Here is a 55,119-nt window from a genome sequence, read left to right on the forward strand (position 1 = left end):
CCGGCGGACGAGGTGGACGGCATGGACCGTACGGCCTTCGCCGAGGCCGTACGGGCGGTGGTGTGCCCGCCGGGCGCGGCCGGCGTCGAGGGATTCGCGGACGGCGCGTCCCTGCTCGTCACCGTCACCGACGCCGAGGCGTCCGGCCGCAACACGCTGATGCTGGACCTCGGGCGGGTGCTCGACCTGTACGCGGAGGCGCGCGAGAAGCGGCCCGACGCGACGCCGGGGGAGGTGCTGGGCGAGGTCGTGCCCGGCATGCTCGCCGCCGGCGGCCCGGGCCTCACCTGGGTACGCCCCCCGACCGAGCAGGAGCGCCACACCGTGACGACGGCCTGCGCCCCAGCCTGAGCCGGCGTCAGCCGCCGCCCTCGGCGCGACCCTCGCGCCAGTACCCCATGAACGCGACCGCCCGCCGATCCATCCCCCGCTCGCCCACCAGATGACGCCGCAGCGTCTTGATCACGCCGGCCTCGCCCGCCAGCCACGCGTACAGCGGGTCGGCGGCGTCCTCCTCCGGCACCTCCCACAGCTCCTCGGCGTCCACGTCCACGTCGCTGAAGCCGTTCGGGCCGGCGCCGGGGGACGTCAGCAGCCGCCCGGCGGCGGCCTGGACGGCGGGGATGAGCTGGGCGCCGCGCTCGCCGCCGTTCCTGGGGAGCCAGCCGACGCGCACCGAGCAGGAGGTCTCGACGGGCAGGGCGTCGTCGTCGAAGGGCACCTCCAGCAGGGCCTCGCCGGTGACCCCGGCGGGCAGGCGCTCCAGGACGGAGCAGATGGCGGGCACGGCGGTCTCGTCGCCGGCGAGCAGCACGGTCGTGCTGCCGGCGGGCAGCCGGAACTCCAGCCCGCCGTGCACCCCGTCGTAGCGGGCGTCGGGCCCGAGGATCGCGACCTCGTCGCCGGGCTGGACCCGCTCCGCCCACTGGGCGACCGGCCCGCCGTCGGGGTGCATGACGACGTCAACGTCCAGCTCCCTGACGTCCGCCCGCACCTGTCGCGCGGTGTAGGTGCGGATCGGGTTGCGCCTGGTGTCCTCGAGCTGCCGCCACTGCTGGTACCAGTCCGGCCCGGACGGCAGGTACGACAGCCCGCAGCCCGGCAGCGGCAGAATGAGCTTGATCCGCTGGTCGTAGCCGTTGTCGGCGAAATGGCCGAGGTCGTCCCCGGTGAACGTGACCCGCAGGAACGACGGGCTCAGCCGCTCAAGCCGGTCTACCTGGACGTGGAACATGTGAAACGGCGAGCTCATCCCCGACTCCTCCAACAAAATTAGGCGAGCCTAACCTAAACGATCGCCGGAGGAGCCGGCTACCGCACGCACAGCCACAGTCGATGCACGCATCGGACTCGCCGCAGGTCACAAAGCGGATCATCGATCCCGACAAGCTGCTGTCATGAAAGTTTCAGTGACGTTTGACAGTCGGAAAGCGCTTACCTATGTTGTGGCGTGTTCGCTCTCACGTACGTCGATCACGTATGTGAACGGATGCTCGCTGGGGGGACACCATTCGCGGACCTGACGGTCCGCTAGGGCCAGCAAGGAGCAGAATCGTGCGACACACATCCATCGGCAGAACGGGCGCGGTCCTCACGGGCGTCGTCACCCTCACCGCCTCCGCGGTGACCGGCGTCGTCATGGCCTCGGCGGCGGCCGCCGCTCCGGCGCCCGGAGCGTACACGCTCGTGAACGCGCACAGCGGCAAGTGCGCGGGCGTGGAGGGCGCGAGCACCTCCGCGGGCAAGGCCGCGCAGGAGAGCTGCGCCGGCGGCTCGTCCCAGACCTGGACGGTGACCGGGTCCGGCGGCACCGTCAGGATCGCCAACGCCAACGGCAGCGCCCCGAACGACCTGGTCGGCTGGGCCACGCAGGGCGGCGGCACCACGGGCGGCGGCGGCACGAGCCCGACCACCGTCACCTCCTCCTCGGCCCTGACCAGCGCCCTGTCCGCGAGCGGCTCAGGGGTGATCCGGGTCTCCGGCACGATCTCCTGTTCGGGCATGCTGAAGGTCGGCTCGAACAAGACGATCATCGGCAACTCCGGCGCCGTCATCTCGGGCTGCGGGCTCAACATCTCCAAGGCGTCCAACGTGATCGTGCGCAACCTCACCTTCAGGAACTGGAACGACGACGCCATCAACGTCCAGTACTCGACCCGGGTGTGGATCGACCACAACAGCTTCAGCAACGGCTACGACGGCGCGGTGGACGTCAAGCGGGCCAGCGACTACGTCACCATCTCCTGGAACAGGGTCAGCTCCCACGACAAGACGATGCTGCTCGGTCACGACGACGGCAACGGCTCGGAGGACCGCGGCCACCTGCGGGTGACGTACCACCACAACTGGTTCGACGGCACCAACCAGCGTCACCCGCGGGTGCGCTTCGGCAACCCGGTGCACGTCTACAACAACTTCTACGGCAACATCGGCAGCTACGGCGTGGCCTCGACGCAGGAGGCGGGCGTGCTGGTCGAGGGCAACTACTTCGAGAACACCGACGACCCGTTCCACCGGGGCGAGGGCGACTCCGGCCCGGGCAACCTGGTGGCGCGCAACAACTGCTTCGTCAACTCCGGCAGCGGCCAGGCCGGCGGCAGCGTCGCCTCCATCCCCTACTCCTACACGCTGGACACCCCCTGCAACGTCAAGTCCATCGTGACCGCGGGCGCGGGCGCCGGGCGGATCTCCGTCTGAACGCCGTCCCCGCCCTGATCGAGGCCCCTCCGGCGACCGCCCGCCGGAGGGGCCTTCCCTCGCCCCGGCGGAGCCGGGTTCGATAGCGTCTTTCCGCGCGTCACACCCCCTGTGCCTGTTGCGTAAGGAGCCCGGCTTGTCCTACCTGATGCTGTCCGCCGCGGATGTCGCCCTCCTGCTCGACGCCTCCGGCCCCGGCCTGCCCCGCGTCCGCCACTTCGGCGCCGCGCCCGGCACGGACGACGGGGCCGAGCTGCTTCCCCTGCTGGCGTCCCTGGTGAGCGCGCCGCCGCTGCTGCCCGCGCAGGGCGACGGCTGGTACGGCCGCCCCGGCCTGGCGGGCTCCCGCGACGGCGAGCACTGGCCGGTGCGCTGGACCCTGGGCGGCGCGGACGTCGCGGCGGAGCCGGGCAGGGGCGGCACGGTGACGATCACCGCGGCCGACGAGCGGGCGGGCCTGGCGCTGGTGAGCGAGCTGGGCATGGACGCCCACGGGGTGGTGACGCTGCGGCACACGGTGACCAACACGGCGGCCTCGCCGTACCGGCTGGCGAGCCTGGTGTGCGCGCTGCCGATCCCGGCGCGGGCCGGCGAGCTGCTGGACTTCACCGGGCGCTGGGCGCTGGAGAAGGTGCCGCAGCGGCGGGCGTTCGCGCACGGCGTGTGGAGCAGGGAGAACCGGCGCGGCCGGACCGGGCACGACGCGACCGGCCTGCTCGTGGCGGGCACCGAGGGCTTCGGCTTCCGCTCCGGCGAGGTGTGGGCGGTGCACGCGGGCTGGAGCGGCGACCACGTCCACTACGCCGAGCGCCTGCAGGAGGGGGCGGCGCTGCTGGGCGCGGGCGAGCTGCCCGAGCCCGGCGAAATCGTCCTGCGGCAGGGTGAGAGCTACCGCACCCCGCTCGTCTACTTCACCTGGTCGGCGCAGGGCCTGGACGCCGCGAGCGCCCGGCTGCACGACCACCTGCGGGCCGCCCGGCCGCTGCCGGTCCGGCCGGTCACGCTCAACAACTGGGAGGCGACCTACTTCGACCACGGCCTGGACCGGCTGCTGGAGCTGGCCGAGCGGGCCGCGGCGGCCGGGATCGAGCGGTTCGTGCTCGACGACGGCTGGTTCCGCCACCGCCGCCACGACCGGGCCGGCCTCGGCGACTGGTACGTCGACGAGGGCGTCTGGCCGCACGGCCTGCACCCGCTGGCCGAGCGGGTGCGCGGGCTCGGCATGCAGTTCGGCCTGTGGTTCGAGCCTGAGATGGTCAACCCCGACTCCGACCTGGCCCGCGCCCACCCCGACTGGGTCCTCGGCCGGGCCGAGCGCCTGCCGCCGCCGCACCGCAACCAGCAGACGCTCGACCTGGCCCGGCCGGAGGCGTACGCGTACCTGCTGGAGCGGATCGACGCGCTGATCAACGAGTACGCCCTCGACTACATCAAGTGGGACCACAACCGCGACATCGCCGAGCCCGTCCACGACGGGGTGCCCGGCGTGCACGTGCAGACCCTCGCGGCCTACCGCCTGCTGGACGAGCTGCGCGCCCGCCATCCGGGGCTGGAGATCGAGTCGTGCTCGTCGGGCGGCGCCCGCGTCGACTACGGGGTGCTGGCCCGTACCGACCGGGTGTGGACCTCCGACAGCAACGACGCGCTCGACCGGCAGGCCATCCAGCGCTGGACCGGGCTGCTGGTGCCGCCGGAGCGCATGGGCGCGCACGTCGGCGCGCCGCGCGACCACATCACCGGCCGGTCGCTGCCGCTGGCCTTCCGCGCGGGCACCGCGCTGTTCGGGCACATGGGTGTGGAGTGGGACCTCACCTCGGCGAGCGAGGCGGAGCTGGAGGAGCTGGGCGTCTGGATCGCGCTGCACAAGCGGCTGCGGCCGGTGCTGCACGCCGGGCGGGTGGTCCGCGCCGACCATCCCGACCCGTCGGCGCTGCTGCACGGGGTGGTGCTGCCGGAGCGGGCGGTGTTCGGCTACGCGCAGCTGAGCTCGCGGCCGGAGTCGGCCCCCGCGCCGCTGCGGCTGCCCGGCCTGGACCCGGCCGCCCGCTACGAGGTGCGCGTGGCCGGGCCGGTGCCCGGCTCCGCGCTCATGCCGTCGTGGGCGGACGGACCGGTGCGCCTGCCGGGGGCGGCGCTGGCCGAGCTGGGGCTGCCCGCGCCGGCGCTCCAGCCCGCCTCGGTGGTGGTCATCGAGCTGGAACGGGTCTGAGCCGCCGCGGCTATCGGGGCATGTTGTAGGGGTAGGGGGCCGGGTACGCGCCGGGCGCGGGCTGCCAGGCCGCCCAGTCGATCCGTACGCGCTCGCGCCGCTGCCGGTCCACCCTGACCGGCAGCACCGCGCCGGGCGCGAGGATCCCCATCGGGATGCGCGGCACCGACTGCCGGTGCGTGACCCGGTAGACCTCGCCGTCCGCGCCGCGTACGGCGAGCACGAAGCGCACCACCGGCCGTTCGTTGACCGACATGCCGGTGTCGGTCACGGACTCGACGACGGCCTGCGTGGGGACGCCGGTGGCGAGCAGCTGCCGCCCGGCCCGCGCCGCGACGGCGATGGGCACCCAGACCCCGGCCGTGATGAGCATCGTCACACCCGCGATCGTCAGCGGCAGCCACGTTACGGAGCTCACTGTCTTTCCCCGTTCTTCCTGTTCTCCGACCTTCCTGGCCTTTTCTAGGCAAGGTGGTTTGCATGCCGCTTGATCAGCGCTTGCGAAATACCGGCTTCCGGGCGCGCCGCCGACGGGAACGCATAGAGGCGGAGCGAAAAGCCCGGTAGCCTTCGTGTCGATTCATGACAAAACACCCCATCTTCGGGAGCACACCTTGACAGCTCACGGCGACGCCGGCCAGCTCCGCGTGGCGGAACTCCTGCGGGCGCAGGAGGAGACCGTCCTCAAGCGCTGGATCGACCTCGCGGGCGCCACCGTCGGTGGCAGGGCCGACCGCAGCGTCCTGGCCGGGCGGCTGCGCGAGATCTACCAGGCCCTGATGCAGTTCATCGGTGAGGGAGGGGACGCCTCCGACCTGCGCGGCCTGCTCGCCGACCTGTCGCGGGCGCAGGCCAGGGAGGGCTTCACACCGGCGGAGACCGCCGCCGTGGTGTTCAGCCTGAAGGAGGCGGTGTACGGGCTGGTCGAGGCGGAGGACGACGTCGAGACCCTGCGCGGCTACATCTGGCTGGCGCGGCACATCGACGACCTGGGCCTGTTCACGTTCGAGACCTTCGTCAGCGCCCGCGAGAAGATCATCACCGACCAGGCCGAGCAGCTCCTGGAGCTGTCCACGCCGGTGGTCAAGCTGTGGGACGGCATCCTCGCGGTGCCGCTGGTCGGCACGCTCGACTCGGCCCGTACGCAGGTCGTCATGGAGAAGCTGCTCCAGGGCCTGGTGGAGACCGGCTCCGAGCACGCCGTGATCGACATCACCGGCGTGCCGGCCGTGGACACCCAGGTGGCGCAGCACCTGCTCAAGGCCGTGGTGGCGGCCCGGCTCATGGGCGCCGAGTGCGTCATCTCCGGCATCCGCCCCCAGATCGCGCACACGATCGTCACCCTCGGCATCGAGTTCGGCGACATCGTCACCAAGTCCTCCCTGGCCGACGCCCTCGCCTACGCGCTGCGCAAGAGCGGCGTGCAGGTCACGCAGCGGGCCGACAAGCACGTCGTCGTCGGGCTGGAGCGGGCCTGATGGAACGTGTCCCCGTTCTCAAGCTCGGCGACCTCCTCATCGTCTCCATCCAGATCGACCTGCAGGACCAGAGCGTGCTCATGCTGCAGGAGGACCTGGCGGACGCGATCGTCGACAGCCGGGCCCGCGGGGTGATCATCGACATCACCGCCGTGGAGATCGTCGACTCCTTCATCGGGCGCATGCTCTCGACCATCGCGTCGATCTCGCGGATGCTGGACGCCGAGACGATCGTCGTGGGCATGCGGCCCGCGGTCGCGATCACACTGGTCGAGCTCGGCCTGTCGCTCGGCGGCGTGCGCACCGCGCTCAACCTGGAGAAGGGTGTCGCGATGCTCAAGGAACGCGACGGAGCTGACCCGGCAGCGGTGCCGGAGTGACGCCCGTTCTAGAGCTCCCCATCGCGGGCAACAGCGACGTGGTCATCGTGCGCCAGCAGGTGCGCAACAGCGCCCAGCAGGTAGGCCTGTCGCTGGTCGACCAGACCAAGGTGGTCACCGCGGCCAGCGAGCTCGCCCGCAACGCCCTGATGTACGCCGGGGGCGGCCGGGTGCGGATCGAGGTCGTCAACAACGGCGTACGCGACGGACTGCGCCTGGACTTCACCGACGAGGGTCCCGGCATCCCCGACCTGGACCTGGCCCTGACCGACGGCTGGTCCACGGGCGGCGGCCTCGGCCTGGGGCTGAGCGGGTCACGCCGGCTGGTGGACGAGTTCGACCTGGAGTCCAGAACCGGCGAAGGGACGCGGGTCACGGTGATCAAGTGGGCGAGATGATCCGCTCCGGGGACGAGCCCTGGGTCCGCATCGAGGACGCCAGCGCCATCGGGGCGGCCCGCAGGGCCGCGACGACGCTGGCCGAGGCGTGCGGCTTCGACGAGCAGGACCGCGGGCGGGTGGCCGTCGCCGTCAGCGAGGCGGCCTCCAACCTGGTCAAGCACGCGGTCGAGGGCACGATGCTGATCCGGGCCCACCCCGAGGCGGCGTCCGCCGTCGAGGTGGTCGCCCTGGACAAGGGGCCGGGCATGCGCGACGTGCGCAGCGCCGTGCGGGACGGCTACTCCACCGCGGGCACGCTCGGCGTCGGTCTCGGCGGGATCGCCAGGATGGCCTCGGCCCACGAGGTCTATTCCCTGCCCGGACGTGGCACGGTGGTGACCATGTGCTTCACCGCCACCGACGTGCCGGCCCCCGACTCCCGGGTGAGCGGGCTGACCCGCCCCATCGGGGAGGAGGTCGTCTCGGGCGACGCTTTCGCGTACGTCGAGAGCCGCGGCACGGCCATCTGCCTGATGTGCGACGGCCTCGGCCACGGCCCCGCCGCGGCCGCCGCCTCCCGCGAGGCCGTGCGGGTCTTCGAGCAGCAGCACCACCTGCCCGTGCTGGAGCTGCTGGAGCGCATCCACAAGGCGCTGACGGGCACCAGGGGCGGCGCCGTGGCCCTCGCCCGGCTGGACCGTGAGCGAGGGGTGGTCCGCTACGCCGGGCTCGGCAACGTCTCGGGCTGGATCGTGCACGCCGAGGGCCGCCAGGGCATGATCTCCGTGCCGGGCATCGCCGGGCACCAGCGCAGCCGCCTGCGCGAGTACGAGTACGCCGTCCCGCCGCACAGCGTGCTCGTCATGCACTCCGACGGGCTCTCCGACCGGTGGGACCCGGTCTCCTTCCCCGGCCTGGCCTCCCGTTCCCCGGTCGTCGTGGCCGCCACCCTGCTGCGGGACGCCGGCACGCGCAGGGACGACGCGGCCGTGCTCGCCGTGAGGACGGCTCCATGACGCGCGGCCTCAGGAGGAGGGCGCCGTGAGGGCGGCTCAGCTGACCACGGTCACCGTCGCGGGCGAGCAGGACGTCTTCGCCATGCGCCAGGTGGGCCGCGAGGTCGCCGCCGCGCTCGGCATGTCCCAGCAGGATCAGATCCGGGTGGCGACCGCGCTCAGCGAGCTGGGCAGGGAGATCGTCATCGAGGGCGCGTCCGGCATGGTGGTCGCCTTCGCCCTCGACTTCGACGACCTCGTGATGGAGGTGAGCTTCCCCGGTGCCGCCGCCCGCCACGTGGCCGAGGGCGTGACCATGGCCGGGCGGCTCATGGACGTGGTCGACGCCGGCGAGCGCGGCCGGGTGGTCCTGCGCAAGCGGCTGCCGGCGAGCGCGTCCGCGCTGTCGGTCGCGCAGATCCGCACCAAGGTCAACGCCATGGCGCCGTCCAGCGCGCTGGACGAGCTGCGCCAGCAGAACCACGAGCTCGCCTCGACCCTGGAGGCGGTCCGCCAGCTCAACGCCGAGCTGGAGGAGACCAACCAGGGGGTCATGGCGCTGTACAACCAGCTCTCCGCCGAGCTGGAGGAGACCAACCGCGGCGTCGTCGCCCTCTACGCCGAGCTGGACGAGAAGTCGATGCAGCTGCGCGAGGCCAGCGACGCCAAGAACCGGTTCTGGGCCACGGTCAGCCACGAGCTGCGCACGCCGCTCAACTCGATCATCGGCCTGGTCCGGCTGCTCACCGGCCCCGGCGGGGACCCGCTGGGCGAGGAGCAGGCGCGGCAGATCGAGCTGATCGGCTCCTCGGCCGAGACCCTGCTGGCCCTGGTCAGCGAGCTGCTCGACATCGGCAAGGCCGAGTCGGGGCGGCTCGACCCGCAGTTCACCACCGTCGACCTCGTCGCCCTGGCCGAACGGCTGCGCATGACGGTGGGGCCGTCGCAGAGCACCGACCGGGTCACGCTGCGCGTCGTCGTCCCGCCGCCGCCGTTCACCATGCCGGCCGACGAGGCGATGCTCACCAGGATCCTGCGCAACCTGCTGGCCAACAGCCTGAAGTTCACCCAGGAGGGCGAGGTCGTGCTGGAGATCGCCCACGACCCGGCCGCCGGCGAGACCGTCTTCACCGTCTCCGACACGGGCATCGGCATCCCGGCCGAGCACCTGGAACGGGTCTTCGAGGAGTTCTACCAGGTGCCGGGGCCGGCGCAGACCCGCGCCAAGGGCACCGGCCTGGGCCTGGCGTACGCGCGGCGGCTGGCCCAGGCGATGGGCGGCACGCTGACCCTGGCCAGCACGCCGGGGGAGGGCACCACGGCGGTGCTGCGGCTGCCGTACGAGTCGCACGACGTGCCCGTCGCCCAGCGCATCCTCGTCGCCGACGACGACGAGAACTTCCGCGCCGGGGTGCGGCGCATGCTCACCGGGTTCGCCGCCCACATCGACGAGGCGCCCGACGGCGCCGCCGCGCTCGCCGCGATGGCCGCGGCGCCGCCCGACCTGGCCCTGCTGGACCTGCTCATGCCCGGCCTCGACGGCACGGCCGTCCTGCAGCGCATGGCCGACGACGAACGGCTGCGGAACGTCCCCGTGATCATCGTCACGCTGGCGCAGGCGCACCGGCGTCCCGAGCGGGCCGAGGCCGTGCTCGGCAAGCAGGGGCTGCGCAGGGACGTGCTGCTGAACGCCATCCGCCAGGCACTGGGGAGCCGTGATGAGTGACGCGACGCCGCAGGAGGCGACGATCCTCGTCGTCGACGACACCCCGACCAAGCTCTACATCCTGTCCAGCTGGCTGCGCCGGGCCGGGTACGCCGTGGTCGAGGCCACCGGCGGCCTGGAGGCGCTGCAGCGCATCGCCGAGCTCCATCCCGACCTGGTGGTGCTCGACGTCCGGCTGCCGGACATCTCCGGCTACGAGGTGTGCGAGCGCATCAAGGGCGACCCCGCGACGTCCTCGATCCCCGTGATCCAGATCTCCGGCGCGGCCATCACGGCCGCCGACCGGGCGCTCGGCCTGCACCGGGGCGCAGACGGCTACCTGGCCGAGCCGGTCGAGCCGGACGAGTTCGTCGCCACCGTGGAGGCGGCCCTGCGCTACCACCGGGCGCGGCAGCGGGCCGAGCGCCTGGCCGCCCGCCTCGGCGCGCTCACCGACCTCACGCTGGCCATGAACGCCGCCCAGACCTTCGACGAGCTGCTGTCGACCGCCGTCTCGGGCACCAGCCGCATCCTGGGGCGCAGTGCCGGGGTGGTGGCTCTCGCGCCCGACGGGCGTACCCGCAGGCTGACCGCGCTGCCGCCAGAGGGGACCCCCACGTTCAGGACGGTCCAGCCGCCCGTGCTGCAGTTCCTCGGCGAGCGGGCCCTCGGCCAGCGGGCCGGCACCGAGTTCCTCATCATCCCGCACGACTACTGGTCGGGGATCGCGCCCGACACCCCGTCCCGGCTCGACATCACGGCCGTGCTGTCGCGCACCAAACGCGACCGGCCGCCCGTCCTGCTCGGCGTGGAGCCGGACCCCGAGCTGGACGAGGACGAGCTGAGCATGCTGCGCCAGCTCGGCCAGGCCGTGGCGCTGGCGGTGGAGGCGCTGCGCGCCTACGCCGAGGAGCACGCGATCGCCCTGACGCTGCAGCGCAGCCTGCTGCCCTCGCGCGTCCCCCAGGTGCCGGGGCTCGACATCGTCTGGCGCTACCAGCCGGCGGTGGACAACGTCGAGGTGGGCGGCGACTTCTACGAGGTGCTGCAGCTGGGCGAGCAGGTCCTGGTCGCGGTCGGCGACGTCCAGGGGCACTCGCTGCTGGCCGCCACCGTGATGGCCGAGCTGCGCCACGCGCTGCGCGCCTCGCTCATCGGCAAGGTGGAGCTCGACCAGTCGCTGTCGCTGCTCAACGACGTGCTGCGCCGCTACCACCCGCGGATGACCGCGACCGTGTGCCTCACGCTGCTCGACCCGGTGACCGGCGAGGCGCAGATCGCCAACGCGGGCCACATCCCGCCGCTGCTGCTCGACGGCGACGGCGGGGCCCGCTACCACGAGCGCTTCGGCAACCTGCTCCTCGGCGTCGCCGAGGAGGTCTACCGGATCGACCGGGTCGTGGTGCCGCCGGGCGGGGCGGTGCTGATGTTCACCGACGGGCTCGTGGAGGACCGCGACAAGTATCTGGACGACAGCCTGGAGATCGCCCGGCGCGCCGCCGAGGAGATCGGCGACGACATGGACGAGGCGGCCGGCCGGCTCATCGACACCTTCGGCGCGCGGGAGGACGACGTCGCCCTGGTGATCGTCCGCCGCCACCCGCCGGCCGAGTGATGACGCGGGGCACGGCTCACCGCTCGATGAGCGTGACCTCCAGGGAGTAGTGCGAGGCGCGGTAGACGTGCGAGCCGTGCTCGACCGCCCGGCCCTGGTCGTCGTAGGTGGTGCGGACCATGGTGAGCAGCGGGGCGCCGCGGCGCTCGGCCAGCAGCCGCGCCTCGGCCTGGGAGGCGGCGCGGGCCCCGATGCGCTGGTTGGCCACCCGCATGCGCACGCCCGCGCCGCGCAGCAGCTCGTACAGGCCGCGGGTCTGCAGGTCGGCGCGGGTGAGCTGGGCGAGGCCCGGCGGCAGCCAGTTGTGCAGCACGGCCAGCGGCTCGCTCGCCGCGAAGCGCAGCCGCTCCAGGTAGAGGATGTCCGAGCCCGGCTCGACGCCGAGCACGGCGGCGACGTCCTCGTCGGCCGTGCGCGGCTCCAGCGCCAGCACCTGCGTGGCCGGCTCCTGGCCGGCGCGGCGCAGGTCGTCGTAGAGGCTGGTCAGCTCGACCGAGCGCTTGACCTGGCCGTGCACCACCTGCGTGCCGACGCCCCGCTTGCGGACCAGCAGGCCCTTGTCCACGAGGTATTGGATCGCCTGGCGGATCGTGGGCCGCGACAGGCCGAGCCGGTCGGCCAGCAGGATCTCGTTGTCCAGCCGCGAGCCAGGAGGCAGGTCGCCTCGCCGGATGGCCTCGGCGATCTGCTCGGCCACCTGGAAATAGAGCGGCACGGGGCTGGATCGATCCAGGTCGATCGCCAGATTCGCGGTCATGCTGATCAGCTTAACCGAGGTCAGAATGTCATGACAAACGATCGGCACGTTAGGGTGGGGACGATGGATGCGACAGAGTTGCTCGACACCGCCGCCGAGGCGGCCAGGTCCGTCGGCCCCCGGCTGCGCGAGGCGTTCCGGTCCCGGCCCGAGGTGGACACCAAACGCGACTTCCACGACCCCGTCACCGAGCACGACCGGGCCGCCGAGGAGGAGATCCGCGCGGTCATCGAGGCGCGCGCCCCCGGCAGCGCCGTCGTCGGCGAGGAGGGCGGGGCCACCGGCTCCGGCGACCTCGTCTGGTACGTCGACCCGATCGACGGCACCGCCAACTTCGCCGCCGGCCTGCCCTTCTTCTGCGTCTCCATCGCCGCCGCCGTGCACGGCGAGCTGGTGGCGGGCGTGGTCTACGACCCGGTGCGCGACGACGCGTTCACCGCGAGCACCGAGGGCGCCTGGTGCAACGGCGAGCCGATCCGCAGCCGGGGCGCGACCCGCGACCGCGAGGCTGTGCTGCTGTGCTCCTACCCGCAGCCGGGCGACCTCGACGCCGAGGGGGATGAGGCGCTGCTGCGTTACGGGCGTCTCCTGCGCTCGTTCGCCACCATCCGGCGGCCGGGCAGCGCGGCGCTCAACCTGGCGCACGTCGCGGCCGGCTGGTCCGACGCCACCTACGGCACCTTGTCCAGCCCCTGGGACGTGGCCGCCGGGGCGCTGCTGGTGCGCCAGGCGGGCGGCGTCTATCTGGGCGACCCCCTGGCCAAGGGCGACTATCTGGCGCACGTCGGCGGCTTCGACCTGGCCGGCTCCGCCCTGGCCGAGGTGAGCAGCCGCCCGCGCCGCGCCGCGCCCTGACCGCCCCACGCGCCTCACCGTCCGGCGCGCCTCACCGCCCGACGCGCCCTGACCGTCCGGCGCGCCTCACCGCCCCACGCGCCCTGACCGTCCGGCGCGTCCGGCCCCTCCTCAGTGCCCTCTCCTCAGCGGAGTGACGCGACGAGGGCGGGGAGCTCGGCCAGCGTGGTGATGCGCGGGAAGCCGGCCGGCGCCTCCTCCACGCCGAGCCGGTCGAGCCAGACCGAGCGCATGCCGGTGACCGCCGGGGCCGTCACGTCCCGCACGATGTCGTCGCCCACCAGCAGCACCTCCTCGGTCGCCAGCCCGAGGGCCGCGGCGGCGCCTGTGTAGGCGGCCGGCGACGGCTTGTAGTGCCCGTCCAGCACCTCGCCGGTCAGCACCGTACGCAGCGGCCCGGCCAGGCCGATCGCGCGGACCTTCGCCTCCTGCATCGGCTGCGTGCCGTTGGTCAGCACGCCGAGCGCCGGCCCCGAGGGCCCGGCCAGTGCGGCCACCGCCGCCGCCGCGTCGGGGAAGGCGGTCCAGCTCCGCCGGTAGCGGGCGGCGAAGTCGGCGTAGGCCGCGTCGAGGTCGTCCGGCCCGGGCTCGGGCACGTCGAGCTCCCGGCACAGGGCACGCAGGCGCAGGTGGCGCTGCTCCTGCACCGTGCACTCGCCCGCCTGCCAGCGCGCGAGGTACGGGCCCTCCAGCGCGGCCCACAACGCGGGCGCCTCGGCCTGGCGCGGATGGCCGGGGAAACGCGCCGCGAGCCAGTCCGCGATCGCGGCGTCGGCGGCCGCCCGGTGGTCCAGCAACGTGCCGTCCAGGTCGAACAGAACCCCGTTGATCATGGCCCCGACGATACCGGGCGCGGGGGAGGCGGCGACGCGCTCGGCGCAGTGTCCAGAGGCCGCCCCGCGGCGGTGTCCAGAGGCCGCCCCGCGGCGGTGTCGCGGTTGCCGGAGAAGGTCTGCCGGTAGTGCTCCGCGGCCAGGGCCATGTCGGTGCTGAGGACCTCGAAGAAGCGGCTCGCGGTCCGGAGGCGGATGCCCGCCGGGGTGTCGTCGCCGAGCAGACCGATGCCCACGCGGACGGTCTCGGCCCACATCATCATCGACTGGGTGCCGACCTGCCAGGCGTGGTACCAGACCTCGTCGTCGATGACGTACCGCTCGCGCCGGTGGTCGCGCTCACGTTTGATGAGCCCGATCAGCTCCAGATAGCCGACGCCCTTGGAGATCGACGCCGGGCTCACGCGGAGCCGCTCGGTGAGGTCGGCGGCGGTCAGGTCGCCGGTGTCGCTCGTGAACAGGCAGGCCAGCACCCTGGCCGCCATCGTCGGCATGCCGCTGAGCCGCGCGGTGAGCAGCTCCTCGAACTCGCGTACCGACTCGGGGTCGGGCCTGTCGGCCGGCGTTCTCGGAGGTGGGGGCAGCCGGCGGCGGGCGCGCCATTCGGCCGCTCGCTGAGCGTGAGCCGCGCGGTAGCCGTACGGGCCGCCGTTGCGCGCGATCTCGCGGCCGACCGTCGAGCGCGGCCGGCCGAGGCGGCGCGCGATCTCCGCGTACGACAGCCCGTGCAGCAGCCCTTCGGCGATCGTGCGGCGGTCCTCGTACGACAAGTGGCCTTTCGGCATGCGGTCTCCTGGCACGTCCGTCGTCGCGGATGCCCCCAGTATCCCGCGGGGACCACCTCGTCGCGTCAGCGGTGTGCGGGTGTTGCGTTTGCCGACATCGTCATCACACCGACCGCACCGCTCCGAGCTGGGACAACGCTGTTCGCGCCTTGCCGGATCCTCGATGCCGTCCCTAACTTCTCGCCGTACGCGAACGAAGGAAGACACGAACGGGGAGAGCTATGTCAGTCAAGATCTGCCTGGTGACGGGCGCCTCGTCCGGCATCGGTCACGCGACCGCGCTGGAGCTCCTGCGCGCCGGCCACATCGTCTACGGCGCCGCGCGGCGGGTGCATCTCATGGGCGCGCTGCGCGAGGCGGGAGGCCACGCCCTGGCCATGGACGTGACCGAGGAGGACGACCTGCGGCGCGTCGTGCGTACGATCCTGGACGCGCACGGCCGCATCGACGTGCTGGTGAACAACGCCGGAGCGGTCGTGCACGGCGCGGTCGAGGACACGCCGCTCACGATGGCGCGGGAGCTGTTCGAGGTGAACGTGTTCGGGCCGGCCCGCCTGATCCAGCTCGTCCTGCCACACCTGCGGCAGCAGCGGTCGGGCACGATCGTGAACGTCTCGTCGATCGGCGGCGAGATCGCGCTGCCGCTCGGCGCCTGGTACTACGCCTCCAAGCACGCCCAGGAGGCGTTCTCCGACACGCTGCGCATGGAGACCGCGCAGTTCGGCATCGAGGTGGTCGTCATCCAGCCGGGCATCATCAGGACGGACTTCGAAGCCGGCTCCGCCCGCCAATTACGGGAAATTTCTGGACATGGGGCCTATGGCGAGATGGCCGAGACCATGGCCCAGGCCGCGGAGGCGGCCATGAGCGACCCGAACAGTCCCGCCTCTGACCCGCACGTCGTCGCGACCACGATCCTGCATGCCGTCGAATCGGACCGGCCACAGACCCGCTACGTGGTCGGCTGGCAGGCCGAAGCCCTGCTGAACCTCAACAGGTCGCTGTCGGACCGCGAGTTCGACGCCGCTGTGACCCGTTCGCGCCCGTGACCCGCGCCGGCCGCGTCCCCTCGCTCACGCACCACCTCCTCAGGAGACCCTCATGACCCCTGCCGTCGCCGTGTCCGGGCTGGTCAAGGCATACGGCCCGGCCCGCGCCCTGGACGGTCTCGACTTGACGGTGCACCCCGGAGAGGTGCACGGCTTCCTCGGCCCGAACGGAGCAGGCAAGAGCACGACCCTCCGGATCCTGCTCGGCCTGGTCCGGGCCACCTCCGGCACCGTCCGGCTGCTGGGCGGCGACCCGTGGGCCGACGCCGTGCCGCTGCACCGGCGGCTGGCGTACGTGCCGGGTGACGTCGAGCTGTGGCCGAACCTGACCGGAGGCGAGATCATCGACGTGCTCGGCCGGCTGCGTGGCGGGTTCGACGTCAAGCGCAGGAACGAGCTGATCGAGCGGTTCGAGCTGGACCCGAAGAAGAAGGCCCGCACCTACTCCAAGGGCAACCGGCAGAAGGTCGCCCTGGTCTCCGCGTTCGCCGCCGAGGCGGAGCTGCTGATCCTGGACGAGTCGACCAGCGGGCTGGACCCGCTGATGGAGGTGGTCTTCCAACAGCTCGTCGCCGAGGCCAAGGCGGCCGGGCACACGATCCTGCTGTCCAGCCACATCCTGGCCCAGGTGGAGAACCTCGCCGACCGCGTCACCATCATCCGCTCCGGCAGGGCCGTGGAGTCCGGCACGCTGGAGCGGCTGCGGCACCTGACCCGTACGACGATCGTGGCCGCGACCGACGCCCCCGTCACCGGCCTCGACCGGCTGACCGGCGTGCACGACGCGACCACCGAGCGGCAGGGCGTGCGCTTCAGCGTGGACAGCGAACACCTGGATGCCGCCATCCGGCATCTGACCACGTTCGGCATCCGCTCGCTGGTCAGCCATCCGCCGACGCTGGAGGAGCTCATGCTCCGCCACTACGGCGCCCGGAAGACCGCGAGGGCGGCATGACCAGCACCACGCCCCCGGCACGCCACCCCACCGCGTCTCACCCCACTGGGGGCCACCTGACCGGCACCGCCACCCTGGTCCGGCTGGCGCTGCGACGGGACCGCATCAAGTCGCCCCTCTGGCTGATCGCCATCACGGTCATGGTCCCGCGCTTCCACTACGCCGCCGCCACCGTCGTCGCGCCGACGCCGGAGGCCAGGGCGGAGGCCGCCCAGATGATCAAGGCGTCGTTCATGCGGGTGCTCGCCGGGCCCGTCTTCGGCGAGCGGGCCGTCACCTCGCAGAGCTACTTCCTGGCCGCCTACTGGGTGGAGTTCCTGCTCGCCGCCGCGTTGATGAACATCCTGCTCATCACCCGGCACACCCGGGCCGAGGAGCGGACCGGGCGGGCCGAGCTCGTCAGGGCCGCCGTCGTCGGCCGGCACGCTCAGCTCACCGCCGCCCTGGTCGTCGCCGTGGCGGCCGACGCCGCCCTCGCCGTCCTGGTCGCCGGCGCGGCGATCGGCGTCGGGTTCCCCGCGGCGGGCGCGCTGCTGTTCGGCGCCTCCCTCGCCGCGGCCGGGCTGGTGTTCGCCGCGGCCACCGCCGTCACCGCGCAGCTCACCGAGCAGCCCAGGGCCGCCGCGGGGATCGCCGGCGCGGCGCTGTTCGCCTCCTGGATCACGCGCGGCGCCGGAGCGTTGCAGGACCAGGAAGGCGGGCCGCTGTTCTGGCTGTCCCCGATCGGCTGGTCGCAGCAGACCCGGGTGCTGGCCGGCGATCGCTGGTGGCCGCTCGGCCTGTCCGTGCTGCTCGCCGCGCTGCTCGCCGCCGGCGCCTACCACCTGGCCGGCCGCCGCGACCTCGGCGCCGCTCTGCTCGCCGCCCGTCCCGGCCGGGCCGCCGGCCCGTCGTGGCTGCGCTCCCCGCTCGCCCTGGCCTGGCGGCTGCAACAGTCGGCCATCGGGTGGTGGGCGGCCGCGCTCCTCGCCGCCGGCCTGGCGATGGGGGGTATGGCGGGCGGCATGGTGGGCATCGACCTGGACGTCTTCCCCGCCGGAGCGGACGTGGTGCGCGGCTGGCTGAGCCTCCTGGTGTTCACCGGATCCCTCTGCGCCGCCGTGTTCGCGCTGCTGTCGGTCTCCCGGCTGCGCGCCGAGGAGGCTCGCGGCCTCGTGGGGCCCGTGCTGGCGGGGCCGGTGGGCCGGTCGGCCTGGTTCGCCGCGTCCTTCCTGGTCACGGGGATCGGCGTGGTCGCCCTGCTCACGGTGTACGGCGCGGGGCTCGGCCTCGGCGCCGCCGTCTCCACCGGGGAACCGGGCCTGGTGGCCGAGGTCGTCGGGGCCGCCCTGCTCCGCCTGCCCGAGGTGCTGGTCCTGCTCGCCGTCCCGGCCGCGCTGTTCGGGCTTGCCCCGCGCGCCATGGCCGCCGCCTGGGCCGTGTTCCTCTACAGCGCTCTCGTCCAGGTCTTCGGCCCGTACGCGGGCGTGCCCGCCTGGCTGACCGGCACCTCCGTCCTGTCCCATCTGCCCTGGCATCCCTTGGGCGCGTTCGCCCCGGTCGCCACGGCCGTGCTGACCGTGCTCGCCGCCCCGCTCTTCCTCCTCGGCCGGTACGGCCTGCGCCGCCGCGACCTCGCGTGAGACGACGCGCTCCCGGGCGGGTCAGGTGGTCCGGGCGCGGAAGGCGCCCGCGTGCCGGACGTGCTCGATCATGACGCGCTCGGCCGCGTCGCCGTCGCCCGCCGCGAGGGCTTCCAGAATGGCCTCGTGCGCGTCGAGCTGGGCCTGGACCTGGTCCCGCGCCAGCCACAGCGACGCCTCCGCCGGCACGGGGACGCTGTTGCGCACCGCCCGCGCGTGCGCGCCCAGGAACGCCGGCCCGCCGATGTCCACGATGCGCAGGTGGAAGCGGAGGCTCTGCTCGCCCAGGCGGTCGCCCCGGCCGCGCGCGGCGTCCTCGACCATGGCGGCGTGCAGCTCGCGCAGCTCGGCCAGCTCCTCGGCCGTGACGCGGGCGGCGGCGAGCCGGGCGCCGAGCCCTTCGACGACCGCGCGCAGGCCGTAGTACTCCGCCAGCGCCTCCTCGCCGAGGTCCACCACGGTCGCCCCGTGGTGCGCCTCATAGCTGATGAGGCGGTCCTTCTCCAGCCTGCGCAGCGCCTCGCGCACCGGCGTGACGGACACGCCGAGCCGCCTGGCCACCTCGCCGGCCCGCAGCGCGGTCCCGCCGGGGATGCGCGCGTTGCGGATGTCGTCGAGCAGCGTGTTGTAGACGTATTCGGCCTTGCTGACGGGGGGCCGCGGCTCCAGCGCTGACATGTCGTCCAGTGTCCCGTACGTTCTCGTCGAATTGACCTATGACATATTTCTTATAACTTACAAACCATGACAGTCCTCGGCGACCTGCGGGTCATCGACGCGGCGACGCTGTTCGCCGGTCCCTCCGCCGCGATGATGCTCGGCGACTTCGGCGCCGACGTGATCAAGATCGAGCACCCCCGGCGCGGCGACCCGTCGCGCGGCCACGGCGCGTCGGCCCGCGGCGTCGGCCTGTGGTGGAAGACGCTCGCGCGCAACAAGCGCACCGCCGCCGTCGACCTGTCGCGCGCCGAGGGCCAGGAGATCCTGCGCCGCCTGTGCGAGCGCTCCGACGTGCTGATCGAGAACTTCCGCCCCGGCACGCTCGAACGCTGGGACCTCGACCCCGAGGACCTGCTGAAGCTCAACCCCCGGCTGATCGTGGCCAGGATGACCGGGTTCGGGCAGCAGGGGCCGATGGCGCGGCAGCCGGGGTTCGGCACGCTGGCCGAGGCGATGAGCGGCTTCGCGGCCATGACCGGCCAGCCCGACGGCCCGCCCACGCTGCCGCCCCTCGCCCTCGCCGACGGCATCGCGGGCCTCGCCATGTCGTACGCGATCATGCTGGCCCTGCACGCCCGCGAGCGCACCGGGCGCGGCCAGGTGATCGACCTGGCCATCATCGAGCCGATCATGGCCCTGCTGGGGCCGCAGATGACCGCGTACAAGGCGCTCGGCGTGGTGCCGCGGCGCACCGGCAACCGCTCCAGCAGCAACGCCCCCCGCAACACCTACCGCACCCGCGACGGCCGCTGGCTGGCGATCTCCACCAGCGCGCAGCCGATCGCCGAGCGGGTGGTCACCCTCGTCGGCCGGCCCGACCTGGTCGAGCAGCCGTGGTTCGCCACCGGGCAGGGCCGCGTCCAGCACGTGGACGAGCTCGACGAGGCCGTCGCCTCCTGGATCGCCGAGCGCGACGCCGCCGAGGTGATCGCCCGCTTCGAGGAGGCGCAGGCCGCGGTCGCGCCCATCTACGACGTCACCGACATCGCGCGGGACCCGCAGTACGAGGCGCTCGGCACGTTCGTCGAGCTGCCCGACGAGGAGCTGGGCAGTGTCACCATGCAGAACGTCATGTTCCGCCTGTCGGACACCCCGGGCGAGATCCGCTGGCCGGGGCGTCCGCTCGGCAGGGACACCGACGAGGTGCTGACCGAGCTCGACTACTCCCGCGAGCGTCTGGCCGAGCTGCGCGAGGCCGGGGTGATCGCGTGATCCCGCCGGTGACCTGGCTGTACGTCCCCGGTGACCGGCCTGAACGGTTCGCCAAGGCGGCCGCGTCCGGGGCCGACGTGGTCATCATCGACCTGGAGGACGCGGTCGTGCCCGCCCGCAAGGACGAGGCCCGCGCCAACGCCGTCGCCTACCTGCGCGATCGGCCCCCTGCCGGCGCCGCCGTGCACGTCCGGGTCAACGACCTCACCACGGCCCGGGGCCGGGCGGACCTGGAGGCGGTCGGCGGCCTGGCCGATGGCGTACGGCTGCCGAAGGTCGAGGACACCGCCGTGCTCGACGGGATCGCGGACGGGCGGGCGTACCCGCTGCTGGAGTCGGCGGCCGGGATCCTGCGCGCGGCGGCCGTCGCCGCGCATCCGGCCGTGGCCGGGATCGCGCTCGGCGAGCAGGACCTCGCCGCCGAGCTGTCGATCACCGACGAGGCCGCCATGAACCACCTGCGGCTCCAGGCGGTGCTCGCGGCGGCGGCGGCCGGGCTGCCGCCGGTGCCGATGTCGGTGTATCCCGACGTCAGGGACGAGGACGGGCTCGCCGCTTCCTGCCGGGCCGGGCGCGCGACGGGCCTGTTCGGCCGGACCGCGATCCACCCCCGGCAGATCCCGGTGATCCGGCGGGCCTTCCGGCCGGGGGAGGAGGAGGTCGCGAGGGCCGAGGAGATCGTCGCGGCGGCCGAGCGCGCCGAAGGGGCGGGGCTCGGGGCGGTGGCGCTGCCGGACGGCCGGTTCGTGGACGCGCCGGTGCTGGCCCGCGCCCGCCGTACGGTCGAGCTGGCCCGCCACCTCGCCGCCGAGGTCTGACGTCAGGAGCCGGTCCACCAGCGGGAGGACAGCTCCTCGTCCGTCGCCGCGGGGCCGGGCAGCTCGCGGCGGGCCGGCGGCAGGCGCAGCGCGTCCATCATCAGGGCGAGATAGCGGTGGCGCAGCTCGGAGATCCGCCGCTCGTCGCCCACCCGGATGGAGGCGATCTGCTCCAGCAGCAGCGCGATGTCGGCGGTGGTGAGGTCGGGGCGCAGCACGCCCGCCTCCACCGTGCGCCGGTGGATCTCGGTCGCCAGGGCTCCCGCCCGCATCGCGTCGCGGCCCAGCTCCTCCGTCGGCTGGAACGTCCCGGCCAGCCTGATCGTCAGCGAGTTGGTGTCGGCGTCGACGATGCCGCGCAGGTAGCCGGCGAACGCCTCCCACGGGTCGCCCTCCTCGGCCAGCGCCCGCTCGGTGACCTCGATGTAGAGTTTCAGCCCGTCGCCGCACAGTTTCTGCAGCAGGGCCTCCTTGCTGGGATAGCGGCGGTAGAGCGCGCTGATGCCGACGCCCGCCTTCTCGGCGACGGCCGCGATGGGGGCGCCGGGGTCGGCGGTGAAGACCGCCCGCGCCGCCTGGAGGATCAGCTCGTCGTTCCGCGCGGCCTGCGCCTTGCGGCCGCTCATGGGTGCGCTGGTCATGCTCGTATTATAGGGAACGTAGTCTTCCGTTCTGCAAGTACGTCTGTCCTGATGTCTATACGACACGTTGACACTGAGGTAGAACCGGGCCAAGCCTGTTGGTCTTGGAGGTGTCCTCGTGAGACGTACCCCGATCGTGCTGGCACTGTTAGGAGCCCTCGCCCTCACGGCCTGCTCGTCCCCGTCCCCGGACGGGCAGAGCGCGCCGAGCAGCGCTCCGGCGGCCGGATCCCCGGCCAAGAGCGGCGGCAGGTACGCCGTCATCACCCACGGCGGCGCCGGCGACGCCTTCTGGGACGTGGTCAAGAACGGCGCCGAGGCCGCCGGCGAGCAGTACGGCGTCACCGTCACCTACCAGGGCGACGGCGACCCCGCCAAGCAGTCCCAGCTCATCGACCAGGCCGTCGCCGAGAAGGTGGACGGCCTCGTGGTCTCCATGGCCAACCCCGACGCGCTGAAGGAGGCGATCGGCAAGGCCGTCGCCGCGAAGATCCCGGTGGTGACGATCAACTCGGGGGCCGACTCCTCCAAGGCGTTCGGCGCGCTCACCCACGTCGGGCAGTCCGAGGACGTGGCCGGGCGCGGCGCGGGCGAGCAGCTCAAGGCGGCCGGCGTCACCAAGCTCCTGTGCGTCATCCACGAGGCCGGCAACGTCGGCCTCGACCAGCGCTGCAAGGGCGCCGAGGAGACCCTCGGCGGCGCCGTCGAACGGCTCCAGGTGGACATCGGCAACCTGGCCGACGTGACGTCCAAGGTCACCGCCAAGCTCCAGTCGGACAAGCAGGTCAACGGCGTGCTGGCGCTCAACCCGGCGATCGCCGTGGCCGCCAGGGACGCCGTCAGGGACTCGGGATCGACCGCCAAGGTGGCCACCTTCGACCTGTCGGCCGACGTGGTGGAGGCGATCAAGGCCGGCGAGGTCCTGTTCGCCGTGGACCAGCAGCAGTACCTCCAGGGCTACCTGCCCATCACGTTCCTGCACCTCTACACCACCAACCTCAACACCGTGGGCGGCGGCCTGCCGGTCAACACCGGGCCGGGCTTCGTCACCAAGGACAACGCCGACCAGGTCGCCAAGCTGGCGGAGGCGGGCACCAGATGAGCCGGACGAGCGCGCCAGGGACGGTGGCGGCCGCCGACGAGCGGATCGCCCGCGTCGGCCTGGCCCGCCGCCTGCTCATCCGGCCCGAGCTGGGCGCGGTGGTCGGCGCGGTGCTGGTGTTCGCGTTCTTCGCCGCCCAGTCGCCGGTGTTCCGCTCGCCGGCCGGCGTCGCGAACTGGCTCGACCCGGCCGCCACGCTCGGCATCATGACGGTCGCGGTCGCGCTGCTCATGATCGGCGGCGAGTTCGACCTGTCGGCGGGCGTGCTGACCGGCACCAGCGGGCTCATCCTGGTCACGCTGGCCACCAGGTTCGGGCTCAACGTGTGGCTCGCCATGCTGGCGGGGCTGGCGGTGGCGCTGGCCGTCGGGTTCGCCAACGGGCTGATCGTGACCCGCACCCGGCTGCCCAGCTTCATCGTCACGCTCGGCACGTTCCTCATGCTCCAGGGCGTCAACCTCGGCGTGACCAAGGCCATCACCGGGACGGTCCAGGTCGGCGGGCTGCGCAGGGCCGACGGGTACGACGGCGCCAGCGCCCTGCTGGCCGGCACCGTCGACCTCGGCGGCACCTCGTTCCGGGTGGCGATCCTGTGGTGGCTGCTGGTGACGGCGGTGGCGACGTGGGTGCTCATGCGCTCCCGGGCGGGCAACTGGATCTTCGCGGTGGGCGGCGACGAGCGGGCCGCGCGGGCGGTCGGCGTGCCGGCCGCGCGGACGAAGATCGCGCTGTTCATGACCACGGCGTTCGCCGCCTGGCTGGTCGGCTCGATCCTGGCGCTGCGCTACACCTCGGTCCAGGCCAACATCGGCATCGGCCAGGAGTTCATCTACATCATCGCGGCGGTCATCGGCGGCTGCCTGCTGACCGGCGGCTACGGCTCGGCCGTCGGAGCAGCCATCGGCGCGGTCATCTTCGGCATGGCCGACAAGGGCATCGTCTTCCTCGGCTGGGACGCCGACTGGTTCAAGTTCTTCCTGGGCGCGATGCTGCTGCTGGCCACGCTGGCCAACCGGCTGGTGCGCCGCTACGCCGAGGAGGTGCGGCATTGATCCTGGAGACCCGCGGCATCGGCAAGAGGTTCGGATCGGTGCTGGCGCTGCGCGAGGTGTCGATGGGCGTGGCCGCCGGGGAGGTGCTGTGCGTGCTCGGCGACAACGGCGCCGGCAAGTCGACGCTCATCAAGATCCTGTCCGGCGTTCACCAGCACGACACGGGGGCGCTGCTCGTGGACGGCGAGGAGGTGCGCCTGTCGAGCCCGCGCGACGCGCTCGACCGCGGCATCGCCACCGTCTACCAGGACCTGGCGATGATCCCGCTCATGTCGGTGTGGCGCAACTTCTTCCTCGGCTCCGAGCCGCGCAAGGGCCTCGCCTTCGACGTGGCGAAGGCCCGCCGGGTGGCCCGCGAGGAGCTGCGGGCCATGGGCATCGACATCCGCGACGTGGACCAGCCGGTCGGCACGCTGTCCGGCGGGGAGCGGCAGTCGGTGGCGATCGCGCGGGCCGTGCACTTCGGCGCCCGCGTGCTCATCCTCGACGAGCCCACCTCGGCGCTCGGCGTCAAGCAGGCCGGGGTGGTGCTGCGCTACATCGCCCGCGCCCGCGACCGGGGGCTCGCCGTGGTCTTCATCACCCACAACCCGCACCACGCCCACCCGGTGGGCGACCGGTTCCTGCTGCTCAACCGGGGCGCCGGCATGGGCGAGTACGCCAAGGCCGACATCACCCCGCAGGAGCTGACGGCGCTCATGGCGGGCGGGGCGGAGCTGGAGGAGCTGGCGCACGAGCTGCGGCGCGAGTGAGGCTCTTGGGCGGGAATTGACGGTTCCCGGCGGGTGCCTGGAGGCGGGGCGAGGCACAACCACCCCGGCAAGGTGTACGCGAGAGCCCGGAGGTCGCCGGTGAGCAGGAAGGTCGTGCTGGAGCAGGCGGCACGGGAGTTCGCCGAGGCGACCTCCGAGCCGCCCTTCATCTACGAGCTGCCGCCCGAGCAGGGCCGCGAGGTGCTGGAGAAGCTCCAGTCCGGGTCCGGCGTGCCCAAGCCGGACATCGACGAGGAGTGGATCGAGGTCCGGGGCGGCCCGACCGGGACGGTGCCGGTGCGCCTGGTCAGGCCCAAGGGCGCCACGGGCGCCCTGCCGGTGATCCTCTACATCCACGGCGCGGGCTGGGTGTTCGGCTCGGCCCGCACGCACGACCGCCTGGTGCGCGAGCTGGCCGTGCGCTGCGAGGCGGCCGTGGTCTTCCCCGAGTACGACCGCGCCCCCGAGGCCAAGTATCCGACCCAGATCGAGCAGAACTACGCCGCCGCCCGATTGGTGACGGAGCACGGCGGTGAGAAGGGCCTCGACGCCGGGCGGATGGCCGTCGCCGGCGACTCGGTCGGCGGCAACATGTCCGCCGTGCTGGCCCTCATGGCCAAGGAACGCGGCGACGTGCGACTGCGCGGCCAGGCGTTGTTCTACCCGGTCACCGACGCGAGCTTCGACACCGAGTCCTACCACGACTTCGCGACGGGCTACTACCTCAACCGCGACGGCATGAAGTGGTTCTGGGACCAGTACACGACCGACGCCGGGCAGCGGGCCGAGAGCCACGCCTCGCCGCTGCGGGCCACGGACGAGGAGCTGCGCGGCCTGCCGCCCGCGATCGTGCTCAACGGCGAGGCCGACGTGCTGCGGGACGAGGGCGAGGCGTACGCGGCCCGGCTGCGCGCGGCGGGCGTGGACGTGACGGCGGTCCGGCTGGCCGGGATGATCCACGACTTCGTCATGCTCGACGCGCTGCGCGGCACCAACGCCGCCAGGGCCGCGATGGACCTGGCCGTCGGCGCGCTGCGGACCTGGCTGCGCGCATGACCTACCGGATCAGGAGGAACGGCCGCGAGCTGCTGCGGAGCGGCCCGTTATTACGCCGCTCCCGGCCGGGGCCCTAGGGGGTCCCGGCCGGATCTTCACACCGGCAGGGGTGGGGAGAGGCGCGTCCGCGTGGCATGCTCGTGACAGCCGGAAGGAGGCCCCCCGTTGCCCGCCCGCCCCGATGGCCGCCTGCTCGCGGTCAGTGACCTGCACGTCTCCTACGCCGAGAACCGCGCGATCGTCCAGGAGCTGAAACCGTCCGCGCGCGGCGACTGGCTCCTGGTGGCCGGGGACGTCGCCGAGAACCTGGAGGACATCCGCTGGGCGCTGCGGCTGCTCGCGGGCCGCTTCGAACGGGTGGTGTGGACGCCGGGCAACCACGAGCTGTGGACGCCGCGCGGCGACCAGCCCGAGCTGCGGGGCGTGGCCCGCTACGAGCATCTGGTCGCGATGTGCAGGGAGCTGGGCGTCCTGACGCCGGAGGACCCCTACCCGCTGTGGGAGGGGCCGGGCGGGCCGGTGCGGATCGTGCCGCTGTTCCTGCTCTACGACTACACGTTCCTGCCGCCGGGCATCGACTCCAAGGAGGAGGCCCTGGAGTACGCCCACGGCACCGGCGTGGTGTGCACCGACGAGTTCCTCCTGCACCCGGACCCCTACCCGAGCAGAGAGGCGTGGTGCCGGGCGCGGGTGGCGGCGACCGAGCGGCGGCTGGCGGCGGCCGACGACGGCGTGCCGCTGGTGTTCGTCAACCACTACCCGCTCGTCCGCGAGCCCACGGACGTGCTGTGGTACCCGGAGTTCGCGCAGTGGTGCGGCACCACCGCCACCCGCGACTGGCACCGGCGCTTCCCGACGGCCGCGATGATCTACGGCCACCTGCACATCCCGCGCGTCAACCGGTACGACGGGGTCCGCTTCGAGGAGGTCTCGCTCGGCTACCCGCGCGAGTGGCGCCGCCGCCCGCCCCGCGACCTGCTGCGCGAGGTCCTGGTCGAACCGTGAGCGCGTCACGTGAGCGCCTGGGCCAGGGCGGCGCCGCAGTACGCCGCGCCGAGCCCGGCGACGACGCTGGCGGCGGCGTTGGCCACGGCGTGGAAGCGGGCGCCCACCTCCAGCAGCCGCACCGTCTCGTAGCCGAACGTCGAGTACGTCGTCAGCGCCCCGCAGAACCCGGTGCCGGCCAGCGCCATCAGCCCGCCGTCCACCGGCAGCGCGGCGAGGAACCCCAGCAGCGCCGACCCGGCCACGTTGACGGAGAGCGTCCCCCAGGGGAAGACCGTGTCGTGCCGGGCCTGCACCGCCCGGTCGGCGAGGTAGCGCAGCGGCGCGCCGACCGCCGCGCCGGCCACGATGAGCAGCAGCGTCATCCCGCCGCCCGCCTCCCGGCGGCCCGCCGGGTCAGCCACATGCCGGCGGCGACGGCGGCCAGCGCCGCGGCCATCGTGGCGGCCAGGTAGGCCAGCCCGACGACCGGCGCGCCCGCCTCGACCACCCGCCGCACGTCCACCACGTACGTCGAGAACGTCGTGTACCCGCCCAGCACCCCCACGCCGAGGAACGGCCGCACGAGCCGGTGCGCCGGCCGCACCTCGGTGATCACCACCATGAGCACCCCGATGAGCAGGCAACCCGACACATTGACCCAGAACGTCGCCCACGGGAACCCGCCCGGCGGAGCCGGCAGCGCCGACTGCAGGCCGTGGCGGGCCAGCGCCCCGAGCGCCCCGCCGGCCGCGATGACGGCCAGGACCGGCCAGTGCAGCTCGGCGCGCTGCGCCGGGACGTGGAGATCGACGTCAGGATCGATCGGGCGTTCGGTCACACAATCCTCCCGTGTCGGAACACCTCAAGCCGGGAATTTCTCTAGAGATCTGGAAGCGCGCTCGGAGGCCCGATTGAGCACGAAGGACGCCCTCGCCCTTCTCGCAGGAGCCATCATCGTCGTTTCCCTCGTCGGCACGGCCAGGACACCACCGGCGACGGCGGCCAGCCCGCTGGGCAACACCGGCGGCACTTTACCCGGTCTGGCCCCCATCATCTCCGACGCCGACAAGGCCGAGGCACGCGCCCTCATCCGGCGGCTGCGCACCCGGGCGCTCGGCCCCAACGCCGGCTACGAACGCACCCGCTACGGCGAGAACTGGGCCGACACCGCGCCCGGCGTGCCGTACGCGGGGAACGGCTGCCGCACCCGCGACGACCTGCTGGCCCGCGACGGCAGGAACGTGAAGTACCGCGCCGGCTCGCGCTGCGAGGTCGTGTCGCTCACGCTGGAGGACCCCTACACCGGCCGGATCATCCGCTGGCGGAAGAACCGCGCGGACGAGGTGCAGGTCGACCACGTGGTGCCGCTGAACTACGGCTGGCGCATGGGCGCGCGGCGCTGGCCGATGTCGAAGCGGCTCGACTTCGCCAACGACCCGCTCAACCTGCTGCCGGTGTACGGCGCCGCGAACGAGGAGAAGGACGCCGCCGGGCCGTCGGGCTGGCTGCCGCCGCAGCGGCGGGTGCGCTGCGCGTACGTCACCCGCTTCGCCCAGGTCGCCGTGAAGTACGGCGTCCCGGTCACCCCGGCGGACAAGAGGGCGATGCTCGCCCAGTGCCGATGAGGGGGCAGATGATCAGCGGGGGTCAATCCAGTCGAAGCCGCTCTTGAAGGTCTGCGCGGCCAGCGCCCGCTGCCCCGCCGCGCTCGGGTGGAAGAAGTCCCACTTGCTGACGTGCTCCAGCGTGAACGGGAAGGAGAAGACCGCCCCGCCGTCGGTGCGGCACTGCGGGCCGTAGGCGGCGCAGACCTCGGCGGAGGCCCGGTTGTAGGCGATCACCCGGGCGCGCACCCGGTCGCGTCGCGCGGCGTCGGCCTTCTTCGTCGACGACGGATTGGCCAGCATCGTCGGGCAGACCCGGCCGAGCGTCCAGAACGTACGGGCGACCGGGTCGTCCTTGCCGACCTGCCACAGCCGCCGCAGGTCGGGGACGCTCGCGAACAGCACCCGGGCCCCCGGCATCCCGGCGCGCAGCGTGTCCAGCGCGGTCTCCAGGCGCTGCCGGTAGGTGGCGACCGGGGTCATGGCCTTCTCGGTGCGCACGCAGGCGTCGGTGGCGCCGATGAGCACGGTCACGTAGTCGGCCTTGGCCTCGACCGCCCTGTTCACCTGGCCGAGCAGGTCGGCGCTGGTCGCGCCGGGGGCGGCGAAGTTGAGGTTGTGGCCCTGGAGCGTTCCAGAAAGCTTCGACAGGCGCTGGTAGTGGCTGGAGACGGAGGCGTGGTCGCCCGCCGACCACGAGCGCGAGGTGCAGGAGACGTACCAGCCGCAGGCGTTGAAGCCGGTGGAGATGGAGTCGCCGAGGGCGGCCATGACCTCGGGGACCGGCTCGGCGAAGGAGGTGGAGGTCGCGGCGGCGGCCGGAGCCGTGACCGTACCGGTGAGGACACTAGCAGCGGCGAGAACAGGGGCCAGGCGACCGATCATGGCCCCAAAGGTAGAGAGCCGGGCAGGCCCCGGCCATCGCGTCCGGGCAGGTCTGCCGTTTCGGGACCGACTTCATATGGCGGCTTGACAGCCCGAAGGCCGGCCGGTCGGGCCCGTCCCCCAACCGTTCCGCTTTTTTCCGGATTTGCTTGCCTTAACGTGGCATTCACGGGGGTCAGAGTCGAACATGTTCAGGTGACGCATAGCATGTCTTGAGTGAGTGTCGCGCTCGGAACAACCCGCCCGCTGCCGGTTCGCACCACACCGGTCGGCGATCCCGGCGACCTGCTGGCCTCCCTGCCCAGGTCGTCGCCGTACGCCTGGATCAGGAACGGCGAAGGGATCGTCGGATGGGGTGAGGCGGCCCGCGTCGCCGTGCCCCCGGGCTCGGGCCGTTTCGCCTGGGCCCGCGAGTGGCTGGCCGACGTGCTCGGCGGGGCCGGGGTCCCCGGCGCGGGAGGGCCGGGCACCGGCCCGGTCGCCTTCGGCAGCTTCACCTTCGACGAGGACGCGCACGGCTCGGTGCTCGTCGTGCCGCAGGCCGTGCTGGCCCGCCGCGACGGCCGCGCCTGGCTGACCACGATCGGCGACGCGCCGCTGGAGACCGTCACACCGGTGCTCGACCCCGGCCGCATCAGCTACGGCGACGGCAGCCTCACCGCGCCCGAGTGGGAGCACGTGGTGGCCCGCGCCGCCGCCCGCATCCGCGACGGCGAGCTGGAGAAGGTCGTGCTCGCCCGCGACCTCGTCGCCACCGCCGAGCGGGCCATCGACGTGCGGCTGCTGCTGTCCAGGCTGGCCGGCCGCTACCCCGAGTGCTACACGTTCTCCGTCGCCGGGCTGGTCGGCGCCACGCCCGAGCTGCTCATCCGGCGCACCGGCCAGGAGATCGAGTCGCTGGTGCTGGCCGGCACGACCGCGCGCGGCACCGGCCCCGCCGACGACCTCGCCCGCGGCACCGCGCTGCTCGCCTCCGCCAAGGACCGGCACGAGCACGAGTGCGCGATCGCCTCCGTACGCACCGCGCTGGGTCCGCTCTGCTCGTCGCTGGAGACGCCCGACGAGCCCGAACTGCTCGTGCTGCCCAACGTCCAGCACCTCGCCAGCCACGTCACCGGGCGGCTCGCCGACGGGGCGTCGGTGCTCGACGTGGTCGCCGCCATGCACCCGACGGCGGCCGTCGGCGGCACCCCGACCGACCTGGCGTCCAAGATCATCCGCGAGCTGGAGGGCATGGACCGCGCCGGCTACGCCGGGCCGGTCGGCTGGATCGACGCCAACGGCGACGGCGAGTGGGGCATCGCGCTGCGCTCGGGGCTCGTACGCGGGCGGCGGGCCCGGCTGTTCGCCGGCTGCGGCATCATGGGCGACTCCGACCCGGCCGCCGAGCTGGCCGAGGCGCAGGCCAAGTTCCGCGTCATGCAGTACGCCCTGGAGGGATAGGACGCGTCAGGCGGGGACGTGCACGTCCTCGCCGACGCTCACCCGGGCACGGCCCGCCGTCAGCGTCGCCACCCATTCGCCGAACGCCGTCACCTCGTCCTCGCCCACCGCCACGCTGAAGGTGACCTGGGCGGCGTAGGCGACGTCCTCGACCGCGTACCGCGAGGCGCGCAGGTCGTTCTCCACCCGGCCGGCCTGGTCGTGCGCCACGGCCACGCGCACCCGCCTGGCCGGCACCATCCGCACCGGCTCGGCCCGGTCGAGGGTCTCGGTCACCGCCGAGCCGTAGGCGCGCACCAGCCCGCCCGCGCCGAGCAGCACGCCGCCGAAGTAGCGCGTCACCACCGCCACCACGTCGCTGTAGCCGCGCCCGACCAGCGCCTGCACCATGGGCGTGCCCGCGGTGCCGCCCGGCTCGCCGTCGTCGTCGCCCTTCTGGACGCGCTGCCCGATGACGTAGGCCGTGCAGTTGTGGGTGGCGCCGGCGTGCTCGCGCCGCCGCCCGGCGATGAACGCCGCCGCCTCCTCCACGCTGCGCGCGGGCGCGACCGCGCAGATGAAGCGCGAGCGCCGCACCTCGGTCTCGTGCTCGACGGGGGCGGTGAGGGTGAGGTACGGGGCAGGCACATTCGACAGGGTATGCCCTCGCCTGTGGCGGTCGGCGGGCTACCATCGCCTACAGACCTCAGGGGAGGGTCTTATGCGGAATTCGCGGCACTTGCCGGTGGACGTCGCCGACGACGTCATGCCCTTCGCCACCCTCGCCATCGACGCCTACGGCGTGAGCGTGCTGGCCAGGACCAGGGAGTCGGCCGCCGGCACCCCGGTCGCCCTCGGCACGCGGGTGCTGCAGCGGGTGTTCGGCCGGGGCGACGCCCACACCCGAGGGCTCATCGAACGGGCGGCGAAGGCGACAGGGGACGGCAGGGAGGCGTTGCGCTCGGCGATCGTGGCGGCCTTCCGCGACGACCCGATCCTGGGCCCGGAGGTGGCCGCGATGCTGCTCCGCGCCCCGCTGACCGCCGACCGCACCTGAGCCCGCGGCCTCATGGGCTCCCGGACGGCTCCGGGACGGCGTCGGAGGCGGGCGGGCCCTGGCCGCGGAGGCGGTCCATGTCGCGGGCGGCCGGATGCAGCCCCGCGAGCGTGGTGGTCAGCCCGTAGACCACGCCGCAGGCCACCAGCACCGGCGCCAGCCCGGCCGCCGCGACCGCCGCCCCGGCCAGCACCCCGGCGACGGGGATCCCGGAGAAGGCCAGCGACGTCTGCAACGCGCCCACCCGGCCGAGCAGGTCGCGGGGCACCCGCTCGTACGCGACCGCCCCCAGGATCGGGTTGAGGAACCCGCCGCAGAACCCGCCCACCCCGAACACCGCCATCACCGCCCACACCGGCACCCCGTCCACGGCCAGGATCAGGTACTGCGGCGGCCCGGCCACCAGGAACGCGGCGAAGAACACCGGCCGCCGCCGCAGCCGGTGCGCCAGCGCCGCCGCCACGAGCCCGCCCCCGATCGCGGTCAGCCCCATGAAACCCCGGCTGAGACCCCAGACGGCGGGCCCGTGGCCCGATCCCTCGGCCCACACGGGCCCGAGCACCTGGGCGTAGGCCGCGTCCAGCAGGTTCGTCACCGCCACGGTGGCGATCAGGACGAGCAGCAGCGGCTGCCCCCGCAGGAACGCCCACCCCTGCCCGAACCGCCGCCAGTACCCGCCGTCCTCCCGATCGGGAGAGGCGGGGGCGCGGTGGCCCATGCCGCGCGGCAGCGCCCAGGCCACCACCACCGAGCCCAGCCCGAAGCACGCGGCGCTGACCGCGAGCCCGGCAGGCGCGCCCACCGCCGCGACCGTCGCGCCGCCCGCGACCGGCCCGACGAGCTGGGCCAGCCGCTCCACCGCGCCCATCAGCCCGGTGGCCCGCTCCAGCGGCACCCGCCCCCGGTCGGCCGCCTCGGGCACCATGATCGACTTGGCCAGGTCGCCGGGCCCGCGCGCCGCCCCGATGACCGCGACCAGCCCGGCCAGCACGCCGAGCGGCAGCAGCGACAGCGCGTGCAGCAGCGCGATCGCCCCGGCCGCGCCCGCGCTCACCACGTCACCGGCGAACGACACGCGCCGCGGCCCGATCCGGTCGAGCAGCGGCCCGGCCATCAGCTTGACCACCACGTACGGCGCCATCTCGGCGAAGGCGACGACACCCGTCCAGACCGGGCTCCCGGTGGTCACCAGCACGAACCAGGGCACCGCGATGGCCGACACCCGCGTGCCGGTGAGCGACACCGCCACGGCCGCCAGCACCCCCGCGAGCGGCTTGGGCAGCGCCGTCGCGGCCATCAGCCCTCCTCGGGCTCTTCTTCGAGCTCGGGCAGGATCTCGGTGATCAGCACGACCCGCCGGGCGTCCGGGGGCGCCTCCTCGCCGTCGCGCCGGTAGCGGGCGATCACCTCGCCCAGCTCCTCCCGCAGCCGCCACCCCTCCTCCTCGGTGAGGCGCAGCGCGAAGGAGCTGAGGTCGAGCACCCGCCGCCAGCCGTGCGACATGGTCTGCAGCTCGTTGAGCGCCTGCTGGGTGCGCAGGTTGTACAGGGCCGCGATGGAGTGCATGTAGGCGTGCACGGCCTCCGGCTCGGCGTCGGTGAGCCCTTCGTCGGTGAGCCGGGTGACGCGGTGGACCGAACGCCACCAGCGCTCCCGGGCGTTGCCGCGCTCGGCGTCCTCCTCCACGAACCCGGCCGCGCCCAGCTTGCGCAGGTGGTAGCTGGCGGTGCCGGAGTTGACGCCGAGACGTTCGGCGAGGCGGGTGGCGGTCGAGGGGCCGTGCTTGCGCAGCAGCTCCACGAGCTGGACGCGGACGGGGTGGGCGAGCGCCCGCAACCCTTTGGCGTCGAGGACGACGACGCCGCTCTCCCGGGGATCGGCCATGGCCCCCACCCTAGACCGCAAACACTTCTTCGCAAACAGTTCTTCGCGAAGAAGTGTTTGCGGTCTACGGGATCAGGACGTGACCTCGGGAGCGACCGGCACCACCGTGAGCCGGGCGCGCGGCGCGGCGACGGCCTGCGCAGGGGCCTCCGGGACGGATGGCTCGGCGGGCGGCTCGGCCGTACGCGGGACGTAGGTGCCGTCGCGGCGGGCCAGCAGCTCGGCCAGCAGCGCGTCCCACTTGCGCCCGACCGCCTCCACGCTGTACGTCTCCGCCTTCTCCAGCGCGCCGGCGCCCAGGTCGCGGCGGAGCTGCTCGTCCTCGATGACCCGGATGATGCCGGCCGCGAGGTTGGCGTTCGTCCGCGGCTTGATCAGCAGCCCGTCCACCTCGTTCTTGATCATCTCCTTGGGGCCGTGCGGGCTGTTGAAGCTGACGATCGCCAGCCCCTTGGCCATGGCCTCCAGGACCGTCATGGGGAAGCCCTCGTGGCGCGAGCTCATCACGTACAGCGACGCCTTCTCCAGCTCGGCACCGACGTCGGTGGTCGGCCCCGGCAGCTCGACCTTGTCCTGCAGCCCCGCCTCGGCGATCTGCGTCCGCAGGTTGTCCTCCTGCGGCCCGGCGCCGAAGATGCGCAGCTTCCAGTCGGGGTGGGCGGCGGCGACGGTCTCCCAGGCGGTGATGAGCCGGTGGAAGCCCTTGATCCGGGTCATGCGGCCGACCGCGACGGCCACCTTGGCGTCCAGCTTCGACGGGTCGCCGGACATCGGCGGCACGGCGTTGGGGATGCGGGTGAGCTTGCGCGGCTTCTTCGGCAGCGCCTCGCGGTAGTCGTTCAGGTCGGCCCTGGTGAGGGTGACGAGGGCGTCGAGGCGGCGGTAGCGCCACTTGATGAGCTTCTGCACCGGCTCCGGCTGCGTGCGCAGCGCCACGTGCTCCTGCCCGATCGTGATCACCCCCGGCAGGGCTAACTGGGCCATCACGAGGTTGAGCCCCGGACGGGTGCCCATGAGCACGCCGGTGTCGAGCGACCGGATGTAGCGGGCGAGCTGCAGGTCGGTCCACATGTTGAAGCGGTGGTAGGCCGACTCCTCCTGGGGGATCAACCGGCTCGGCCGCTTCGACAGCAGCGCGCGCAGCGGGTTGCGGCTCGGCCGCAGCCGGTCGTCCAGGAAGCGGAAACGCACCCGGGGGTCGATGGGGAAGAACGGCTCCTCGGCCTCCTTCAGGATGCTCACGATCTCCACGTCGTGCTCCTCGGCCAGGTAGCCGGCCAGGTTGAACACGGTCCTGATCGTGCCGCCCATGCCGTGGGCGTGCAGCAGCAGGATGTGGATCCGCTGCGTCGAAGGGGGCGGCGCGCTCCGCGCCTTGCGCCGGTTGTACCCCCGATAGAGCCGCAGCGCGGCCGATCTGCCCTTGCGTGCGAGTGCGCGCACCGTACGGGTCCCCCTTGAGAACGAGAAAGCGATCAACAACACTTCACGGCCGTACGCGAGGTCGTGTAGCCCCTGCGCCGGCCGGCGTTCACCTGAGCGGTCTTGCGTGAGCGGGAAGCACTGTTCAGCCCCGGTGTGCTTTCCTCACCTATGATCATTAGACGCCGCAGGGGTGACTAAGGTTGCATACGCGGCCGATGCCGCGGATCGGGCGTGTGCGGGGGATGCTCGGCCAGCAGCTCCAGCGCCACGTCGATGGCCCGTTCGAGCTGGGTGTCCACGCCGCGCGCGTAGTCCTGCGGGGTGATGTCCACTTCGATGTCGGGGTCGGTGCCGTAGTTCTCCACCTGCCAGCCGACGTCGTCGAAGGCGAAGGAGAACTCCGGCTGCGTCGTCACCGTGCCGTCGGCGAGCTGGTGGCGTGGCCAGATGCCGATGACGCCGCCCCAGGTGCGTTTGCCCACCAGCGGCCCCAGCTTCAGCAGCTTGAAGGTGTGGCTGAAGATGTCGCCGTCGGAGCCCGCCCACTCGTTGGCGATGGCGACCAGCGGCCCGCGCGGCGACTCCGGCGGGTACGGCTCCGCCGCCCCCCACCGCGGGTAGTCGTAGCCGAGCCGGCGCCGGGCCAGCTTCTCCAGCAGCAGCGCCGAGACGTGACCGCCGCCGTTGAAGCGCACGTCCACGACGAGCGCGTGCCGGTCGTGCTCGGCGAGGAACCCCCGGTGGAACTCGCCGAACCCGTCCGGCCCCATGTCGGGCACGTGCAGGTAGCCGACCCGGCCGCCGGAGCGCTGGTGGCAGCGGGCCCGGTTGAGATTGACCCAGTCGCGGTAGCGGGCCGGCTGCTCGTCGGCCAGGGTCCGCACGGTGACCGCGAACACCTTCTCGCCGCGCCGCAGGGTCAGCTCGACCTCCTCACCGGCCTGGTTGACCAGGCGCTCGTTCGGGGTCGCGACGCCGTCGCCGATGGGCGCGCCGTCGATGGCCAGCACCGCGTCGCCGGGGCGTACGTCGAGGCCGAGCCGGTTGAGCGGCGAGGTCGCCTTCGGGTCCCACGGGTCGCCGGTGACGAGGGAGGCGATGTGGTAGACGCCGTCGCGGCGCTCCCAGTCCACGCCCAGCTTGCCCTGCGTGTAGTCGGGGCCGGGGCGGTACTCGCCGCCGCTCTCGTAGGCGTGGCTGGTGGCCAGCTCGCCGTGCAGCTCCCACAGCAGGTCGGAGAACTCGCCCCGGGTCGTCACCCGGTCCACGAGCGGCTGGTAGCGGTCGTACACCGCCGGCCAGTCGACCCCCGCCATGTCCTCGGTCCAGAAGTTCTCCCGCTGCAGCCGCCACGCCTCGCGGAACATCTGCCGCCACTCGGCCTCCGGGCACACAGACACCTTGATCCGCGACAGGTCGATCCAGCCGCTCTCGCGCCCCGGCCGGTCGTCGTCGTGGCCCGGCACCTCGCCCGCCTTGACCACGCGCAGCCGCGAGCCGGTCCGGTACAGCAGCGTCCTGTGGTCGCGGCCCAGCTCGAAGTCCGTGACGCCCTCGGCGAAGGTCTCGTTGTCGTTCTTGGCGAAGTCGTACAGGTGCAGGACGTTGTCGCCCTCCACGGGGCTGGTGAGGATGAGCGCCTTGCCCTTCAGCCCGGCCACCCGCTCGTAGCGGCCCTCGGGGAGCGGGAAGGCGGTGACCCGGCGGGCCAGGCCGTCCACGTCCACGCGCAGCGCCTCCGGCCGCTCCTCGCCGCCCTCCTCGTCCTCGTCCCCGTCCTCGTCGTCGTCCTTCCGCTCCAGGGGACGCTGGCGCGGCACGAACGGGTCCGGCACGTCGGCGCGCAGCGCCACCACGTACGGGCGGGTGCCGAGCGGGAAGCCCAGGTCGAACTGGAGCTGGTCGTAGACGGGGGAGAAGGTCCGCTGGCCGATGAAGTAGAGGTAGCGGCCCTCGGGGTCGAAGGCCGGCATCGAGTCGATCAGCACCGGCTCGGTCGCCTGCACGGTCCGCCCGCTCTCCGGATGGTGCAGCTTGATCGCGGTGGTCTGGGCGTTGAGCGGGGCGGCGTAGGCGAGCCAGGAGCCGTCGGGCGACCAGGCGGGGTCCTCCGGCGAGCCGTACGGGTTGGCCTCCACCAGGTCGCAGCGGCCCGTGGCCAGGTCGAGCAGGTGCAGCTCGTAGCGGTGGTTGACCACGGCCACCCGGTCGTGCGCCGGGTCGGGCACCAGCGCGGTGATCCGGCCCAGCCGGGCGACCTCCGTGCCGGGGCCGCCCTCTCCGCTCTCCAGGACGACCAGCCGCTCCTCGTCGTCGTCGTCGCTGGCCGCCGCGATCAGCCGTACGCCGTCGTTGAGCCAGGTCAGGAAGCGGTAGCGGACGCCGTCCTCGGCGCCCTGCCGGCGTACGGGGCCCTCCCAGCCGGCCATCGTGTACGCCTTGCCGCGCGCGGTGATCGCCAGCGCGCTGCCGTCCGGGCTGAGCGTGGCGCTCTCCAGGTAGTCGGCCGCCTCGACGAAGCGCCGGTTGCGCTGGGTGCGCGAGCTGGCCAGCGCCACCTCCAGCCGGCGCGGCCGCTCGCCCGGCTCCAGCAGGTAGAGGTCGGCGCCCGCGTGGTAGACCAGCCGGTGGCCGTCGCCGGACAGGTTGCGGGCGTAGTAGTCGTCGTGGTGGGTGAGCTTGCGCAGGTCGCCGCCGTCGGGCAGGCACGAGTAGACGTTGCCGACGCCCTCGTGGTCGCTGATGAAGCACACCCGCCCGCCGCTCCAGCAGGGGGAGGCGAGGTTGCCCGGCAGCCGGATCAGCCGCCGGAACTCGCCCCCGCCGGTGGGGTCGATCCACAGGTCGCCGACCGTGCCGCCCCGGTAGCGCTTCCAGCGGGCCGGGTCGGCGGTGTTGCGGCCGAGCACGATCATGCCGCCAGGGCCGTGGGCGATGGAGTTCGCGGGACCGTACGGCAGCCGCTCCGGCACCTCGCCCGGCGCCACCCGGTGCAGCCACTTGCGTCCCTCGAACGGCTGGGACTGGTCGCTGGCGTAGAGGATGCGGCCCTCGGGGTCCCAGCCGGTCACCGTGCAGCGCGCGCCGTGGAAGGTCACCCGGCGGGCCGCGCCCCCGGACGCCGGCATGACGTAGACCTCCTCGGGGCCCTCCTCGCGGCCGACGAAGGCGAGCTGGTCGCCACGGGGGGAGATGCGCGGATAGCCGGCCTCGGCCAGCCCGGCGGTGAGGCGGAAGGCCCGCCCGCCCTGGGCGGAGACCATCCACAGGTCGTCCTCGGCGGCGAACACCACGACGTCCTGGAACACGGAAGGGAAGCGCAGGTAGGCGGACATCGCGGCAGCTCCACGGTCGATGCGACAGCCGGGAGCCGGGCTCCCGGCTGTCCGATCATGTCACCATAGATCAGCTCTCGTCGGAGCCCTTCCTGGTTTCTTTCTTCGTCTCCTTGGCCTGCCGGCTCGTCTTGATGGCCTGCTTCTTCGACTTGCCCGACTTCGTGGCAGGTTTCTTCTTCGTGTCTGCCATTGGAATCCCCCCTGTACGGACAGAGCGCACGCGATGATTCGTGCACCAAGCTCATTGCTACCCATTTGTGCACGAAACCCGACATGCCGCCTATGTGCGCCTCACAGCAGCCGAAGCTGCTCAGGCGGCGAGCCCTGTCCCAGATCGTGCCCCAGGCCGTGCTGCGGGCCCTGCCCTGGGCCGTCCTGCGGGGCCGGGCGGAGCCGGCGGCGGCGGGCCGACGCCGGGACGCCGCGGCCGACGCCGAAACGCTCCGCCAGCTCGCGCACCTGCGCCGTGATCCCCGCCTGGTAGGCCTTGGGCGCGTAGGCGCCGCGCCCGTAGAGCTCCAGGTAGCGCGGCACCAGGCGCGGGTGCTCGCGGGAGAGCCAGCGCAGCCACCACTCGCGGGCCCCCGGCCGCAGGTGCAGCACCATGGGAGTCACGTACGTGGCGCCCGCCTCGGCGACCGCCTTGACGGTGCGTTCGAGCTGGGCGGGGGAGTCGGTGAGGTAGGGGAGGACCGGCGCCATCAGCACCCCGCACGCGATGCCGTGGTCGTTGAGCGTGCGGCAGACCTCAAGGCGGCGCATCGGGTGGGGCGCGCCCGCTTCGACCGCCCGCCAGGCCTCCGGATCGACGAACCCGGTCGAGACGGCGGCGCTCACCTCGGTGACCTCGGCCGCCTCGGCGAGCAAATCGAGGTCGCGCAGGATCAGCGTGCCCTTGGTGAGGATGGAGAACGGGTTGGCGGCCTCGCTCAGCGCGGTCAGGATGCCGGGCATCAGGCGGTAGCGGCCCTCGGCGCGCTGGTAGCAGTCGACGTTGGTGCCCATGGCGATGTGGTGGCCGCCCCAGCGCGGCGAGGCCAGCTCCCTGCGGGCCAGCTCGGCGGCGTTGACCTTGACCACGATCTTGGAGTCGAAGTCCGCCCCGGAATCCAGATCAAGATATTCGTGCGTTTTCCGGGCAAAACAGTAAACACACCGATGGCTGCAGCCGCGATAGGGGTTGATCGTGTACTCAAACGGCACGCGACTGGCGGCCGGCACGCGGTTGACGATCGAGCGGGCCTGGATCTCGTAGAAGGTCATGCCCTGGAACTCGGGCGTGTCGAACGTCCGCGTGACCGCTCCGCGAGCGAACAGCGGGACGGACGGATCGGCCTCACCATCGGCGGTCAGGCGCAGGTTGTCCCAGCGCATGCCATGATTAGAACAAAAGTTCGAGCTTGATCGCAAACCGAAAAGAGGGTGCAATTACCTGGTCAGGCCGTGGCTAATGATCTTCATGGTTGGGCAGGAAGAGGCCACAGAGCTTGCGTTCCGGAGGTGCACGTATGGCCTGGTCGCAGGACGAGGAGCGGATGCTCGCCCAGATCGAGCAGTACCTCGTCGAGGATGATCCGCGACTCGTCGCACGGCTCGAGTCGTTCAACGAACGAGTCCGTCGCAGCGAGGCCAGGTCTCAGGGGCAGCCCGGCGCCTGGCGCCGGCCGCGCCGCTCGACGGTCATCATCCTGGTCAGCTGGGTGCTCATCGCCACGCTGGTCTCCACACTCCTGATCATGGTCCTGCACAACGAGCCCGCCGCGGGGCTGTCGCTGGGCGCGGTGCCCGGCGAACCGGCAGCCGAGCTCGCCACCGACACCGCCCCGATCCCCGCCTCGGCGGGGGCTCGCTGACGCCCTCAGCGCGCCGTCCGGTCCAGGCACGGTAAGGGCTCTCTGCCGCCCTCAGCGCCGTTCCGCCCAGGCGCGGCGGATGTCGCCGTAGCCGAGCACGGTGATCCCTTCCTGCCGTAGCAGTTCGCGAGCCTGCGGCGAGGTCAGGAACTCGTGGTCGCCGCGGCGCACCCGCCACCCGTCGGGGTCGGCGGCCTGTGACGCGGGCCCGCCGAGGCCGGGGTGCACCGCCCACTCGCTCAGGCCGGGCGGCAGCTCGCGCAGCGCGCGGGCGTACGCCTCGGCCTTGCCCGCGACGTCCAGGGCGAAGCTGTCCAGGAAGTCGTGGTCGAGCGCGGGCAGCCCGCGGGCGCGCAGCAGCTCCCGCGACGGCTCCAGCCAGGCCCGCACCGCCAGGCCGTGCTCGTCGGCCAGCTCCAGGGTCAGCTCGAACACGTCCGGACGCCCCCCGTCGGCCAGGCAGTGCCAGTCCAGGTGCGAAGGCTCCAGTCCCGCGTCCAGCACGGCTCGGAGCTGCGCCCGGAACTCGATCTCGATCTCGTCCAGCCGGGCGCGGGCCAGCACGCCCGGAGCGTCCTCGAAGGAGGGGAACCCGCCGGCGGCGTCCAGCAGCGACGGGATCAGCGCCCGCGGGGCGAGCGGGCCCCACGGGCGGCCCGGCTGCTCGCACACCAGCGTCAGATGGACACCGAACGGGATCTCCGGCCGGTCGCGCAGCAGCGCCATCGCGTGCGCCGCTCCCGGGCAGGGCGTCATGAGGCTGCACGAGGCGGCGACGCCGTCCTCGATCGACCGGATGACGGCCTCGTTGACCTCGGGGTGGAGTCCGAAGTCGTCGGCGTTGACGATCAGCAGGCGCGCCTCGGGCGGGAATCCCGGCAACGAGGCGGACGGTCGTGCAGTCATCTCCTCACCATGATCGTGGTGAACGTCCTGCACAACCTGTTTTCATGACGACGTCGTCGCGACGCGGATCTCCGGCTCGTGGCGTACCGGGAAGTTCACGGAGGAGGCGATGAAGCAGGCCTTGTGGGCGTCGGCGTGCAGGGCGGCGGCCTTCTCCGCCATCTCCGGGGCGGCCACCGTGACCTCGGGACGCAGCACGACCTCCGTGAAGTGGCCGCCCGCTGCGGTCTGCTCCATCGTGCCGCCGGCGCGGTCGACGTACGCGGTGACGACGACCCCGTTGACCGCGCACAGGTGCAGGTAGGACAGCATGTGGCACTGCGACAGCGCCCCGACCAGCAGCTGCTCGGGGTTCCAGCGGGACGCGTCGCCGCGGAAGGCCGGGTCGGAGCTGCCGGGGATGACGGCGGCCGGGCCGTCGGCGGACAGCTCGTGGTCGCGGGCGTAGTCGCGGTAGCCGCTGGTGCCGGTGCCCTTGTCGCCGGTCCAGGTCACGACGGTGGCGTAGGTGTGGTGGCGGTTCATGGGTGCTCTCCCTCGGATCGCGGTTCGGGTGCTCGGCTCGTGGTCGTACGGGTGTCCAGGACGTGGGCGCGGGCGACGGCGGCGGCCTCCTCGGGGCGGCCCGCCGTGATCGCGGCGAGCAGGTCCTCGTGCTGCGCGGAGACGTACGCGTGCCGGTCTGGCGGCGCCAGCGAGCGCAGCGTGGACACCTGGATCTGGTCCCAGACGCGCTCCAGCGTGCGCAGCGCCAGGGCGTTGCCGGCCAGCTCCGCGATCGTCTGGTGGAAGCGGCGGTTGAGCGGCACGGCGTCGGCCAGACGCCCCTCTGCCGTGGCGGTCGCCGTCCGCGCCGCGACGTCGTGCAGCGCGCGCAGGTCGGCGGGGGCGATGCGGCCCTCGCGCTGCCGCACCGCGGCCAGCTCGGCGGTGAGCGCCTCCAGAGCGGCCCGCACCTGGTAGGCCTCGTCCAGGTCGCCCTCCTCCAGGGCGACGACCGTGACGCCGCGCCCGGCCGGCCGGACCAGGCCGTCGGCGGCCAGCGCCCGCAGCGCCTCCCGTACGGGGGTCCGGCTCATCCGCAGGCTCGCGGCCACCTCCATCTCGGTGAGCCGCGCGCCCGGCGGATAGGCCCCGCCGAGAATCAGCTCCCGCAACCGGCTGCACGCCACATCGGTCTGCATGGGATGGATCTTAGCCCTTTGCATACATTGCATGCAAAGCGCGGAACCATTGTCAGAAATTACTCGCAGACGTATAATCGCTGACGAGTAAAGGAGAAACGACATGGCGAAGCGGCGGCCCGTACGCAACCTGCTGGGACTGGCCGTGCTCACCGTGCTCGTGCAGCGCCCTATGCATCCGTACGAGATGGCCTCGGTCCTGCGGGCCCGAGCCAAGGACCGCGACATGCGGATCAAATGGGGCTCCCTCTACACGGTGGTCGGCAACCTGGAGAAACACGGCCTGATCGCCGCCGTGGAGAGCAACCGCCAGGGCGCCCGCCCCGAGCGGACCGTCTACCGCGTCACCGACGCCGGCCTCGCGGAGGCCGCCGACTGGACGCGGGAGCTGCTCGCGGCCCCCGCGGACGAGCCGTCGGCGTTCGAGGCCGGGCTGTCGGTCCTCGGCGGCCTCGGCCCCGACGAGGTCACCGAGCTGCTGCGGCGGCGGCTCGCCGTCCTCGAGCGGCACGTCGCGGCAGACCGGGACGAGCTGGAACGCGACGGACGGGAGGTGCCCCGGCTGTTCCTCCTGGAGGCCGAGTACGCGCTCGCGATGCGGCAGGCCGAGGCCGCCTGGGTGCGCGCCCTGCTCGCCGAGCTCGCGGACGGCACGTTCCCCGGCCTGGACGCCTGGCGCGCCTACCGCGAGACCGGCCGGCTCCCCGACGACGTGGCCGCCGCGGCCGAAAGGGGACGCCTGGACGACTGAAGCAAGAACCCGGCGGCGGTGCTGGCACACCGCCGCCGGGTGACCTCGCATCCGACAGACCCGCGGCGCGGACCCCGGCCACGAGGTGGCAACGGCAACAATAGCCGGGCTCCCCGCCGCGGTCCCGACCATGGGGAGCGAACATGATCACACTTGACCGCGTGACGTCGCAGGACGGCACGGAGATCGCCTACCGCCGCCTCGGCGGCGACGGCCCCGGCCTGGTGCTGCTGCACGGCGCCATGCAGACCGGGCAGGGCAACATCGAGCTGGCCGAGGCCCTGTCCGGCGCGTTCACCTGCTACGTCCCCGACCGGCGCGGCCGGGGCCGCAGCGGCCCGGCAGGACCCCGCTACGGGCTCGCCCGCGAGGTCGAGGACCTCTCCGCGCTGCTCGCCGCGACCGGCGCCGAGCACGTCATGGGCGTCAGCTCGGGCGCCATCGTCGCCCTGCGCACCGCACTGGCACGCCCGGAGCTGCGTACGGTCGTCGCCTTCGAGCCGCCCCTCGACCTCGACGGCTCCAACCCGACCGGCTGGCTGGAGCGCTTCGACAGGGAGTTCGCCGCGGGCCGCGTCCCCGCCGCGCTGGTCACCGGCATGCTGGGGACCCGCATGGGCCCGGCGTTCCTCGGCCTGCTGCCCCGGCCCCTGCTGGAGGCCATGACCACCGCGATGCTCAAACGGCAGGACAGGACGGCCGCCCACGGCGAGCCGACGTTCCGCGAGCTCGCCCCGACCCTCCGCCAGGACGTCCAGGTCGTCGCCGAGACCGCCGACGACCTCGACGCCTACCGCCGGGTGCAGGCCGAGGTGCTGCTGCTCGGCGGCACGAGGAGCCCCGCCTACCTCAGGAACGCCCTCGCCGCCCTGCGCGGAGTGCTGCCCCGCTGCCAGCGTGTGGACCTGCCCGGCCTCGACCACAGCGCCACCTCGAACGCCGCGATGCGCGGCAGGCCGGAACAGGTCGCGGCGGAGGTCCGCCGCTTCCTGCGGCCGGCCGGTTAGAAGTTCTTCAGGAAGGTGGCGGCGACCGGCGCGGCCACCGCGCCGCCCCCGCCGCCGCCCTCCACGATCACCGCGAACGCCACGTCGCCCTTGAACCCCATGAACCAGGCGTGGGTCTCCAGCTTGTCGCCGACGTTGTACTCGGCCGTCCCGGTCTTGCCGCGCGTGCCCGCGGGCAGGCCGGCCTTCTTGGCGGTGCCCTTGGTGACGACGGCCGCCATCATCGTGTGGAGCCGGCTCTTCACCCCGCCGGGCAGCTTGCGCTCGGCCGCCTTCTGCTTCAGCGACGGCACCAGCGTCGGCGGACGCCACGTGCCGTCGGCGATGGCGGCCGCCACCGAGGCGATCGACAGGGGGCTGGCGGTGATCCTGGCCTGCCCGAACGACTCCGCCGCGAGCTCGGCGTCCGACTCCGGCTTGGGGAAGCTCGCCGGGGTCGCCGGGACGCCGATGTTGAGCGGCTGGTTGAAGCCGACCGCCTCGGCCGTCTTCAGCAGCTTCGTCCCGCCCAGCTTCGACTGGGCGAGCGGCGCGAAGGTCGTGTTGCACGAGTGGGCGAAGGAGTCCAGGAACGACAGCGAACCGAACGCCTCGTTGTCGGAGTTGCGGATCTTCAGGCCGCCGACGGTGGCGTACTCGGGGCAGGTGACGGTGTCCTCCGGCGACAAGCCGGCCGCCAGCAGCCCGATCGCGGTGACCGCCTTGAACGTCGAACCCGGCGGATAGCGGCCGTCCAGCGCCCGGTTGAACCCGCCGCGGTTGTTGACCACCGCCAGGATCTCCCCGGTCGAGGGCCGGATCGCCACCATGGAGGTCGGCTTCTCCACGTCCTTCACCGCGGCCACGGCGGCGGCCTGGGCACGGGGGTCGAGCGAGGTCTTGACCGGCTCGCCCTCGGCGCCCTCGATGGTCTCCAGCGTCTTGCCGCCGAGCTTGATGTCGGTGGAGGGGGTGCCGGCCAGCCGCTTCTGGAACGTCTCCTGCAGCCCGCCGCGGCCGATCGCCTGGCCTGTCTTGTAGGCCGAGCCGAGCTTGGCGACGTCGTCCTTGGACGCCTTGTCCAGGTAGCCGACGAGCTGCTGCACCGAGCCGCCGGCCGAGCCGTCGTCGATGCGCCCGCCGTCGGCGTCGGTGATCTCCGCCCGCTGCGGCCAGCGCGTCTTGACCGAGAACGTGGCCCCGTCCGTGAGCTGGGGATGCAGGGCCGTGGGCGACCAGTCGACCTTCCAGGTGCGGTCGGCCACGACCAGGTCGAGCCGGCCGTCGTAGGACCAGTCGCCGATGTTCTTCAGCTTCAGCGTCACGGTGTAGGGGACTCGGGCCTTGCCGTCGCCCTCGGTCACCTGGCCCAGCCGGACCGAGGTGCGCTCCACGCCGAGCGCGGTGCGCTGCTGCTCGTAGACGCCGAGCTGCTGCGGTGTCGCCAGCTCCCTGGCCATCGCGGCGGCGTCACCGGACTGCCAAGCCGCGACGAACCGCTGCGCGGTGCCGGCGGGAGTGCCCCGGGTGTGCAGCACGTAGTAGGCGCCGCCGGCCGCGGCTCCCACCGCGAGCACGGCCGCGGTGGACACGATCGCGATGGTCCGGCCCCGTGCCACCGATCAGCCCCCCGCCTCCGCCGACGTCGTGCGGGCCACGGCCGCTCCGTCGGCCCCCTTGACGCTGGAGGCGTAGACGGGCACGTATTCCTGCCCGGAGAGCCGCTGGATGGCGGCCATGACCTCGTCGGTGACCCGCCGCCGGTCACGGGCGCTGCGGTAGTCGCCCTCGAAACGCATCGGCTCGCCGATCGCGATGCCGATCCGCGCCGGGCGCGGCACCTTCGAGCCCAGCGGCAGCACCTTCTCGGTGCCGCTGAGCGCCACCGGCAGCACCGGCGCGCCCGTCTTCAGCGTCAGCCAGGCCACGCCGATCTTGCCGCGGTAGAGGCGGCCGTCGGGGGAGCGGGTGCCCTCGGGGTGGATGCCGAACAGCTCGCCCCGCTCCAGCAGCGCCGCGGCCTCCTCCAGCATCGCCTGACCGGCGTGGGCGCTCTCACGGTCGATCGGCAGGCTCCGCCCGATGCGCATGAAGAAGCCGGAGATCGGGTTGCCGTCGAAGTACTCGTTCTTCGCCGTGAACGTCACGTGCCGCGGCAGCAGCGCGGGCAGCAGGAACGAGTCGAGCACCGACAGGTGGTTGGCGGCCAGGATCCCGGGCCCGCTCCTCGGTACGTGCGCCGCGCCGGTGATGTGCGGCCGGCACATCGCGTGCGTCAGCGGAGCGGCGGCGAACTTGACCACTTCGTAAAGCAACAGGCTCTCCTGGATCATCGGGCGTTCGGCCACCCACCATAGAGCAGGCGCTCCGCCGGTGAGCGGAGCGCCTGGAAAGATTGAGGCCGATGTGGCGGTCGCCTCCTCGGCGAGGTGCACAACACGGCTCCAGCCGAACGGTATTCCGTGAAGGCGGTAATTTGCGGCCCGGGGGACACTAACCACATCGGCCTCTTGATGCTAACGGACGTTCGGGGCCCGCTATTCCACCGGCTCGCCGACGGCGTGGTCATGTCCGCGTCCAGTGCGGCTGGACGACGTCGAAGACCCGCTGCTCGCGCCCCCGCAGGGCCACCTCGGCGAACTGCCACAGAATCGCCCCCGTGGGCGCGTGGATCACGATGGACGGCCCCAGCGGCATCTGCAGCAGCTCGCCCTCCCACCGCGGCACCCCCGGCGCCAGGAACCACTCCAGCGGCACCTCGTGCACCGACGCCACCTCACGCGGATCGGCCACCGGCCGCTGCCGGCCGCCGAACGCCACCACCGGCGTGATCACGAACCCCGAGTCGGTGACGAAGTCGTCGAGCAGCCCCGCCACCTCGACCCCGGTCAGGCCCGTCTCCTCGGCCAGCTCGCGCAGCGCCGCCTCCACCGGCTGCTCGCCGCCGTCCAGCCGGCCGCCGGGCAGCGCCCACTGCCCCGGGTTGCGGCCCCGCGAGGCCCGCTTGATCACCACCGTGTACGGGACGCCGCCGGGGTCCTCCAGCACGCACACGGTGACGGCGGCCCGGCGAACGCCGCCCACCGGCGGCACCTCCCGCCGGTCGAACGCGGCCAGCCGGGCGGCCACCTCCTCGCGCAACACGTCGATCGGCGACAGCACCCGTACATGATCTCACGCCCGCCCCGCGCGCGGCGGGACGTGACGATCGGGCGTCTCACCTGACGCTCTCCAGCACCAGCGTCAGCACCGTCCCCGCCCCCATGCCCGCGCCCGCGGCCAGCGCGGCCCACCGGCCCAGGGGTTCGCCCCGCAGGTGGCCCAGGACCCCCAGGACGATGCCCGCCAGCCCGAACAGGACGGGCGCGTACAGCACGGCCACCGCCGCGCACACGCACCCGAGAACCGACGGCACCTGATCGATTCCCCGGCGCCGCCGCGCGGCGTCGTCCGGGGATGGAGCGTCGGGGTGGGGCACCGGGCGGGCTCCTTCCGGCGGGGACCTCCATCACACACCTCCGCCTGGGCCTTGTCAGCCCGTTGTCCCCGTGCGGGCGAGCTGGGGCGGGAGCGGCCGCGCGTGGACGACGTCGAGCCGGGACACGGCCCGGGTGAGCGCCACGTACAGCCGGTTGAGCCCGCGCCGCTCGCCCTCGGCGATGGCGGCAGGCTCGGCGACCACCACGTGGTCGTACTCCAGCCCCTTGACCAGCGACGCCTCCACCACGCTGAGCCGGTCGCCGAGGTCGAAGCCCTCGTCACGCAGCGCCGCGGCCAGCTCCGCGGCCTCCGGGTCGGCGGCGATCACCCCGATCGACCCCTCGAACCCGTACGCCTCCCGCACCGCCGCCACCACCCCCTTCCCCAGCTCCTCGACGGCGGTCACCCGCACCCGCCCGTCCGACCGGTACGACCGCGTCGGCGGCACGTCCGCCTCCAGCGACTCCAGCAGCCCGTTGGCCAGCTCCACCACGGCCCCCGGCACCCGGAAGCCGGTCGTCAGCGCCACGACCTCGCCCTCGGGCTTGCCGAGCAGCGCCATCCGCTCCGGCCACGAGGCCGCCGCCCACGGCGTGGTGCCCTGGGCCAGGTCCCCGAGCACGGTGAGCGAGCCGTGCTCGCTGCGCCTGGCCACCGCGCGGCACTCCATCGGGGACAGGTCCTGGGCCTCGTCCACGATGACGTGGCCGTAGCCGCGCGGGCGTTCGATCAGCCCGGCGATCTCGTCGAGCAGCACCACGTCGGCGGCCGTCCACTTGGCGCTCCTGGGGCCGCGCGGGGGCCGGGTCCAGGTGATCGCGGCCCGTTCCGCGTCGGTCAGCACCCCGCGCGCCGGGTCCGCGCCGTCGTCCGCCGGGCCGCTCAGGACCTCGTACAGGATTTCCTCCGGCTTGACCGGCGGCCAGAGTGCGTCGAGGGCGGGGGCGAGCGCGCGGGCCGTCCTGCGGCTCCAGGCGGCGTTGACGGTGACGCCGCGGGCCTCGGCCCGGCGGCGGACCGCTTCGAGCGTCCGCGCGTGCACGCGCTCGCGGCCCACGCCGTACGGGAGCGCGGCGCGGCGGGCGTCGTCCACGATGCGGCGCAGCTCGTCCTCCCCGACCCGCCACCGGTAGGAGCCGTCGGCCACGGTGACCGGCTCGACGGGCTTGCGTATGCGCCCGTACAGCGCCCTCCGCAGCACCTCCGCCATGCGGGCGTCGTGCTTGACGGCCGCCGCCTCCTCGCGGTCGGCGGCGGTGACGGGCACGGTCGCGAGCAGCCGCTCCAGCGTGGTCTGCTCGACGTCCACCTCACCGAGCGCGGGCAGGACGGCGGAGATGTAGCCGAGGAAGGCGCGGTTCGGGCCGAGGACGAGCACGCCGCCGCGTTCGAGACGGCGGCGGTGCGCGTAGAGCAGGTAGGCGGCCCGGTGCAGGCCCACCGCCGTCTTGCCGGTGCCCGGCGCGCCCTGGACGCAGACGCTCACGTCGAGGCCGGCGCGGACGAGGTCGTCCTGCTCGGGCTGGATGGTGGCGACGATGTCGCGCATGGGGCCGACGCGGGGGCGTTCGATCTCGGCGGCCAGGAGGCGGCCCCCGCCCTCCTCGCCCCGGTCGAGCCGTTCGTCCTCGTACGAGGTCAGCGTCATGCCCGACCACCCGAACCTGCGGCGCACCGCGACGCCCTGGGGATCGCGGGCCCCGGCGCGGTAGAAGGCCCGCGCGACCGGCGCGCGCCAGTCGATCACGACGGGCGGGCCGCCGTGCTCGCCGGTGATGTGCCGGCGCCCGATGTGGTACGCGCGCCCCCGGTGCTCGGCCGAGTCCGCGCCGAAGTCGAGGCGGCCGAAGAACGGCGGGCCCTCCGGCTCCTCGCTCAGCTCCTTGGCGAGGCTCTTGAGGTGGCGGCCCAGCCGCTCGGCGCTGTAGCGGTCGCCGGCCACGGTCTCGCCGACGATCACGTTGTCGCGCGCGCCCTCCAGCATGCGGCGGAGGCCCGCCCGGCAGCGTTCGACGTACGCGCGCTCCTCGTCGAGCGTCCCCATCGCGCCTCCTCAAAGTGTTAACTCGGTCAATATTTTGACCAGGTTAACACTTTGCTAGAGTGGGCGCCGTGACGGGACTCCGGGAGCTCCAGCGGCAGCGCGTGCGTGAGGCCATCTCCGCCGCGGCGATCGGGCTGTTCCTGCGGCGGGGCTTCGACGAGGTGCCGGTCACCGAGATCGCGGCGGCGGCCGGGGTGTCCAAGCCGACGCTGTTCAAGTACTTCCCGGCCAAGGAGGACCTCGTCCTGCACCGCATCGCCGACCACGAGGGCGAGTCCGCCCGCGTGGTGCGGGCGCGGGCCGAGGGGGAGACGCCGCTGGAGGCGCTGCGCCGCCACTTCCTCGACGGGCTCGCCCGCCGCGACCCCGTCACCGGGCTCAACGACCACCCCGAGGTCATGGCCTTCCACCGCATGGTGTTCTCGACGCCCAGCCTCCAGGCGCGGATGTTCCAGCAGATCTCCCGCGACGAGCAGGCGCTCGCCGGCGTGCTCGTGGAGTCGGGCGGGCTGGACGACCTGACCGCCGCGCTGCTCGCCGCCCAGACGCTGGCCGCGCAGCGGGTGCTGTCCCGCCGCATCTGGCAGTGGCTCGCCGATGGCCGTCCGCTCGCCGAGGTCGAGCCGGAGGCTATTGATGCCGCGAACCGGGCATTCTCCCTGTTGACGATGAATGGTTATTAATCCGGTAATGGTGCTTTCCGCTGTACGCGAGAAAGCCGGTGTTCAACCAGGTCGTCCAAGGTGCGCTTGATATTCTGAACAACGCCCTGACGATGTGCATCGTCATGCAATGAGCGTTGCGGGATTCTTTACCAGAAGGAGTGACAATGGAAGGCCCATTTACGGATAAATGCGATTACCCGGTGATTGTGAAGGATCACGGATCGTGACCGCCGTCCGGCTCTCCTTCGCCTGGGAGCGGCTGCGCGCGGTCCTGCCCGACCCCGCCGGCCTCGTCGCCATGACCCGCACCCCGCGCCGCGACCTCGTGGCCGGGCTCACCGTGGCGATCGTCGCCCTCCCGCTCGCGCTCGGCTTCGGCATCAGCTCCGGCATGGGCGCCGAGTCCGCCCTCGCCACGACCATCGTCGCCGGAGCGCTCGCCGCCTTCTTCGGCGGCTCACGGGTCCAGGTGTCCGGCACGAGCGGCGCCATGACCGTCATCCTCATCCCGATCATGAGCACGCACGGCCCCTCCGGGGTGCTCGCCGTCGGCGTGCTGGCCGGGCTGCTGCTGATCGTGCTCGCGCTGGCCCGCGCGGGCCGCTGCATCGCGCTCGTGCCCGCCCCGGTGGTGGCCGGGTTCACCGTGGGCGTGGCCTGCGTGATCGGGCTGCAGCAGCTCCCCACCGCACTCGGCGTGCCGGCCAGCGGCCACGACAAGGTCGCCGTCGTCGCCTGGCACGCCCTGCTCGACTTCCTGGCCCGCCCCCACTGGTGGGCCATGTCCGTCACCATCGCCGTGGCCGCCGTGCTGCTCGTGGGGGCGAGCCTGCGGCCCACGGTGCCGTTCTCGCTGCTCGTCGTGGTCGTCACCGCCGTCGTCGCCGAGACGGCCGAGCTGCCGCTGGCCCGCATCGGCACCCTGCCCACCGGGCTGCCCGCGCCCTCGCTCGGCTTCCTCGACGCCGCCGTGCTGCCGTCGCTGGTCGGGCCGGCCGTCGCGGTGGCCGCCCTCGCCGCGCTGGAGTCCCTGCTGTCGGCCTCCGTCACGGACGGCATGACGCGGGGTCCCCGGCACGACCCCGACAGGGAGCTGTTCGGGCAGGGGGTCGCCAACCTGGTGGCGCCGATGTTCGGCGGCATGCCCGGCACGGGCGCGATGGTCCGCACCGCGGTCAACGTGCGCGCCGGCGCCCGCTCGCGCCTCGCGGCGCTCTCGCACGCGGGCATCCTCGCCGCCATCGTCTACGCCGGGGCCGAGCTGGTGTCCAAGATCCCGCTCGCCGCGCTGGCCGGCGTGCTGCTCGCCACCTCCATCAGGATGATCGAGGTCGGCACCGTGCGCGCCCTGTTCCGCTCCACCCGGTCCGACGCCGTCGTCCTGGTGCTCACCGCCGTCGCCACGCTCATCCTCGACACGGTGCTCGCCATCGTCGTGGGGCTCGTGGTGGCGGGGGCGCTCGCGCTGCGCCAGCTCGCCCGCAACACCCGCCTCGACCCCGAGCCGCTGCGCCACGAGGAGCACCTGCAGCACACCGAGGACGAGCACGCGCTGCTCGCCGAGCACATCGTCACCTACCGGCTGGCGGGCCCGCTGTTCTTCGCGGCGGCCCACCGGTTCCTGCGGGAGCTGTCGGCGGTGACCGGCGTGTCGGTGGTCGTGCTGCGCATGTCACGGGTCACCGGCATCGACGCCAGCGGGGCGCTGGTGCTCGGCGACGCCATCGAACGTCTCGAACGGCGCGGCATCCTCGTCTACGTCTCCGGCATCCCGGACGGCCACCACCAGCCGCTGGAGGCGCTGGGGGTGATCGCCCGGCTCAGCGAGGCCGGCCAGGTCTTCGCCACCACGACGGAGGCCATCGCGGCCGCCCGCGACCGCCTGCACAACACCGGCGTCCTGCCCCGCCTCGCCGGCTGACCCGTCCGCCCCTGCCCCGGGCCGCCGGGGCAGGGGCCGGGGCGGGGCCGGGGCAGGGGAGCGGTGCGGTCAGGCCAGCTGGGCGACGCCCTCCAGGAGACGGTCCACGTCGGAGCGGTCGTTGTAGGGCACGAGGCCGGCGCGCACGGCTCCGCCCGTGTCGCGGATGCCCATCGCGCCCGTCAGCTCCCAGGCGTAGTTGTGGCCGTTCCAGACGTTGACCCGCAGCCGGGCCAGGTGCTCGGCCACCTCGCGCGGCGTCCGCCCGGCGACGGTGAAGTACGCCGTGGCGGTGCGCCGGGCGGGCTTGCCGTACACCGTGACGCCCGGCAGCGTCTCCAGGCCCTCGATCAGGACGCCGAAGAGCTCCATCTCGTGCTCCTCCGCCGCCGCCATCGAGGCGAGCAGCCGCTCGCGCCGGTTGCCGGTGCCCGGCACCATCGCCGCCAGGTGGTCCACGGCGGCCGTCACGCCCTCCAGGTCGGCGAAGGCCGCCGTGCCCGTCTCGAACCGTTCCGGCACCGTGTCGGGCGAGGAGGCCAGCTTGTCCGGCCGGAGCGTCTCCAGCAGCGCCGGGTCGGCCACCACCGCGCCGACGTGCGGCCCCGACCACTTGTACGCGCTCGTGGCGTAGAAGTCCGCCCCGAGCGCCCGCATGTCCACCGGCCCGTGGGCGGCGGCGTGCACGCCGTCCACGTACATCAGCGCCCCCGCCCGGTGGGCGAGCTCGGCGATGGCGGCCACGTCGGGACGGGTGCCGATGATGTTGCTGGCCGCGGTCACGGCCACCACGCGGGTGCGCTCGTTGACGAGGCTCGCGTACTGCTCGACGGGCAGCTCGCCGGTCACCGGGTCCACCTCGGCCCAGCGCACGGTCGCGCCGGTCTGCGTCCAGGGGCGGACGTTGGCGTCGTGGTCGAGCCGGGAGACGACGACCTCGTCCCCGGGCCCGGCGAGCGCCCGGGACAGGCGGTAGGTGAGCGTGGTCATGTTCGGGCCGAGGATCACGCCGCGCGGGTCGCCGCCGACCAGGTCGGCCACGGCGGCGCGGCAGGCGGCCACGATCGCGTCGGAGCGGTGGCTGGCGGGGAACGCGCCGCCCACGTTGCCGATCCCGCCGCGGTAGGCGTCGGAGATGGCCTCGATCACCGAGCGCGGGGTCTGCGTGCCTGCGGCACCGTCGAGATAGGCGTAGCCGTCGTTGAGAGCGGGGTAGCAGGCGCGTACCGCTTTGATGGGGAAGGGCATGATAGGTAAATGCTCACCCTCCGCGACCTCAACCGTGCGACCTTGTCCCGGCAGCACCTGCTCGACCGGTACGAAGGCGACGTGACGGACGTCGTGCACCGGCTGGCCGGGCTGCAGGCGCAGGAGCCGCGCCCGCCGTACCTCGGGGTGTGGTCGCGGCTGGCGAACTTCGAACGGACCGGACTGCACGACGCCCTGCACGCCGGAACCGTGCTGCGGGCCACGATGTGGCGGGCCACGCTGCACCTGGTGACGGCGGCGGACTTCGCGGCGTTCCGGCCGCTGCTCGCGCCCGTGCTGGCCGCCGCGGCGCGCCGCTTCGACGGCTACGACGCCGCGGCCGTGGTCGCCGCCGCCGGCCGGATGCTGGCCGAGCGGCCGCACACGTTCAACGAGCTGCGCCCGAAGCTGCTGGAGGAGTTCCCCGGCGCGAACGACCGCGCCCTCGGCTACGCCGTGCGCATGCTGACCCCCCTCGCCGTCGTGCCGACCGACGACCGGTGGAGCTTCCCGCGCGACCCCGCCTTCGCCCCGCCCGGCATCGGCCTGGACCCCGAGCCGCGCCCGCAGGCGCTCGTCGAGCGCTACCTGGCCGCGTACGGCCCCGCCACGCCCGCCGACGTGCAGGCCTGGTCGGGGCTCGCCGGGCTGCGGCCGGTCATGGAGGCGATGGAGCTGGACCGGCTCGCCGGGCCCGCCGGCAAGGAGCTGTTCGACCTGCCGGGCGCGCCCCGGCCGGGCGGCGACGTGCCCGCGCCGGTGCGGTTCCTGCCGGACTTCGACACGCTCGTCCTCGGCCACGCCGACCGCACCCGGCTGCTGGCCGACGCGTACAAGGGCCTGGTCACCACCAAGAACCTGCGGGTGCGGGCGGTCGTCCTGGTGGACGGGTTCGCGGCGGGGACGTGGCAGATCAAGCGCTCGGGCAAGAAGGCGAAGCTGCTCATCAGCCCCTTCGAGGCGAAGTTCCCCCGGGACGCGGTGGCGGAGGAGGGCCTGCGGATGCTGGCCTTCGCCGAGCCCGACGCCGCCGCCCACGACCTGGAGGTCACGGCCTGACGGTGCTTGCCGCGCCGGACGGAGTCTGATTTGTTCGGGACGGAGGTGGTACGCCGTGCCGCAGCTCACCGCCCTGGACGCGCAGTTCCTCAGCATCGAGACCGCCACGAACGTCGCGAACATCGCCGGCCTCGCCATCCTGGAGGGCCGGCTCAACCGCGCCGACCTGCAGGCTCTGCTCGAACGGCGGCTGCCGTCCGTGCCCGCCCTGCGGCGCAGGCTGGCGCCGGTGCCGTTCGGGCTGGACCACCCGTACTGGGTGCAGGAGGACGACCTCGACCTCGACTACCACGTCCGCGAGATCGGCCTGCCGGGGCCCGGCGACGACCGGCAGCTCGCCGAGCAGGTCTCCCGGCTGCACGCCCGCCGGCTGGACCGGAGCCGGCCGCTGTGGGAGATCTACCTCGTCCACAACCTGTCCGGCGACCGCACCGGCCTCTACACCAAGATCCACCATGCCGCCGTGGACGGCATCGGCGGCGCCGACGTGCTGGCCGCGCTGCTCGACACCACCCCCGAGCCGCCGCCCCCGCCCGCGCCCGGCACGGAGGAACCACAGCCCGACCGGGACGAGCCGCCGCCCGGGCAGGCGGAGATGGTGGCGCGCGGCCTGGCCAGGCTGGCGGCGAACCCGGCGCGGGCGGTCAGGTTCGCCGCGGCGGCCGTGCCGTACCTGGACGAGATCCCCGTCGTGTCGTGGCTGCCCGGCACCCGGCTGCTGTCCGGGCTCGCCCGCAGGATGGCCGGCGCGG

56 protein-coding genes (1 of these 56 only partly in view) are annotated in these 55,119 nt (G+C 73.2%); 30 read left to right on the forward strand and 26 right to left on the reverse strand.

Features of this window, described 5'->3' with window-relative positions; all coding sequences use genetic code 11:
* Positions 1–351: hypothetical protein (locus tag AC27IY_RS31180; protein WP_487180068.1), on the forward strand; the 351-nt coding region annotated here is incomplete at its 5' end.
* 7 nt (positions 352–358) lie between these two features.
* On the opposite strand, the gene AC27IY_RS31185 is transcribed toward AC27IY_RS31180, so the two are convergent.
* Positions 359–1,252, reverse strand: a complete 894-nt coding sequence (locus AC27IY_RS31185) for a siderophore-interacting protein (protein ID WP_487180069.1) — start codon at positions 1,250–1,252, stop codon at positions 359–361.
* A gap of 302 nt (positions 1,253–1,554) precedes the next feature.
* Between AC27IY_RS31185 and AC27IY_RS31190 the strand changes: the two genes are divergently transcribed.
* A complete protein-coding gene (locus tag AC27IY_RS31190) occupies positions 1,555–2,697 on the forward strand; it encodes a pectate lyase family protein (RefSeq protein ID WP_487180070.1) in 1,143 nt (380 codons plus the stop codon).
* A gap of 148 nt (positions 2,698–2,845) precedes the next feature.
* Positions 2,846–4,906: an alpha-galactosidase gene (locus AC27IY_RS31195; protein WP_487180123.1), complete on the forward strand. Its 2,061-nt coding sequence runs from the start codon at positions 2,846–2,848 to the stop codon at positions 4,904–4,906.
* Positions 4,907–4,916: 10 nt separating this feature from the next.
* Here AC27IY_RS31195 and AC27IY_RS31200 read toward each other — a convergent pair whose 3' ends face one another.
* On the reverse strand, positions 4,917–5,324 hold the full coding sequence (locus tag AC27IY_RS31200; RefSeq protein ID WP_487180071.1) for a hypothetical protein: 408 nt from the start codon (positions 5,322–5,324) through the stop codon (positions 4,917–4,919).
* Positions 5,325–5,520: 196 nt separating this feature from the next.
* On the opposite strand from AC27IY_RS31200, the gene AC27IY_RS31205 reads away from it, so the two are divergent.
* Genes AC27IY_RS31205 through AC27IY_RS31230 form a run of 6 tightly spaced genes read left to right on the forward strand, consistent with a single transcriptional unit; the run spans position 5,521 to position 11,459 of the window.
* Positions 5,521–6,384, forward strand: coding sequence for an STAS domain-containing protein (locus AC27IY_RS31205; RefSeq protein WP_487180072.1), 864 nt, complete (start codon positions 5,521–5,523; stop codon positions 6,382–6,384).
* Complete coding sequence (locus AC27IY_RS31210) at positions 6,384–6,764, forward strand: STAS domain-containing protein (protein WP_344215448.1); 381 nt, start codon at positions 6,384–6,386, stop codon at positions 6,762–6,764. The genes AC27IY_RS31205 and AC27IY_RS31210 overlap by 1 nt, the downstream gene beginning before the upstream one ends.
* On the forward strand, positions 6,761–7,162 hold the full coding sequence (locus AC27IY_RS31215) for an anti-sigma regulatory factor (protein ID WP_423470500.1): 402 nt from the start codon (positions 6,761–6,763) through the stop codon (positions 7,160–7,162). Before AC27IY_RS31210 ends, AC27IY_RS31215 begins: the two co-directional genes overlap by 4 nt.
* Positions 7,159–8,160: an ATP-binding protein gene (locus AC27IY_RS31220; RefSeq protein WP_487180124.1), complete on the forward strand. Its 1,002-nt coding sequence runs from the start codon at positions 7,159–7,161 to the stop codon at positions 8,158–8,160. The genes AC27IY_RS31215 and AC27IY_RS31220 overlap by 4 nt, the downstream gene beginning before the upstream one ends.
* 25 nt (positions 8,161–8,185) lie before the next feature.
* Positions 8,186–9,865, forward strand: coding sequence for an ATP-binding response regulator (locus AC27IY_RS31225; RefSeq protein WP_487180073.1), 1,680 nt, complete (start codon positions 8,186–8,188; stop codon positions 9,863–9,865).
* Positions 9,858–11,459 carry a SpoIIE family protein phosphatase gene (locus tag AC27IY_RS31230; RefSeq protein ID WP_487180074.1) on the forward strand — a complete coding sequence of 534 codons (1,602 nt, stop codon included), beginning with the start codon at positions 9,858–9,860 and terminating at the stop codon, positions 11,457–11,459. The genes AC27IY_RS31225 and AC27IY_RS31230 overlap by 8 nt, the downstream gene beginning before the upstream one ends.
* 16 nt (positions 11,460–11,475) lie before the next feature.
* Here the strand turns inward: AC27IY_RS31230 and AC27IY_RS31235 are convergent, their stop codons facing one another.
* The gene (locus tag AC27IY_RS31235; RefSeq protein ID WP_344215440.1) at positions 11,476–12,216 is read right to left on the reverse strand and encodes a GntR family transcriptional regulator; all 741 of its coding nucleotides are present in this window, start codon (positions 12,214–12,216) and stop codon (positions 11,476–11,478) included.
* Positions 12,217–12,279: 63 nt separating this feature from the next.
* Here AC27IY_RS31235 and AC27IY_RS31240 point away from each other — a divergent pair, with 63 nt between their 5' ends.
* Entirely contained in the window at positions 12,280–13,071 is a 792-nt protein-coding gene (locus AC27IY_RS31240; protein WP_423448741.1) for an inositol monophosphatase family protein, read from the forward strand.
* A 125-nt stretch (positions 13,072–13,196) separates the two neighbouring features.
* Here the strand turns inward: AC27IY_RS31240 and AC27IY_RS31245 are convergent, their stop codons facing one another.
* Together AC27IY_RS31245 and AC27IY_RS31250 are read right to left on the reverse strand one after the other, a co-directional pair.
* A complete protein-coding gene (locus AC27IY_RS31245; RefSeq protein ID WP_344215435.1) occupies positions 13,197–13,904 on the reverse strand; it encodes an HAD family hydrolase in 708 nt (235 codons plus the stop codon).
* Entirely contained in the window at positions 13,901–14,689 is a 789-nt protein-coding gene (locus tag AC27IY_RS31250) for a GbsR/MarR family transcriptional regulator (RefSeq protein WP_487180075.1), read from the reverse strand. Before AC27IY_RS31250 ends, AC27IY_RS31245 begins: the two co-directional genes overlap by 4 nt.
* A 221-nt stretch (positions 14,690–14,910) precedes the next feature.
* On the opposite strand from AC27IY_RS31250, the gene AC27IY_RS31255 reads away from it, so the two are divergent.
* Genes AC27IY_RS31255 through AC27IY_RS31265 form a run of 3 tightly spaced genes read left to right on the forward strand, consistent with a single transcriptional unit; the run spans position 14,911 to position 18,315 of the window.
* Positions 14,911–15,738 carry an oxidoreductase gene (locus AC27IY_RS31255; RefSeq protein ID WP_487180076.1) on the forward strand — a complete coding sequence of 276 codons (828 nt, stop codon included), beginning with the start codon at positions 14,911–14,913 and terminating at the stop codon, positions 15,736–15,738.
* A 52-nt stretch (positions 15,739–15,790) separates the two neighbouring features.
* Positions 15,791–16,693, forward strand: a complete 903-nt coding sequence (locus AC27IY_RS31260; protein WP_487180077.1) for an ABC transporter ATP-binding protein — start codon at positions 15,791–15,793, stop codon at positions 16,691–16,693.
* Complete coding sequence (locus AC27IY_RS31265; RefSeq protein ID WP_487180078.1) at positions 16,690–18,315, forward strand: ABC transporter permease; 1,626 nt, start codon at positions 16,690–16,692, stop codon at positions 18,313–18,315. The genes AC27IY_RS31260 and AC27IY_RS31265 overlap by 4 nt, the downstream gene beginning before the upstream one ends.
* Positions 18,316–18,336: 21 nt before the next feature.
* On the opposite strand, the gene AC27IY_RS31270 is transcribed toward AC27IY_RS31265, so the two are convergent.
* A complete protein-coding gene (locus AC27IY_RS31270; protein WP_423448732.1) occupies positions 18,337–18,993 on the reverse strand; it encodes a GntR family transcriptional regulator in 657 nt (218 codons plus the stop codon).
* A gap of 66 nt (positions 18,994–19,059) precedes the next feature.
* Here AC27IY_RS31270 and AC27IY_RS31275 point away from each other — a divergent pair, with 66 nt between their 5' ends.
* Together AC27IY_RS31275 and AC27IY_RS31280 are read left to right on the forward strand one after the other, a co-directional pair.
* Positions 19,060–20,247, forward strand: a complete 1,188-nt coding sequence (locus tag AC27IY_RS31275; RefSeq protein ID WP_487180079.1) for a CaiB/BaiF CoA transferase family protein — start codon at positions 19,060–19,062, stop codon at positions 20,245–20,247.
* Complete coding sequence (locus tag AC27IY_RS31280) at positions 20,244–21,065, forward strand: HpcH/HpaI aldolase/citrate lyase family protein (RefSeq protein ID WP_487180080.1); 822 nt, start codon at positions 20,244–20,246, stop codon at positions 21,063–21,065. Before AC27IY_RS31275 ends, AC27IY_RS31280 begins: the two co-directional genes overlap by 4 nt.
* A gap of 2 nt (positions 21,066–21,067) precedes the next feature.
* Here AC27IY_RS31280 and AC27IY_RS31285 read toward each other — a convergent pair whose 3' ends face one another.
* Complete coding sequence (locus tag AC27IY_RS31285; RefSeq protein ID WP_364452671.1) at positions 21,068–21,706, reverse strand: TetR/AcrR family transcriptional regulator; 639 nt, start codon at positions 21,704–21,706, stop codon at positions 21,068–21,070.
* A gap of 118 nt (positions 21,707–21,824) precedes the next feature.
* On the opposite strand from AC27IY_RS31285, the gene AC27IY_RS31290 reads away from it, so the two are divergent.
* The 5 genes from AC27IY_RS31290 to AC27IY_RS31310 all read left to right on the forward strand — a co-directional run bounded on the left by AC27IY_RS31290 (position 21,825) and on the right by AC27IY_RS31310 (position 26,673).
* The gene (locus AC27IY_RS31290; RefSeq protein ID WP_487180081.1) at positions 21,825–22,808 is read left to right on the forward strand and encodes a sugar ABC transporter substrate-binding protein; all 984 of its coding nucleotides are present in this window, start codon (positions 21,825–21,827) and stop codon (positions 22,806–22,808) included.
* On the forward strand, positions 22,805–23,860 hold the full coding sequence (locus AC27IY_RS31295) for an ABC transporter permease (protein ID WP_487180082.1): 1,056 nt from the start codon (positions 22,805–22,807) through the stop codon (positions 23,858–23,860). Before AC27IY_RS31290 ends, AC27IY_RS31295 begins: the two co-directional genes overlap by 4 nt.
* Entirely contained in the window at positions 23,857–24,612 is a 756-nt protein-coding gene (locus AC27IY_RS31300; RefSeq protein ID WP_344215419.1) for an ATP-binding cassette domain-containing protein, read from the forward strand. Before AC27IY_RS31295 ends, AC27IY_RS31300 begins: the two co-directional genes overlap by 4 nt.
* 99 nt (positions 24,613–24,711) lie before the next feature.
* The gene (locus AC27IY_RS31305; RefSeq protein ID WP_487180083.1) at positions 24,712–25,668 is read left to right on the forward strand and encodes an alpha/beta hydrolase; all 957 of its coding nucleotides are present in this window, start codon (positions 24,712–24,714) and stop codon (positions 25,666–25,668) included.
* A 165-nt stretch (positions 25,669–25,833) separates the two neighbouring features.
* The gene (locus tag AC27IY_RS31310) at positions 25,834–26,673 is read left to right on the forward strand and encodes a metallophosphoesterase family protein (protein ID WP_487180084.1); all 840 of its coding nucleotides are present in this window, start codon (positions 25,834–25,836) and stop codon (positions 26,671–26,673) included.
* A 5-nt stretch (positions 26,674–26,678) separates the two neighbouring features.
* Here the strand turns inward: AC27IY_RS31310 and crcB are convergent, their stop codons facing one another.
* Together crcB and AC27IY_RS31320 are read right to left on the reverse strand one after the other, a co-directional pair.
* Positions 26,679–27,038: a fluoride efflux transporter CrcB gene (crcB, locus tag AC27IY_RS31315; RefSeq protein ID WP_487180085.1), complete on the reverse strand. Its 360-nt coding sequence runs from the start codon at positions 27,036–27,038 to the stop codon at positions 26,679–26,681.
* Positions 27,035–27,493: a FluC/FEX family fluoride channel gene (locus AC27IY_RS31320; protein ID WP_487180086.1), complete on the reverse strand. Its 459-nt coding sequence runs from the start codon at positions 27,491–27,493 to the stop codon at positions 27,035–27,037. The genes crcB and AC27IY_RS31320 overlap by 4 nt, the downstream gene beginning before the upstream one ends.
* Before the next feature lie 73 nt (positions 27,494–27,566).
* On the opposite strand from AC27IY_RS31320, the gene AC27IY_RS31325 reads away from it, so the two are divergent.
* The gene (locus AC27IY_RS31325; RefSeq protein ID WP_487180087.1) at positions 27,567–28,280 is read left to right on the forward strand and encodes an HNH endonuclease family protein; all 714 of its coding nucleotides are present in this window, start codon (positions 27,567–27,569) and stop codon (positions 28,278–28,280) included.
* A 12-nt stretch (positions 28,281–28,292) separates the two neighbouring features.
* Here AC27IY_RS31325 and AC27IY_RS31330 read toward each other — a convergent pair whose 3' ends face one another.
* Entirely contained in the window at positions 28,293–29,144 is an 852-nt protein-coding gene (locus AC27IY_RS31330) for a GDSL-type esterase/lipase family protein (RefSeq protein ID WP_449951821.1), read from the reverse strand.
* Between the two features lie 216 nt (positions 29,145–29,360).
* Between AC27IY_RS31330 and AC27IY_RS31335 the strand changes: the two genes are divergently transcribed.
* A complete protein-coding gene (locus tag AC27IY_RS31335; RefSeq protein WP_344215400.1) occupies positions 29,361–30,587 on the forward strand; it encodes an isochorismate synthase in 1,227 nt (408 codons plus the stop codon).
* Positions 30,588–30,593: 6 nt separating this feature from the next.
* Here AC27IY_RS31335 and AC27IY_RS31340 read toward each other — a convergent pair whose 3' ends face one another.
* Positions 30,594–31,214 (reverse strand): YigZ family protein, encoded by a 621-nt coding sequence (locus AC27IY_RS31340; protein ID WP_487180088.1) that lies wholly within the window; start codon positions 31,212–31,214, stop codon positions 30,594–30,596.
* A gap of 73 nt (positions 31,215–31,287) precedes the next feature.
* Between AC27IY_RS31340 and AC27IY_RS31345 the strand changes: the two genes are divergently transcribed.
* A complete protein-coding gene (locus tag AC27IY_RS31345) occupies positions 31,288–31,623 on the forward strand; it encodes a hypothetical protein (protein WP_487180089.1) in 336 nt (111 codons plus the stop codon).
* 10 nt (positions 31,624–31,633) lie between these two features.
* Here AC27IY_RS31345 and AC27IY_RS31350 read toward each other — a convergent pair whose 3' ends face one another.
* From AC27IY_RS31350 to AC27IY_RS31375, 6 genes are all read right to left on the reverse strand, one after another.
* Positions 31,634–32,920 carry an MFS transporter gene (locus AC27IY_RS31350; protein ID WP_487180090.1) on the reverse strand — a complete coding sequence of 429 codons (1,287 nt, stop codon included), beginning with the start codon at positions 32,918–32,920 and terminating at the stop codon, positions 31,634–31,636.
* Positions 32,920–33,507 carry a helix-turn-helix domain-containing protein gene (locus AC27IY_RS31355; protein ID WP_487180091.1) on the reverse strand — a complete coding sequence of 196 codons (588 nt, stop codon included), beginning with the start codon at positions 33,505–33,507 and terminating at the stop codon, positions 32,920–32,922. Before AC27IY_RS31355 ends, AC27IY_RS31350 begins: the two co-directional genes overlap by 1 nt.
* 72 nt (positions 33,508–33,579) lie before the next feature.
* On the reverse strand, positions 33,580–34,950 hold the full coding sequence (locus AC27IY_RS31360; protein ID WP_423448717.1) for a glycosyltransferase family 4 protein: 1,371 nt from the start codon (positions 34,948–34,950) through the stop codon (positions 33,580–33,582).
* Positions 34,951–35,126: 176 nt separating this feature from the next.
* On the reverse strand, positions 35,127–38,267 hold the full coding sequence (locus AC27IY_RS31365; RefSeq protein WP_487180092.1) for a S41 family peptidase: 3,141 nt from the start codon (positions 38,265–38,267) through the stop codon (positions 35,127–35,129).
* A 70-nt stretch (positions 38,268–38,337) separates the two neighbouring features.
* Complete coding sequence (locus tag AC27IY_RS31370) at positions 38,338–38,460, reverse strand: hypothetical protein (RefSeq protein ID WP_281249613.1); 123 nt, start codon at positions 38,458–38,460, stop codon at positions 38,338–38,340.
* A 101-nt stretch (positions 38,461–38,561) separates the two neighbouring features.
* Positions 38,562–39,644, reverse strand: coding sequence for an Rv2578c family radical SAM protein (locus tag AC27IY_RS31375; RefSeq protein ID WP_487180093.1), 1,083 nt, complete (start codon positions 39,642–39,644; stop codon positions 38,562–38,564).
* 134 nt (positions 39,645–39,778) lie between these two features.
* Here AC27IY_RS31375 and AC27IY_RS31380 point away from each other — a divergent pair, with 134 nt between their 5' ends.
* On the forward strand, positions 39,779–40,123 hold the full coding sequence (locus AC27IY_RS31380; protein WP_487180094.1) for a DUF3040 domain-containing protein: 345 nt from the start codon (positions 39,779–39,781) through the stop codon (positions 40,121–40,123).
* 51 nt (positions 40,124–40,174) lie between these two features.
* On the opposite strand, the gene AC27IY_RS31385 is transcribed toward AC27IY_RS31380, so the two are convergent.
* From AC27IY_RS31385 to AC27IY_RS31395, 3 genes are read right to left on the reverse strand one after another with little or no spacing between them, the layout of a single operon-like run.
* The gene (locus AC27IY_RS31385; RefSeq protein ID WP_487180095.1) at positions 40,175–41,029 is read right to left on the reverse strand and encodes a carbohydrate deacetylase; all 855 of its coding nucleotides are present in this window, start codon (positions 41,027–41,029) and stop codon (positions 40,175–40,177) included.
* Between the two features lie 42 nt (positions 41,030–41,071).
* Positions 41,072–41,554: an OsmC family protein gene (locus AC27IY_RS31390; protein WP_344215380.1), complete on the reverse strand. Its 483-nt coding sequence runs from the start codon at positions 41,552–41,554 to the stop codon at positions 41,072–41,074.
* Positions 41,551–42,213 (reverse strand): GntR family transcriptional regulator, encoded by a 663-nt coding sequence (locus AC27IY_RS31395; protein ID WP_487180096.1) that lies wholly within the window; start codon positions 42,211–42,213, stop codon positions 41,551–41,553. Before AC27IY_RS31395 ends, AC27IY_RS31390 begins: the two co-directional genes overlap by 4 nt.
* A gap of 103 nt (positions 42,214–42,316) precedes the next feature.
* Between AC27IY_RS31395 and AC27IY_RS31400 the strand changes: the two genes are divergently transcribed.
* Both AC27IY_RS31400 and AC27IY_RS31405 read left to right on the forward strand, forming a co-directional pair.
* Positions 42,317–42,964 carry a PadR family transcriptional regulator gene (locus tag AC27IY_RS31400; RefSeq protein WP_487180097.1) on the forward strand — a complete coding sequence of 216 codons (648 nt, stop codon included), beginning with the start codon at positions 42,317–42,319 and terminating at the stop codon, positions 42,962–42,964.
* A 143-nt stretch (positions 42,965–43,107) separates the two neighbouring features.
* On the forward strand, positions 43,108–43,971 hold the full coding sequence (locus AC27IY_RS31405) for an alpha/beta fold hydrolase (RefSeq protein WP_487180098.1): 864 nt from the start codon (positions 43,108–43,110) through the stop codon (positions 43,969–43,971).
* Here the strand turns inward: AC27IY_RS31405 and AC27IY_RS31410 are convergent.
* The 5 genes from AC27IY_RS31410 to AC27IY_RS31430 form a co-directional block, all read right to left on the reverse strand.
* Complete coding sequence (locus tag AC27IY_RS31410) at positions 43,968–45,542, reverse strand: penicillin-binding transpeptidase domain-containing protein (protein ID WP_487180099.1); 1,575 nt, start codon at positions 45,540–45,542, stop codon at positions 43,968–43,970. The two genes, AC27IY_RS31405 and AC27IY_RS31410, sit on opposite strands and share 4 nt — an antisense overlap.
* A 30-nt stretch (positions 45,543–45,572) precedes the next feature.
* Complete coding sequence (locus tag AC27IY_RS31415) at positions 45,573–46,265, reverse strand: lysophospholipid acyltransferase family protein (protein ID WP_344215368.1); 693 nt, start codon at positions 46,263–46,265, stop codon at positions 45,573–45,575.
* A gap of 250 nt (positions 46,266–46,515) precedes the next feature.
* Positions 46,516–47,112, reverse strand: coding sequence for an NUDIX hydrolase (locus AC27IY_RS31420; protein WP_487180100.1), 597 nt, complete (start codon positions 47,110–47,112; stop codon positions 46,516–46,518).
* Positions 47,113–47,167: 55 nt separating this feature from the next.
* The gene (locus AC27IY_RS31425) at positions 47,168–47,428 is read right to left on the reverse strand and encodes a hypothetical protein (protein WP_487180101.1); all 261 of its coding nucleotides are present in this window, start codon (positions 47,426–47,428) and stop codon (positions 47,168–47,170) included.
* Positions 47,429–47,482: 54 nt separating this feature from the next.
* Entirely contained in the window at positions 47,483–49,474 is a 1,992-nt protein-coding gene (locus AC27IY_RS31430) for a HelD family protein (RefSeq protein ID WP_487180102.1), read from the reverse strand.
* 68 nt (positions 49,475–49,542) lie between these two features.
* On the opposite strand from AC27IY_RS31430, the gene AC27IY_RS31435 reads away from it, so the two are divergent.
* The gene (locus tag AC27IY_RS31435) at positions 49,543–50,157 is read left to right on the forward strand and encodes a TetR/AcrR family transcriptional regulator (RefSeq protein ID WP_487180103.1); all 615 of its coding nucleotides are present in this window, start codon (positions 49,543–49,545) and stop codon (positions 50,155–50,157) included.
* A gap of 205 nt (positions 50,158–50,362) precedes the next feature.
* Entirely contained in the window at positions 50,363–52,060 is a 1,698-nt protein-coding gene (locus tag AC27IY_RS31440) for a SulP family inorganic anion transporter (protein WP_364452609.1), read from the forward strand.
* 69 nt (positions 52,061–52,129) lie between these two features.
* Here AC27IY_RS31440 and AC27IY_RS31445 read toward each other — a convergent pair whose 3' ends face one another.
* On the reverse strand, positions 52,130–53,308 hold the full coding sequence (locus tag AC27IY_RS31445; RefSeq protein WP_344215357.1) for a cysteine desulfurase-like protein: 1,179 nt from the start codon (positions 53,306–53,308) through the stop codon (positions 52,130–52,132).
* A 9-nt stretch (positions 53,309–53,317) separates the two neighbouring features.
* On the opposite strand from AC27IY_RS31445, the gene AC27IY_RS31450 reads away from it, so the two are divergent.
* Entirely contained in the window at positions 53,318–54,367 is a 1,050-nt protein-coding gene (locus tag AC27IY_RS31450; protein WP_364452606.1) for a winged helix DNA-binding domain-containing protein, read from the forward strand.
* A gap of 55 nt (positions 54,368–54,422) precedes the next feature.
* Positions 54,423–55,119, forward strand: partial view of a WS/DGAT/MGAT family O-acyltransferase gene (locus AC27IY_RS31455; RefSeq protein ID WP_487180104.1) — the 5' portion only. 749 nt of this gene lie beyond the right edge of the window; 697 of the gene's 1,446 nt are visible here — the first part of the coding sequence; its start codon is at positions 54,423–54,425; the stop codon falls past the right edge of the window.

Source organism: Nonomuraea sp. B208 (assembly GCF_057536035.1).

What these genes read in the sequence shown, in the direction of transcription:
- AC27IY_RS31265 (WP_487180078.1), top strand. Translation starts at nt 16,690, where the DNA reads ATGACCAGCACCACGCCCCCGGCACGCCACCCCACCGCGTCTCACCCC.
- AC27IY_RS31275 (WP_487180079.1), top strand. Translation starts at nt 19,060, where the DNA reads ATGACAGTCCTCGGCGACCTGCGGGTCATCGACGCGGCGACGCTGTTC.
- AC27IY_RS31195 (WP_487180123.1), top strand. Translation starts at nt 2,846, where the DNA reads ATGCTGTCCGCCGCGGATGTCGCCCTCCTGCTCGACGCCTCCGGCCCC.
- AC27IY_RS31450 (WP_364452606.1), top strand. Translation starts at nt 53,318, where the DNA reads ATGCTCACCCTCCGCGACCTCAACCGTGCGACCTTGTCCCGGCAGCAC.
- AC27IY_RS31380 (WP_487180094.1), top strand. Translation starts at nt 39,779, where the DNA reads ATGGCCTGGTCGCAGGACGAGGAGCGGATGCTCGCCCAGATCGAGCAG.
- AC27IY_RS31330 (WP_449951821.1), bottom strand. Translation starts at nt 29,144, where the DNA reads ATGATCGGTCGCCTGGCCCCTGTTCTCGCCGCTGCTAGTGTCCTCACC.
- AC27IY_RS31390 (WP_344215380.1), bottom strand. Translation starts at nt 41,554, where the DNA reads ATGAACCGCCACCACACCTACGCCACCGTCGTGACCTGGACCGGCGAC.
- AC27IY_RS31370 (WP_281249613.1), bottom strand. Translation starts at nt 38,460, where the DNA reads ATGGCAGACACGAAGAAGAAACCTGCCACGAAGTCGGGCAAGTCGAAG.
- AC27IY_RS31240 (WP_423448741.1), top strand. Translation starts at nt 12,280, where the DNA reads ATGGATGCGACAGAGTTGCTCGACACCGCCGCCGAGGCGGCCAGGTCC.
- AC27IY_RS31210 (WP_344215448.1), top strand. Translation starts at nt 6,384, where the DNA reads ATGGAACGTGTCCCCGTTCTCAAGCTCGGCGACCTCCTCATCGTCTCC.
- AC27IY_RS31405 (WP_487180098.1), top strand. Translation starts at nt 43,108, where the DNA reads ATGATCACACTTGACCGCGTGACGTCGCAGGACGGCACGGAGATCGCC.
- AC27IY_RS31375 (WP_487180093.1), bottom strand. Translation starts at nt 39,644, where the DNA reads ATGCGCTGGGACAACCTGCGCCTGACCGCCGATGGTGAGGCCGATCCG.
- AC27IY_RS31260 (WP_487180077.1), top strand. Translation starts at nt 15,791, where the DNA reads ATGACCCCTGCCGTCGCCGTGTCCGGGCTGGTCAAGGCATACGGCCCG.
- AC27IY_RS31255 (WP_487180076.1), top strand. Translation starts at nt 14,911, where the DNA reads ATGTCAGTCAAGATCTGCCTGGTGACGGGCGCCTCGTCCGGCATCGGT.
- AC27IY_RS31430 (WP_487180102.1), bottom strand. Translation starts at nt 49,474, where the DNA reads ATGGGGACGCTCGACGAGGAGCGCGCGTACGTCGAACGCTGCCGGGCG.
- AC27IY_RS31250 (WP_487180075.1), bottom strand. Translation starts at nt 14,689, where the DNA reads ATGCCGAAAGGCCACTTGTCGTACGAGGACCGCCGCACGATCGCCGAA.
- AC27IY_RS31185 (WP_487180069.1), bottom strand. Translation starts at nt 1,252, where the DNA reads ATGAGCTCGCCGTTTCACATGTTCCACGTCCAGGTAGACCGGCTTGAG.
- crcB (WP_487180085.1), bottom strand. Translation starts at nt 27,038, where the DNA reads ATGACGCTGCTGCTCATCGTGGCCGGCGCGGCGGTCGGCGCGCCGCTG.
- AC27IY_RS31365 (WP_487180092.1), bottom strand. Translation starts at nt 38,267, where the DNA reads ATGTCCGCCTACCTGCGCTTCCCTTCCGTGTTCCAGGACGTCGTGGTG.
- AC27IY_RS31350 (WP_487180090.1), bottom strand. Translation starts at nt 32,920, where the DNA reads ATGGCCGCGACGGCGCTGCCCAAGCCGCTCGCGGGGGTGCTGGCGGCC.
- AC27IY_RS31220 (WP_487180124.1), top strand. Translation starts at nt 7,159, where the DNA reads ATGATCCGCTCCGGGGACGAGCCCTGGGTCCGCATCGAGGACGCCAGC.
- AC27IY_RS31385 (WP_487180095.1), bottom strand. Translation starts at nt 41,029, where the DNA reads ATGACTGCACGACCGTCCGCCTCGTTGCCGGGATTCCCGCCCGAGGCG.
- AC27IY_RS31270 (WP_423448732.1), bottom strand. Translation starts at nt 18,993, where the DNA reads ATGTCAGCGCTGGAGCCGCGGCCCCCCGTCAGCAAGGCCGAATACGTC.
- AC27IY_RS31245 (WP_344215435.1), bottom strand. Translation starts at nt 13,904, where the DNA reads ATGATCAACGGGGTTCTGTTCGACCTGGACGGCACGTTGCTGGACCAC.
- AC27IY_RS31445 (WP_344215357.1), bottom strand. Translation starts at nt 53,308, where the DNA reads ATGCCCTTCCCCATCAAAGCGGTACGCGCCTGCTACCCCGCTCTCAAC.
- AC27IY_RS31355 (WP_487180091.1), bottom strand. Translation starts at nt 33,507, where the DNA reads ATGGCCGATCCCCGGGAGAGCGGCGTCGTCGTCCTCGACGCCAAAGGG.
- AC27IY_RS31285 (WP_364452671.1), bottom strand. Translation starts at nt 21,706, where the DNA reads ATGACCAGCGCACCCATGAGCGGCCGCAAGGCGCAGGCCGCGCGGAAC.
- AC27IY_RS31345 (WP_487180089.1), top strand. Translation starts at nt 31,288, where the DNA reads ATGCGGAATTCGCGGCACTTGCCGGTGGACGTCGCCGACGACGTCATG.
- AC27IY_RS31400 (WP_487180097.1), top strand. Translation starts at nt 42,317, where the DNA reads ATGGCGAAGCGGCGGCCCGTACGCAACCTGCTGGGACTGGCCGTGCTC.
- AC27IY_RS31235 (WP_344215440.1), bottom strand. Translation starts at nt 12,216, where the DNA reads ATGACCGCGAATCTGGCGATCGACCTGGATCGATCCAGCCCCGTGCCG.
- AC27IY_RS31295 (WP_487180082.1), top strand. Translation starts at nt 22,805, where the DNA reads ATGAGCCGGACGAGCGCGCCAGGGACGGTGGCGGCCGCCGACGAGCGG.
- AC27IY_RS31395 (WP_487180096.1), bottom strand. Translation starts at nt 42,213, where the DNA reads ATGCAGACCGATGTGGCGTGCAGCCGGTTGCGGGAGCTGATTCTCGGC.
- AC27IY_RS31230 (WP_487180074.1), top strand. Translation starts at nt 9,858, where the DNA reads ATGAGTGACGCGACGCCGCAGGAGGCGACGATCCTCGTCGTCGACGAC.